This is a genomic window from Acidovorax sp. CF316, from assembly GCF_000276605.1.
Lineage (GTDB): Bacteria > Pseudomonadota > Gammaproteobacteria > Burkholderiales > Burkholderiaceae_C > Acidovorax.
Genome location: NZ_AKJX01000097.1, coordinates 54,465 through 106,061, shown reverse-complemented (window position 1 = coordinate 106,061; position 51,597 = coordinate 54,465). Strand labels below are relative to the sequence as shown.

Annotated in this window: 45 protein-coding genes and 1 tRNA gene; 25 read left to right on the top strand and 21 right to left on the bottom strand. The window is 68.3% G+C overall.

Features of this window, described 5'->3' with window-relative positions; genetic code table 11:
• The 14 genes from PMI14_RS09440 to PMI14_RS09375 form a co-directional block, all read right to left on the bottom strand.
• Positions 1 to 879 (bottom strand): hypothetical protein (locus tag PMI14_RS09440; protein WP_007853225.1); only part of this gene is annotated, 879 nt, incomplete at its 3' end.
• A 68-nt stretch (positions 880 to 947) separates the two neighbouring features.
• Positions 948 to 1,799: a C13 family peptidase gene (locus PMI14_RS09435; RefSeq protein WP_007853224.1), complete on the bottom strand. Its 852-nt coding sequence runs from the start codon at positions 1,797 to 1,799 to the stop codon at positions 948 to 950.
• Between the two features lie 252 nt (positions 1,800 to 2,051).
• On the bottom strand, positions 2,052 to 4,082 hold the full coding sequence (gene mdoH, locus PMI14_RS09430; protein ID WP_007853222.1) for a glucans biosynthesis glucosyltransferase MdoH: 2,031 nt from the start codon (positions 4,080 to 4,082) through the stop codon (positions 2,052 to 2,054).
• Entirely contained in the window at positions 4,055 to 5,623 is a 1,569-nt protein-coding gene (locus tag PMI14_RS09425) for a glucan biosynthesis protein G (protein WP_007853221.1), read from the bottom strand. The genes mdoH and PMI14_RS09425 overlap by 28 nt, the downstream gene beginning before the upstream one ends.
• 182 nt (positions 5,624 to 5,805) lie before the next feature.
• Complete coding sequence (locus PMI14_RS09420) at positions 5,806 to 7,239, bottom strand: sigma 54-interacting transcriptional regulator (RefSeq protein WP_007853219.1); 1,434 nt, start codon at positions 7,237 to 7,239, stop codon at positions 5,806 to 5,808.
• A 3-nt stretch (positions 7,240 to 7,242) separates the two neighbouring features.
• Entirely contained in the window at positions 7,243 to 7,893 is a 651-nt protein-coding gene (locus PMI14_RS35300) for a hypothetical protein (protein WP_007853216.1), read from the bottom strand.
• Positions 7,883 to 9,346 carry a HAMP domain-containing sensor histidine kinase gene (locus PMI14_RS09410; protein ID WP_007853215.1) on the bottom strand — a complete coding sequence of 488 codons (1,464 nt, stop codon included), beginning with the start codon at positions 9,344 to 9,346 and terminating at the stop codon, positions 7,883 to 7,885. The genes PMI14_RS35300 and PMI14_RS09410 overlap by 11 nt, the downstream gene beginning before the upstream one ends.
• 16 nt (positions 9,347 to 9,362) lie before the next feature.
• A complete protein-coding gene (gene miaB / locus PMI14_RS09405) occupies positions 9,363 to 10,703 on the bottom strand; it encodes a tRNA (N6-isopentenyl adenosine(37)-C2)-methylthiotransferase MiaB (protein ID WP_007853214.1) in 1,341 nt (446 codons plus the stop codon).
• A gap of 104 nt (positions 10,704 to 10,807) precedes the next feature.
• Complete coding sequence (locus PMI14_RS09400) at positions 10,808 to 11,254, bottom strand: hypothetical protein (protein ID WP_007853211.1); 447 nt, start codon at positions 11,252 to 11,254, stop codon at positions 10,808 to 10,810.
• Between the two features lie 165 nt (positions 11,255 to 11,419).
• Positions 11,420 to 11,496, bottom strand: a tRNA-Met gene (locus tag PMI14_RS09395).
• 26 nt (positions 11,497 to 11,522) lie between these two features.
• A complete protein-coding gene (locus PMI14_RS09390) occupies positions 11,523 to 12,302 on the bottom strand; it encodes an enoyl-CoA hydratase (RefSeq protein WP_007853210.1) in 780 nt (259 codons plus the stop codon).
• Positions 12,303 to 12,392: 90 nt separating this feature from the next.
• Positions 12,393 to 14,180, bottom strand: coding sequence for a M61 family metallopeptidase (locus PMI14_RS09385; protein ID WP_007853208.1), 1,788 nt, complete (start codon positions 14,178 to 14,180; stop codon positions 12,393 to 12,395).
• 113 nt (positions 14,181 to 14,293) lie between these two features.
• The gene (locus PMI14_RS09380; RefSeq protein WP_007853206.1) at positions 14,294 to 15,025 is read right to left on the bottom strand and encodes a DsbC family protein; all 732 of its coding nucleotides are present in this window, start codon (positions 15,023 to 15,025) and stop codon (positions 14,294 to 14,296) included.
• A 73-nt stretch (positions 15,026 to 15,098) separates the two neighbouring features.
• Positions 15,099 to 16,232 (bottom strand): FAD-dependent monooxygenase, encoded by a 1,134-nt coding sequence (locus PMI14_RS09375; RefSeq protein ID WP_035203022.1) that lies wholly within the window; start codon positions 16,230 to 16,232, stop codon positions 15,099 to 15,101.
• Between the two features lie 91 nt (positions 16,233 to 16,323).
• Between PMI14_RS09375 and PMI14_RS09370 the strand changes: the two genes are divergently transcribed.
• The 4 genes from PMI14_RS09370 (at position 16,324) to PMI14_RS09355 (ending at position 20,900) form a co-directional block, all read left to right on the top strand.
• Complete coding sequence (locus PMI14_RS09370) at positions 16,324 to 17,193, top strand: MOSC domain-containing protein (RefSeq protein ID WP_007853204.1); 870 nt, start codon at positions 16,324 to 16,326, stop codon at positions 17,191 to 17,193.
• Between the two features lie 84 nt (positions 17,194 to 17,277).
• The gene (gene ychF, locus PMI14_RS09365) at positions 17,278 to 18,372 is read left to right on the top strand and encodes a redox-regulated ATPase YchF (protein WP_007853201.1); all 1,095 of its coding nucleotides are present in this window, start codon (positions 17,278 to 17,280) and stop codon (positions 18,370 to 18,372) included.
• Between the two features lie 106 nt (positions 18,373 to 18,478).
• Positions 18,479 to 19,372 carry an EamA family transporter RarD gene (gene rarD / locus PMI14_RS09360; RefSeq protein ID WP_007853199.1) on the top strand — a complete coding sequence of 298 codons (894 nt, stop codon included), beginning with the start codon at positions 18,479 to 18,481 and terminating at the stop codon, positions 19,370 to 19,372.
• A gap of 241 nt (positions 19,373 to 19,613) precedes the next feature.
• Positions 19,614 to 20,900 carry a diguanylate cyclase gene (locus PMI14_RS09355; RefSeq protein ID WP_007853197.1) on the top strand — a complete coding sequence of 429 codons (1,287 nt, stop codon included), beginning with the start codon at positions 19,614 to 19,616 and terminating at the stop codon, positions 20,898 to 20,900.
• A gap of 4 nt (positions 20,901 to 20,904) precedes the next feature.
• Here PMI14_RS09355 and PMI14_RS09350 read toward each other — a convergent pair whose 3' ends face one another.
• A complete protein-coding gene (locus PMI14_RS09350; protein WP_007853195.1) occupies positions 20,905 to 21,375 on the bottom strand; it encodes a YqaA family protein in 471 nt (156 codons plus the stop codon).
• A 152-nt stretch (positions 21,376 to 21,527) separates the two neighbouring features.
• Here PMI14_RS09350 and PMI14_RS09345 point away from each other — a divergent pair, with 152 nt between their 5' ends.
• The 4 genes from PMI14_RS09345 to purH all read left to right on the top strand — a co-directional run bounded on the left by PMI14_RS09345 (position 21,528) and on the right by purH (position 25,204).
• On the top strand, positions 21,528 to 22,067 hold the full coding sequence (locus PMI14_RS09345; RefSeq protein WP_007853194.1) for a M15 family metallopeptidase: 540 nt from the start codon (positions 21,528 to 21,530) through the stop codon (positions 22,065 to 22,067).
• Positions 22,068 to 22,222: 155 nt separating this feature from the next.
• On the top strand, positions 22,223 to 23,278 hold the full coding sequence (dusB, locus tag PMI14_RS09340) for a tRNA dihydrouridine synthase DusB (protein ID WP_007853191.1): 1,056 nt from the start codon (positions 22,223 to 22,225) through the stop codon (positions 23,276 to 23,278).
• Positions 23,275 to 23,508 (top strand): Fis family transcriptional regulator, encoded by a 234-nt coding sequence (locus PMI14_RS09335; RefSeq protein ID WP_007853190.1) that lies wholly within the window; start codon positions 23,275 to 23,277, stop codon positions 23,506 to 23,508. Before dusB ends, PMI14_RS09335 begins: the two co-directional genes overlap by 4 nt.
• Positions 23,509 to 23,602: 94 nt before the next feature.
• Positions 23,603 to 25,204: a bifunctional phosphoribosylaminoimidazolecarboxamide formyltransferase/IMP cyclohydrolase gene (purH, locus tag PMI14_RS09330; protein WP_007853184.1), complete on the top strand. Its 1,602-nt coding sequence runs from the start codon at positions 23,603 to 23,605 to the stop codon at positions 25,202 to 25,204.
• A 253-nt stretch (positions 25,205 to 25,457) separates the two neighbouring features.
• On the opposite strand, the gene PMI14_RS09325 is transcribed toward purH, so the two are convergent.
• Entirely contained in the window at positions 25,458 to 27,224 is a 1,767-nt protein-coding gene (locus tag PMI14_RS09325; RefSeq protein ID WP_035203019.1) for an alkaline phosphatase, read from the bottom strand.
• A gap of 83 nt (positions 27,225 to 27,307) precedes the next feature.
• Positions 27,308 to 28,510 (bottom strand): 4-hydroxybenzoate 3-monooxygenase, encoded by a 1,203-nt coding sequence (gene pobA, locus PMI14_RS09320; protein WP_007853177.1) that lies wholly within the window; start codon positions 28,508 to 28,510, stop codon positions 27,308 to 27,310.
• Positions 28,511 to 28,686: 176 nt separating this feature from the next.
• Between pobA and PMI14_RS09315 the strand changes: the two genes are divergently transcribed.
• Positions 28,687 to 29,472: an IclR family transcriptional regulator C-terminal domain-containing protein gene (locus PMI14_RS09315; protein WP_007853174.1), complete on the top strand. Its 786-nt coding sequence runs from the start codon at positions 28,687 to 28,689 to the stop codon at positions 29,470 to 29,472.
• A 4-nt stretch (positions 29,473 to 29,476) separates the two neighbouring features.
• On the opposite strand, the gene hemL is transcribed toward PMI14_RS09315, so the two are convergent.
• On the bottom strand, positions 29,477 to 30,787 hold the full coding sequence (hemL, locus tag PMI14_RS09310) for a glutamate-1-semialdehyde 2,1-aminomutase (protein ID WP_007853171.1): 1,311 nt from the start codon (positions 30,785 to 30,787) through the stop codon (positions 29,477 to 29,479).
• A complete protein-coding gene (locus PMI14_RS09305) occupies positions 30,771 to 31,721 on the bottom strand; it encodes a bifunctional hydroxymethylpyrimidine kinase/phosphomethylpyrimidine kinase (protein WP_007853169.1) in 951 nt (316 codons plus the stop codon). Before PMI14_RS09305 ends, hemL begins: the two co-directional genes overlap by 17 nt.
• A 94-nt stretch (positions 31,722 to 31,815) precedes the next feature.
• Between PMI14_RS09305 and PMI14_RS09300 the strand changes: the two genes are divergently transcribed.
• The 7 genes from PMI14_RS09300 to PMI14_RS09270 all read left to right on the top strand — a co-directional run bounded on the left by PMI14_RS09300 (position 31,816) and on the right by PMI14_RS09270 (position 43,237).
• Positions 31,816 to 31,989: a rubredoxin gene (locus PMI14_RS09300; protein WP_007853166.1), complete on the top strand. Its 174-nt coding sequence runs from the start codon at positions 31,816 to 31,818 to the stop codon at positions 31,987 to 31,989.
• 49 nt (positions 31,990 to 32,038) lie between these two features.
• A complete protein-coding gene (locus PMI14_RS09295; protein WP_005796099.1) occupies positions 32,039 to 32,437 on the top strand; it encodes a PleD family two-component system response regulator in 399 nt (132 codons plus the stop codon).
• Positions 32,437 to 32,802, top strand: a complete 366-nt coding sequence (locus PMI14_RS09290) for a PleD family two-component system response regulator (RefSeq protein ID WP_007853160.1) — start codon at positions 32,437 to 32,439, stop codon at positions 32,800 to 32,802. The genes PMI14_RS09295 and PMI14_RS09290 overlap by 1 nt, the downstream gene beginning before the upstream one ends.
• Before the next feature lie 15 nt (positions 32,803 to 32,817).
• Positions 32,818 to 33,345: a chemotaxis protein CheW gene (locus PMI14_RS09285; protein WP_007853159.1), complete on the top strand. Its 528-nt coding sequence runs from the start codon at positions 32,818 to 32,820 to the stop codon at positions 33,343 to 33,345.
• Between the two features lie 21 nt (positions 33,346 to 33,366).
• A complete protein-coding gene (locus tag PMI14_RS09280; RefSeq protein WP_007853157.1) occupies positions 33,367 to 35,652 on the top strand; it encodes a methyl-accepting chemotaxis protein in 2,286 nt (761 codons plus the stop codon).
• 51 nt (positions 35,653 to 35,703) lie between these two features.
• Positions 35,704 to 41,982, top strand: coding sequence for an Hpt domain-containing protein (locus PMI14_RS09275; protein WP_007853155.1), 6,279 nt, complete (start codon positions 35,704 to 35,706; stop codon positions 41,980 to 41,982).
• 97 nt (positions 41,983 to 42,079) lie between these two features.
• Positions 42,080 to 43,237 carry a PilT/PilU family type 4a pilus ATPase gene (locus PMI14_RS09270; protein WP_007853153.1) on the top strand — a complete coding sequence of 386 codons (1,158 nt, stop codon included), beginning with the start codon at positions 42,080 to 42,082 and terminating at the stop codon, positions 43,235 to 43,237.
• A gap of 30 nt (positions 43,238 to 43,267) precedes the next feature.
• Here the strand turns inward: PMI14_RS09270 and PMI14_RS09265 are convergent, their stop codons facing one another.
• Complete coding sequence (locus PMI14_RS09265) at positions 43,268 to 44,731, bottom strand: deoxyribodipyrimidine photo-lyase (protein ID WP_007853152.1); 1,464 nt, start codon at positions 44,729 to 44,731, stop codon at positions 43,268 to 43,270.
• 23 nt (positions 44,732 to 44,754) lie between these two features.
• On the opposite strand from PMI14_RS09265, the gene PMI14_RS09260 reads away from it, so the two are divergent.
• The 9 genes from PMI14_RS09260 (at position 44,755) to PMI14_RS33460 (ending at position 51,175) form a co-directional block, all read left to right on the top strand.
• The gene (locus PMI14_RS09260; protein WP_007853150.1) at positions 44,755 to 45,354 is read left to right on the top strand and encodes a YqgE/AlgH family protein; all 600 of its coding nucleotides are present in this window, start codon (positions 44,755 to 44,757) and stop codon (positions 45,352 to 45,354) included.
• A complete protein-coding gene (gene ruvX / locus PMI14_RS09255; RefSeq protein WP_007853148.1) occupies positions 45,351 to 45,773 on the top strand; it encodes a Holliday junction resolvase RuvX in 423 nt (140 codons plus the stop codon). Before PMI14_RS09260 ends, ruvX begins: the two co-directional genes overlap by 4 nt.
• Entirely contained in the window at positions 45,770 to 46,309 is a 540-nt protein-coding gene (gene pyrR / locus PMI14_RS09250) for a bifunctional pyr operon transcriptional regulator/uracil phosphoribosyltransferase PyrR (protein WP_007853145.1), read from the top strand. The genes ruvX and pyrR overlap by 4 nt, the downstream gene beginning before the upstream one ends.
• Positions 46,310 to 46,311: 2 nt before the next feature.
• A complete protein-coding gene (locus tag PMI14_RS09245) occupies positions 46,312 to 47,274 on the top strand; it encodes an aspartate carbamoyltransferase catalytic subunit (protein WP_007853143.1) in 963 nt (320 codons plus the stop codon).
• Complete coding sequence (locus PMI14_RS09240) at positions 47,271 to 48,569, top strand: dihydroorotase (RefSeq protein WP_007853141.1); 1,299 nt, start codon at positions 47,271 to 47,273, stop codon at positions 48,567 to 48,569. Before PMI14_RS09245 ends, PMI14_RS09240 begins: the two co-directional genes overlap by 4 nt.
• A 7-nt stretch (positions 48,570 to 48,576) precedes the next feature.
• Positions 48,577 to 49,314, top strand: coding sequence for a 1-acyl-sn-glycerol-3-phosphate acyltransferase (locus PMI14_RS09235; protein ID WP_007853138.1), 738 nt, complete (start codon positions 48,577 to 48,579; stop codon positions 49,312 to 49,314).
• Between the two features lie 98 nt (positions 49,315 to 49,412).
• Positions 49,413 to 49,931, top strand: a complete 519-nt coding sequence (locus tag PMI14_RS09230; RefSeq protein ID WP_035202986.1) for a hypothetical protein — start codon at positions 49,413 to 49,415, stop codon at positions 49,929 to 49,931.
• Positions 49,932 to 50,141: 210 nt separating this feature from the next.
• Complete coding sequence (locus PMI14_RS09225) at positions 50,142 to 50,429, top strand: hypothetical protein (RefSeq protein WP_007853128.1); 288 nt, start codon at positions 50,142 to 50,144, stop codon at positions 50,427 to 50,429.
• Between the two features lie 83 nt (positions 50,430 to 50,512).
• On the top strand, positions 50,513 to 51,175 hold the full coding sequence (locus tag PMI14_RS33460) for a hypothetical protein (protein ID WP_007853126.1): 663 nt from the start codon (positions 50,513 to 50,515) through the stop codon (positions 51,173 to 51,175).
• Between the two features lie 18 nt (positions 51,176 to 51,193).
• Here the strand turns inward: PMI14_RS33460 and PMI14_RS09215 are convergent, their stop codons facing one another.
• On the bottom strand, positions 51,194 to 51,484 hold the full coding sequence (locus PMI14_RS09215) for a hypothetical protein (protein WP_007853123.1): 291 nt from the start codon (positions 51,482 to 51,484) through the stop codon (positions 51,194 to 51,196).
• Between the last annotated feature and the right edge of the window lie 113 nt (positions 51,485 to 51,597).

Here is a 51,597-nt window from a genome sequence, read left to right as displayed (position 1 = left end):
GGGAGCCTGCAGGCGGGCGCGGCGCACCGAGACGTCGCGCTGCAGCGGCCGGGTCAGGTCGGCGGGCATGCGTGCCGGGATCTGCTGCACGATGGTCTCGATGCTCGTCGGGTCCAGGGCCACGAATTGCTCGCCCAGCTTCAGCCAGTCCTCGTGGTCCACGTCCTGCCCGGGGGCGGCGTTGCGCAGCTGGTCCATGGCCTGCTGCACCAACTGCCGCGCCTGCGCCGCGTTGCCCTCGGCGGCGGCCACTTCGGCCAGGCGCGTGGCTTTTACCGCCTCGTCCCAGGCGCGGTAGGCAGAGCGCCCGGGCTGCACCACCTGCAGTGCATAGCGGGCTTCGGCGCAGCGGCGCCAGACGCCATAGTCCTGGCTGCGCTCGGCCTGGCCTGCCAGGTGCTCCCAGGCCCGGTCGGACTGCTGGTCCAGCGGCGGCTGGGCCAGCAGGCGCGCCATTGCGTCGAGCGCCTGGCGCAGCAGCGCGGCTTGCTCGGGCAGGGCGCGCAAGGCCTGGGTGCGGGCGAAGCCAGCGTGCACCTGCGCGTCGTGGCGCTCGGAGGCAGGCAGCTCGCTCACCAGGGCGGTGGCATGGGTGTCGATGGCCTGCAGGGCCTGCGCCGGCTGGCCGGCCTGCATCCACAGCTCATGCACGCGGTGCAGCACGTCGAGCGATCCGGGCTGCAGCGGCTGCAGGCCCAGCATGTCGGCCAGGGCCTGCATGCGCCGTGCATGGGCGGCTTCCTCACTCTCGCCCTGGCCGTCCGCTGCGCTGTCCTCTTCGCTGGCCTCGAACAAGGCCTCGGCTTCGTCCAGGTAGGCGTCCAGCAAGGGGCCGGACAGCGGGGTGGCGTGCAGGGTCGGAGCGGTGGCAGTCAGCATGGTGTGCAGCGAAAAGAGGAAGAAGGAGAAAGCCGGGCGGTGTACCCGGCGTGCGGGCGTGCGGGCGCTTATGGCGCCTGCAGCCAGTCCTTGAGCGGCTGGCCGGCCCAGGACTTGGCTTCGTCGCCGACAAAGGCCAGGGGCTTGGAGGCCGGCAGCTTGCGGCGCTTTTCCTGCGCGGCGATGGATTTCTGGGCTTCGCCCATCCAGTCGGTGAGCGACAGCTTCTCGGCACCGGCTTGGCCGAACAGGGCTTCGGCGAACGGGGTATGGTTGCCGGTGTACTGGCACTTGAACGAGGTGCCGCGCGCATCGGTCGCGGTCAGCACCACGCGGTTCGGGGCCTTCAGCGGCTCGATGAAGGCACCGCTGTAGCAGGCGGACAGCACCACCAGCGTGGGCACCTTGGCCAGGGGGGCCAGGGCGTCGCTGAGGATCTTGGGCGTGATGGGTTGCTGGTTCTTGCCACCCGCGTTGACGCTGAGCAGGCCGGGGTTGGCATGGGTGGAGATGAACAGCAGCACGCGGTCACGCGGGCGCGCCACCTCGGCCGTCTTGGCCATCACCAGCGCGAAGTTCTCGGCCGTGGCCTGCGGCCAGTCGGCGCTCTGGTCCTTGGCCGGGTTGGCCAGCCGCAGCATCAGGGCATTGGGGTCGATCTCGCTGACCAGCTTTTCGGCCAGCTGCACGTCGTTGCGGAAGGCCTTGGATTGCGAGTGCATCGCAAAGCCGGCAAAGATGATGCGGCCTGGTGGCTCGGCCGGCGGCGCGGGTTCGGGGGCGGCCTGGGGCACGGGGGGCGGGGTCTCGGCCACTTGCGCGGGGGGCGCGGCGCAGCCTGCGGCCGCGAGGGCCAGTGCCAGGGCACTGGCGTGGAAGAAGCGCCGCTTGGCGGCGCAGGGAGCGAGGAGCGATGGCATCGAGGGCAGGTCCACAGGAAGGCAACAACAATCGGCAGAACCCGCCACCTTGTGCGCGGCGGGTTCCGAGGCGTGCGTATCGTAAGGGAGTGCCGTGGCCTGTCCAGCGCCTGTTTGGGTGACTGGCCAAGCCGCTGGTTCCGTTGTCATTCACGGCCAGCCAGCATCAGGTGCTATCGAATGGGTAGCGGACAAGAAAAAAGCCGGTGCATGCACCGGCTTCGTGTTTGTGTGGCATTTGTCACACTTTGATCATGCCGCCCGCAGGGCCGGCCGTGCCAGGCGGCTGGCATGCAGCCAGGCGCGGCGCAGCACCGGTGGCGACCACGACTCTTCGGGGATCAGCAGCAGGCGCTGCGCACGCATCGCCTTGCCCAGCGCGATCTGGCTGGTCAGCACCGCCAGCGGAATGGCCAGCGCCAGCGGCAGGCCCACGGGCATGAGCCACAGCAGCGCGCTGCCGTCGACGAAGGCCACGCCCAGGGCCAGCAGGGCGATCACGGCGGTCATGGGCGCGAGCTGGCGCGTGGCCTGGCCCCAGGGCACGGCATTGGCTTCGCGCGGGGGCGACTTCCACTGCAGCTCCAGACCGGTGATGGCCAGCAGCACGAACAGCGAGTGGGCCAGCATGCGCACGGGCGCCTGCAGGATGGCCAGCACGCTCTCGACCACGGCGCTCTTGACCAGGCTCCAGCCGCCGCCGTACTGCGCCTGCTCGCGGCGCATGAAGACCGCGGTCACGCCCAGGATGCGCGGCAGGAACAGCATGGACACCGTCCAGCCCCACAGGCCCAGCAGCTCGGCCGGCAGGATGTGCCAGTTGGCCACCACCGGCGCGCCCGACAGCCACAGGGCCGTGCCCAGCGTCAGGAAGGCCAGCCACAGCGGGGCCGAGAGGTAGGCCATGGCGCCGGTCACGAACATCGAGCGGTGCACCGCATGGATGCCGGGCTCGGCCATCAGGCGGGCGTTCTGCAGGTTGCCCTGGCACCAGCGGCGGTCGCGCTGCAGCTCGGCCAGCAGGTCCGGCGGCTGCTGCTCGTAGCTGCCGACCAGGTCGGATACCAGCCACACGTGGTAGCCGGCGCGGCGCATCAGCGCGGCCTCGACGAAGTCGTGCGACATGATGCCGCCCGACATACCGCCCTTGCCCGCGATGGGCGCCAGCGCGCAGTGCTGCATGAACGGCTCCATGCGGATGATGGCGTTGTGGCCCCAGTAGTGCGACTCGCCCAGTTGCCAGTACTGCATGCCCAGGGTGAACAGTCGGCCGGTGACGCGCGAGGCGAACTGCTGTGCGCGCGCGTGCAGCGTGACGTGGCCGATGGCCTGTGTGGCGGTCTGGACGATGCCGGCGCTGGGGTTGGCTTCCATCAGCTTGGCCATGGAGACGATGCAGTCGCCGCTCATCACGCTGTCGGCATCGAGCACCACCATGTAGCGGTAGTCCTTGCCCCAGCGGCGGCAGAAGTCGGCCACGTTGCCGGCCTTGCGGTGGCTGCGGCGCGTGCGCAGGCGGTAGTACACCTGCACCTGAGGCTGCTGGGCATGCTCGGCCAGCGCGCTGCGCAGGTCTTCCCAGGCGGCACGCTCGGCCTTGGCAATCGCGGGGTCGTAGCTGTCGGACAGCACGAACACGTCAAAGGTCGTGCCGTGGCCCGTGGCCGCCACCGACTCGCAGGTGGCGCGCAGGCCGGCGAACACGGTCGCCACGTCCTCGTTGCAGATCGGCATGATGATGGCCGTGCGCGCATCGGGCGAGAGCGTGTGCGATGCCACGCTTTTGGCCGACAGCGCGTGGCGGTCGCCGCGCAGCATGACCCAGAAACCCATCATGCCGGTCATGAAGCCGGTGACCACCCAGGCCGAGAGCAGCGCGAACAGCGCCATCTGGCCATAGCCCAGCCAGGCGTTGTCGTAGTCGGGCTGCACTCCGGCGAAGAGGGTCGTGGCCAGCGTGGTGCTCAACACCGTGAGCAGCGCAAAGGTCCAGCGGCGGCGCTGGGCAGCACCCTGCCAGGCCTCGTGCTGCAGGCCGGCCGGGGTGGCCGGTGCGGCGCTGCCGGGGCGGCCGGTCAGGCGCAGCAGCAAGGCGGTGCCGATGCTGTTCCAGAAACCGCGCCAGGGCAGGGGCACCATGGAGCCGCGGTTGAGCGGCGGCGCGGTCATGGAGTTGGGGTGGCGCTCCTCGCGCAGCGTGCTGCGCTGCGTGCGACCGGTGCCATGGTCTTCAAGGGCGAGGGGCTCCAACGGGCTTACTCGGGAAGAATGATGTGCGTCCATGTTTCGCTCACAGCGTTGTTGTCGTGTTGAAGGAAGGCGCGCAGCTCGATCGGGCGATCGGCCTGCTGGCGCTGTACGCGCACGGTCATGCGCCACTGCCCGGTGGCAGGGTTGCGGTAGGCCGCGTTTTCGAGAACCTTGCCGTTGGCGTCGGCGGTGACGACGGCCTTCACGGCGGCATCGGCCGGCAGGGCCGCCAGCGCCGGGCCAGTGAAATCGACCACGTACTGCACCTGCTGGCGCAGCTCCTGGGCGCTCTGCTTGGAAAAGCCCATGCCGCGGCGCGACTGCGTGACCCAGCTGCCCGGCGGGCGCTGCTGCTCGTCGCCCTGCCAGCCGAGCTCGTACGAGAACTCGAGCGGCGTGCCGGGGGCTGGCAACTTGGCCGGCACCCAGTAGGCGACGATGTTGTCGTGCGTTTCGTCGGGGGTGTTGTTCTGAACCAGCTCCACGCGGCCCGGGCCCCAGTCGTGCAGCGGGCGCACCCAGGCGCTGGGGCGGCGCTCGTAGCGGGCTTCGACGTCCTCGTAGCTGGCCCATTGGCGGTCGCGCTGCATCAGGCCGAAGCCCTTGGGGTTGGTGGTGGTGAACGAAGTCACCAGCGTGCTGCCCGGGTTCTGCAGCGGGCGCCACAGCCACTCGCCTTCACCGGTGGCGACCATCAGGCCGTCCGAGTCGTGCACCTCGGGGCGGAAGTCCTGCTTGCGCGGCTGGTTCTCGCCAAAGAAGAACATGCTGGTCAGCGGCGCCACACCCAGCGTGCCGATGGGCTTGGCGGCATTGCCGCGCACGAAGACCCGCGCGCGCACCGTGGTCAGCGTCTGCGGCCCGGGCGTGATGTCGAAGCGGTAGGCCCCGGTGGCACGGGGCGAGTCGAGGAGTGCGAACACGGCGACCTGCTTGCCCTGGGCGTCGGGCTTGGCCAGCCAGAAGTCGGTGAAGCGCGGGAACTCCTCGCCGCTGCCGCCCACCGTGTCGATGGCCAGGCCGCGGGCGGACAGGCCGTACTGCTGGCCCGCGCCCAGCGCGCGGAAGTAGCTCGCGCCCTGGAACACGGCCAGTTCGTCCTTGTACTCGGGCGCGTTGAGGTGGTTGTGCAGGCGAAAGCCCGCAAAGCCCAGGTCGCCCCAGGCCTGGGGCTGCACCGTGTTCTTGCCGTAGTCGAAGTCGGCGCGGCTGTAGGGGATGTCGCGCGTACCGGTGGGCGTCACCTCGTGGATGCGCACCGGCTGTGTCTGGTACAGGCCCAGGTGGAAGAACATGGCCTCGAAGGGCAGCTTCTCGGCGCGCCACAAGGCGCGCTCGGGCTTGTAGCGGATGTCGCGCACCTGGTCGTAGTTGAGCTGGGCCAGATCGGCAGGCAGCTTGTCGCTGGCAGCAACGAAAGGCTTGTCAGCGCGCTCGCGTGCCAGCTTCGTCAGGCTCTCGAAATCGAACGCCTGGGCCTGCGCCACGCTGGCCGCCAGCAAGGCTGACAGCGCCAGCACGGTCGCAGCACTGCGGCGCAAGGGGCGTGAAAAGAAAGGAAAGACAGCATCCATGCCGGCATATAGGGCAAACCCTGTGCCAGCTTGAAAAAACGCTTGTGTATCAACGGCTTAGGCGTTGTGTGGCCTGTAAGCAGATGTGCGGTGCAGCAAAACAGCCCCAAAAGCCCGGTTTTTGTCGCCGGATAGCGACAAGGGGATGGCCGACTCTGGGCAATCCCTTTGAAATCAACGACTTACTCCTGTCGCTCATCGGCGACGTCATCGCCCAGGCCCTCGTCCGGCGTGGCGTCGCTCTTGAAGTGGCCGGGTGTCAGCGCATGCTTTTGCAACAGCCGGTAGAACTCCGTGCGGTTGCGCTGGGCCAGGCGCGCGGCGTCGGCCACGTTGCCATCGGTCATCTTGAGCAGGCCCACCAGGTACTCGCGCTCGAAGCGCTGGCGTGCGTCGGCAAAGCTCAGCACCTGGGCCGAGGGGATGCGCAGCGCGCGCTGCACCAGCGTGAGCGGCACCAGCGGCGTGGTGGACAGCGCGCACACCTGCTCGACCACGTTGAACAGCTGGCGCACATTGCCGGGCCAGGCGGCCGTGGTCAGGGCCTTGAGCGCCTCGGGCGCGAAGCCCGACAGGCGCTTGTCGTACTTGCGCGCCAGCCGGTCCAGGAAGTGGTTGGCCAAAAGGGCGATGTCCTCGCGCCGCTCGGCCAGCGTGGGCAGCGCCAGCGTCACCACGTTGAGGCGGTAGTACAGGTCCTCGCGGAACTGGGCTGTGGCCATCGCGGCCTCCAGGTCGCGGTGCGTGGCCGAGATGATGCGCACGTCGATGGGCGTGGACTGGCTCGACCCCACGGGCCGCACGGCCCGCTCCTGCAGCACGCGCAGGAGCTTGACCTGCAGGGCCGGTGGCATGTCACCGATCTCGTCGAGCAGCAGGGTGCCGCCCTCCGCGGCCTGGAACAGGCCCTTGTGGTTGCTGGTCGCGTCGGTAAACGCGCCCTTGACGTGGCCGAACAGCTCGGATTCGAGCAGCGCCTCGGGGATGGCGCCGCAGTTGACCGCCACGAAGGGCCTGGCCGCGCGCGGGCTGGCCCGGTGGATGGCCTGGGCCAGCAGCTCCTTGCCGGCGCCGCTGTCGCCCAGCAGCAGCACGCTGGCGTCCGACTGGGCCACCATGTAGGCCTCGGCCAGCAGCTCGGTCATGCGGTTGGAGCGGCTCACGATCTCGGTGCGCCAGGCTTCGTTGGCATGCGCCTGGGCCACCACCGGGGCGCTCAGGGCCAGCGCCTGGCCGATTTTTTCGAGCAGGTCCTTGCCGTCGTAGGGCTTGGTCAGGTAGGTGAAGACGCCGCGCGAGGTGGCCTCCACCGCGTCGGGGATGGTGCCGTGCGCGGTCAGCAGGATCACTGGCAGCGAGGGGTGGCGCTCGCGCACCTCGTCGAACAGGGCCAGTCCGTCCTTGCCGGGCAGGCGCACGTCGCTGAGCACCAGCTGCGGCCGTGCCATCTCGAGCTGGGCCAGCGCCGCCTCGGCCGAACCCACGGCGATCACCTCGTAGCCCGCGCCTTTCAGGCGCAGCGAGAGCAGGCGCAGCATGTCGGCGTCGTCATCCACCACCAGGATGCGGTGCTGGCCGCTGGCCGGGGCGCTGGATGGCTTGCTGGTTGGAGGCATGGTTCAGCGGGTCTCGCTGGCGGTGGGGGTGGGGGGCCGGGCGGTCATGCTGCGCTCGATGGCGCGCACGGCTTCCAGGCGTTCGTTGAGCTGCTCGGTGCGGCGCTGGGCATCGCGCAGCTGCTGGGCCTGCCGCTCCAGTTGCTCCTCCAGCCGGCGCTGCTGCAGCAGCCGCGCTTCCAGCAGGCGGGCCAGGGGCTGCAGGGGCTGCATGGCGGGGTCGTTGTGGCCCAGCAGGCGTTGCACCTGCGCCAGGGCGCGGGCCGTGTCCACGGGCTGGCGTGTCTGGGCCAGTGCCAGCGCCAGGTTCAAGGGGCTGGCGGCCAGCGTGTCCTCGGCCTCGCCCAGGCGGGCGATTTCGCGGCCCAGCTCGGCGGGGGGCATGCGCTGCACGCGGTCGGCATAGGCCAGCGCCTGGGTGATCTGGGATACCTCGGGCACCGGCGCGCTGGCCTGCGAGGCGGCTTCGCGGGGCGGCTCGGCGGGCGGTGGCGCCACCGGCAGGGGCGCGGGCACCACCACGGCCACGGGGGCCGGCGGTGTCTTGTCCGCGGGCGGTGTGTGGATGCAGGCGGCCAGCAGCGCTGCGGGTGCCAGCACCAGCGCACCGATCTGGCACCGCGCTGCACGGGAGGGGGACAGGCTAGGAGGCATGGGGCAATTCGATGCGAAAGAAGGATTGGTCGCCATCTTCCACCAGTTCCACCCGGCCGCCGTGGGCGCCGATGTATTCCTGGACGATGGACAGGCCGACCCCGGTGCCGCGCACGGCATCCTCGGGCTGGCGCGCACCGCGGTAGAAGGGCTCGAAGACATGGGGCCGGTCGGCCGGGGCCACGCCCGGGCCCTGGTCGACGACGTCGATGCGCACCCGGCCCGGCACCTTGGACACCGACAGGCGCACCGTGCCCTGCTTGGGCGAGAAGCGGATGGCATTGGACAGCAGGTTGCCGATGGCCGAGGCGATCTTGTCGCCGTCGAGCGCCAGCGACACGGGCGCGCCCTGCACCAGCACGCGCAGGCCGCGGGCCTGCCACTGCAGGCGCTGCGATTCGACCTGGGCCTCCAGCAGCGCCAGCAGGTCGGTGTCGCGGCGGTGCAGTTGCCGGGCCTCGAAGGCGGCGGCGTTGAAGCGCAGCAGCGCCTCGATCTCGTTTTGCAGCACGATCGTGTTGTGGTGCAGGATCTGCGCGACCTCCTGCTGCCCGGGGTTGAGCTCGCCGGTCACGCCGTCCTGCAGCAAGGCCACGCCCTCGCGCATCGAGGCCAGGGGCGTCTTGAGCTCGTGCGACACATGGCGCAGAAAGCGCGCCTTGTCCGAGTCGAGTTCCAGGAGGCGCAGACGCAGCCATTCGAGCTGCAGGCCCACACGGCGCACGTCGGCCGGGCCGCTGATCTGGATGGGCTGCTCCAGGTCGTTCTCGCCAAGCAGGCGGATGGCCCCTTCGAGCCGCTTGAACGGCCGCGCCAGCCAGATGCCGAAGGACAGGGCCAGCACCAGCGCCAGCACGATCACGCCCACCACCTGGTGCGTGACCTCGCGGCGGCTGGCGTCGACCTTGGCCTGCAGGGCGCTGTTGCGCTCGGCATTGAGCTCCTGCATGGCCTGCACGATGGCGTTGTTCAGCGTGTCGAGCGAGGCGAACTCCTCGGCTACAGCGCGTTCGTTCTCCAGCGATACGGCGGCCGGCGCTGCCATGAGCGACTGCACCGTGGCCAGGTGCGCGCGCCACTGCGCCACATGCCTGGCCGCAAGCCCGCCCTCCTGCAGCTGCTGCAGGGTCTGCTGGGCGTCGCGCGCGATGTCGTCGAAGCCGCGGCGCAGCTGCGCATCGCCCAGCACCAGCGATTGCCGCGCCGCGCGCTCCATGGTCTGCCCGCGCTGGCCCAGGGCCTGGGCGGCGGCGCTCAGGCGCGTGGCCTGCACGGCGCCCTCGCGGCTTTGCACCATGAGCTGTTCCAGCGAGTACAGGGCGCCCAGCGAGCTGGCGCCGAGCAGCCCCGCGATCAGCAGAAAGGCCAGCAGCAGCAGTTGCTGGAAGGACAGGCCATGCAGGCGGTTCCTGCCGGGATCGGCTGCGGGGGGCGCCGTGCTGGTGTCCGCCATCGGGGCTGCCGTGAGCTCAGGCCGCAGCGGTTTCGTAGGTCAGGACCTCGCCGCGCAGGGTGTAGGCCTTGGCTTCGGTGATGGTCACGTCCACCATCTGGCCCACCAGGCGCGGCTGGCCCACGAAGTTGACCACGCGGTTGCACTCGGTGCGGCCCATGAGCTCGGTGGCGTCGCGCTTGGAGGCGCCTTCCACCAGGATGCGCTGCACCGTGCCCACGCGTCTTTCGCTGATGGACTTGATGTTGGCGTTGACCACGGACTGCAGGTGCTGCAGGCGGCGCAGCTTCACGTCGTGCGGTGTGTCGTCGTGCAGGCCGGCGGCGGGCGTGCCGGGGCGCGGGCTGAAGATGAAGCTGAAGCTGTTGTCGAAGTGGATGTCGTCGATCAGCTTCATCATCTTGTTGAAGTCGTCCTCGGTCTCGCCGGGGAAGCCGACGATGAAATCGCTGCTCATGGCCAGGTCGGGGCGGATGGCGCGCAGCTTGCGCACCGTGCTCTTGTACTCCATGGCCGTGTAGCCGCGCTTCATGGCCATCAGGATGCGGTCGCTGCCGTGCTGCACCGGCAGGTGCAGGTGGTTGACCAGCTTGGGGATGCTGGCGTAGGCCGCGATCAGGCGCGGCGTGAACTCGTTGGGGTGGCTGGTGGTGTAGCGGATGCGTTCGATCCCGGGGATCTCGGCCACATACTCCAATAGCAGCGCGAAGTCGGCGATCTCGGCGGTGCCGCCCATCTTGCCCAGGTAGGCGTTCACGTTCTGGCCGAGCAGCGTGATCTCCTTGACGCCCTGGTCGGCCAGGCCCGCGACTTCCACCAGCACGTCGTCGAAGGGGCGGCTGACCTCCTCGCCGCGCGTGTAGGGCACCACGCAGTAGCTGCAGTACTTGCTGCAGCCTTCCATGATGGAGACGAAGGCGCTCGCGCCCTCGACCCGCGCCGGAGGCAGGTGGTCGAACTTCTCGATTTCGGGAAAGCTGATGTCCACCTGCGGGCGGTCCAGGCGCTCGCGCTGGTTCAGCAGCTCGGGCAGGCGATGCAGGGTCTGGGGGCCGAAGACCACGTCCACGTAGGGCGCGCGCTTGATGATCTCGGCGCCCTCCTGGCTGGCCACGCAGCCGCCCACGCCGATCTTCACGCCGCGTGCTTTCAGGTGCTTGAAGCGGCCCAGGTCGCTGAATACCTTCTCCTGCGCCTTCTCGCGCACCGAGCAGGTGTTGAACAGGATCAGGTCGGCCTCCTCGGCGTTCTGCGTGGGCTCGTAGCCCTGTGCCGCGTGGAGCACGTCGGCCATCTTGTCCGAGTCGTACTCGTTCATCTGGCAGCCGAAGGTTTTGATGAAGACTTTTTTGGCCATGGCGTGAATCTCGTGTCCGAATGGGGATGCGGCGGCGCGCGTGGGGCGGCCGCTGGGGGCAGGGCGGGGCGGTGGGTGGCCTTGTGGGGCCGCCGGTATCCGGCTTATTTCTTGACCGGGTCCGACTCGGTGCGGAAGTTGAACTGGATGCCGTCCGCGCCCTTGCGCGGCTGGGCGGCTTCGCCCTGGGTCAGGATCCAGGCCGACAGCAGCATGCCCGTGCTGTTCTCGACCAGGTAGTTGACCTTGAAGGTCTGGCCCTGCACTGTGTGCAGCATGACCAGCGTGTTCTGCGGCGTGAACAGGCGCATGCCCGGCGCCATGCGGATGGGGTTGCCGTTGAGCGTGGCCTGCGAGCCTGCCAGCACGGTCAGGTTGCCGCGCAGGGAGGCGTCGGGGAAATTGCGCATTTCGCCCATGCCGCCGGGCACCTGCTGGGCCTGTACCGGGGCGGCGGAGCACAGCAGTGCGGCCAGGCCGGCGGCGGCCAGGCTGCGCAGGGATCGGCCCTGGCGGGTGGTGGAGGTCGGGGCAGGGGTGCAGCGGTTCATGGTGTGTATCCAGAGGCTGTAGGCCAAGGTGGGGAGGCGATTTTACCGGCCGGCGCCCCGCTGAAAGCCCCTGTGAACAAGGTCTTACTTCCCGGGGCGTGCGCCGAAACAACGCTCGCACAAAGAAAAAACCCGCAACGCCTGGGCGTTACGGGTTTTCAGATTTGGTGGTGGTAGGTGGACTTGAACCACCGACATCAGCATTATGAATGCTGCGCTCTAACCAACTGAGCTATACCACCGCAAGACTGAAATTATAGAACAAAAATTATTGGTGTGTAAAGTTCGCGGGGCGCTTGTTCACGAAGGCGTCCATGCCTTCCTTCTGGTCCTGGGTGGAGAACAGGGCGTGGAACAGGCGGCGCTCGAACATCACGCCGTCCGACAGGCTGCCTTCGAAGGCGCGGTTGACCGACTCCTTGGCGGCCATCACGGCGATCTGCGAGAAGCCCGCGATGACCAGGGCGGCGCCCAGGGCCTCGTCGGCCAGCTTGTCGAAGGGCACGACGCGGCTCACCAGCCCGGCGCGCTCGGCTTCGGCGGCGTCCATCATGCGGCCGGTGAGGGCCATGTCCATGGCCTTGGACTTGCCCACCGCGCGTGGCAGGCGCTGCGTGCCGCCGGCGCCGGGGATCACGCCGAGCTTGATCTCGGGCTGGCCGAACTTGGCGTTGTCGGCCGCGATGATGAAGTCGCACATCATCGCCAGCTCGCAGCCGCCGCCCAGGGCGAAGCCGCTCACGGCCGCGATCACTGGCTTGCGGATGGAGCGGATGGTCTCCCAGTTGCGCGTGATGTAGTCGCCCTTGTAGGTGTCGGCGAAGCTGTACTTGGCCATGGCACCGATGTCGGCACCGGCGGCGAACGCACGCTCGCTGCCGGTGACGATGACGCAGCCGATCTTCTCGTCGGCGTCGAAGGCCTTGAGGGCCTCGCCCAGCTCGTTCATCAGCTGGTCGTTGAGCGCGTTGAGCTGCTTGGGGCGGTTGAGCGTGACGATGCCGACCTTCTCGGCTTCGGTGCGCACTTCAATGGTTTCGTAGGCCATGGAATCGGATCTCCTTCGGTAGTTATCAGGGGGCAGCGTGCCGGGGTCGGACGACTATACCCAAGCGACAGGCGCTTTGCGCGGCCGGGCTCAACCCAGCCAGCGGCCAACGGCGGCGCTGTTGGTCACGCCCAGGCTGATGGTGTCGGGCAGGGCCGCCTTGCGGTCGGCGCCATCGGGCGGCAGCACCAGCGGCAGGTGCAGCAGGCGCCCATCGCGCGCCACCACGGCCTGCAGCTTGTGCTCGGTGCCGGCATAGAAGGCCACGTCGTCGAGCTTCTGCACGCGCCAGCCCTGTCCATCCACCAGCACGCCCAGCCACTCGTCGCCTGCGGCCAGCCCGGCCTTCTCGGCGGCGCCGCCGCGCAGCACGGTCTTGACCTGCACGCTGTGGTTCTCTGCCACGCGCAGGCCCAGGCGCTGGGCCAGCTGCGGGCGCTCGGCCTTGAGCAGCACGCCGTGCGCGCCCAGCAGCTCGGCCAGCGGCAGCTCGGCCGTGCTGTGCACCCAGGCATCGATCTCGGCGTCGAAAGAACGGTGCGCCAGCGCCTTGAGCACCGCGCGCAGGTCGGCTTCCGCCATGGGGCCGCCTTCGGTGCGCTTCCACAGCGCGCGCATCACCTCGTCCAGCGTGGTCTTGCCGTCGCGGCGCAGCGCCAGGTCCAGGCACAGGCCCACGAGCGAGCCCTTGGTGTAGTAGCTCACCGTGGAGTTGGGCGTGTTCTCGTCCTGGCGGTAGTACTTGACCCAGGCATCGAAGCTGGCCTGGGCCACCGTCTGCACGTGGCGCCCGGGGGTCTGCAGCACCTGGTTGACGGTCTTGGTGATCAGCCGCAGGTAGGTGGCGTCGTCGATCAGACCCGCGCGGCGCAGCAGCAGGTCGTCGTAGTAGCTCGTGAAGCCCTCGAAGAACCACAGCAGCTGTGTGTAGTTCTCCTGGCCGTAGTCGTAGCGGGCCAGCTCGGTGGGGCGCAGGCGCTTGACGTTCCAGGTATGGAAATACTCGTGGCTGATCAGGCCCAGCAGCGTGGTGTAGCCATCGCTGGCGCGGGCCTCGCCCTGGCGCGGCAGGTCGCGCCGGCCGCAGATGAGGGCGGTGGAGTTGATGTGCTCCAGCCCGCCATAGCTGTCGCCCACGGCGTTGAGCATGAACAGGTAGCTCTTGAACGGCGCCTTGCCCTTGTCGCCATGCCAGAAGGCGATGGCCGTCTCGCAGATCTTCTGCGTGTCTGCCAGCAGGCGCTTGCCGTCGAACGAGGGCGCTGCCCCTGCCACCACGAAGCGGTGCGCCACGCCACCGGCGGTGAAGCGGCCGCTCCAGAAGGTGCCCATTTCCACCGGGCAGTCCACCAGCTCGTCGTAGTGGGCGGCGGCATAGGTGCCGAAGCCGGCCTTGTCGGTGGACCGCGCCGTGAGTCCCGTGGCGACGGACCAGTGCGCCGTGGCGGTGGTGGCGGCCACCTCCAGCGTGTGCTCGCCGTCCTCCTGGCCGTGCACGCGCAGGCACAGGCTGGTGCCGTTGAAGAAGCCGCGCGCCGCATCGAGCCAGGCGGTGCGCACCGAGTTGTCGTAGGCGCAAACCTGGTAGCTCAGCACCAGGGGGTGGCCGGGGCGGCACTCCACTTGCCAGCGGTTCTTTTCGAGCTGGGCCAGGGGCACCGTGCGCCGGCCCTGGCGGGCCTGCAGCTGCTGCAGGTTCTTGGAAAACTCGCGCACCAGGTAGCTGCCGGGGATCCAGACCGGCAGCGACAGCTCCTGCCGCTCGGCCGGGGCCGCGACCGTGAGGGTGACCGAGAACAGATGGGCGTTGAGGTCCGCCGGCTCGATGCGATAGTGGACGGGGGCGTGGGGCGTGTCTTCGGTGCGCTGGGTGGCCATGGGCGGTGCTTTGCGTGGCGTGGGGCGGGGCACCTCGGGGAGGGGCCTGACCCGCTCGGTTCGAAATCAGGGGAGGCCGGTCACGGGGGCCGGCGCGTCCCGCAGCGGGCGGTCTAGTTCGTCGTGGGGGTCTCGGCGGCGGCTTCGGCCAGGCGCTTTTCCACGTCCGGCGCTCCAATGGCGCCCGGCACGCGGATGCCATCGGCAAAGATCAGGGTCGGCGTGCCGGTGATCTTGTGCTTCTTGCCGAAGGCCAGGTTGCGCTGCAGCGCCGTGGTGTCGCAGCTGGCGGACGCCGGATTCCTGTCGCGCACCATCATGTCCTGCCAGGCGGCGACCTTGTCCTTGGCGCACCAGATGTTGCGCGACTTCTCGGCCGAATCGGGGCTCAGGATGGGGTACAGGAACAGGTAGACCGTCACGTTGTCCACCTTCTGCATGTCGCGCTCGAAGCGCTTGCAGTAGCCGCAGTTGGGGTCCTCGAACACCGCCACCTTGCGCTTGCCGTCGCCGCGCACGATGGTGAAGGCGTCCTTGATCGGCAGGGCCGAGAAGTCCACGGCCGTGATCTTGGCGATGCGGTCCTCGGTCAGGTTGCGCCGCGCCTTGGTGTCAATCAGCTCGCCCTGGATCAGGTAGTTGCCCTTGGCATCGGTGTAGAACACGTCGGTGCCGATGCGCACCTCGTACAGCCCCTGCATGGCCGTGGGGCTGACCTCGTCGATCTGCTTCATCTGCGGAATGCGCTCGGCCAGGGCCTTGCGGATGGCCGCTTCCTGGGCCATGGCCGACAGGCCCAGCAGGGCCAGTGCGGTACCTGCGAGCACGGTGGAAATCAGTTTCATGGTGTTCTCGTTCGCTTGGATTCGGTGTGGCGGGCCTGCGGATGAACGCCGCCCTTGGTTGCCGGTAAGTGGGTCAGTGGATCCCCATGGCCTGGCGGGCCACGAAATGCTTGATCGGTCCGCTGTGCTCAAAACCCTTCATGCCCCAGTTGCGCAGTGCCTGCCAGGGGCCGTCCTGGCGGGCAAACAGCTGCTGCAGCCCATCGGTGGCCAGTCCCATCGGCAGCAGCGCCGTCTTGCGTTCCCGCTCGTAGCGGCGCAGCAGCTTCAGGTCGGCCACGCTGCGCCAGTAGTCGCGGCCGTGCAGCAGCCCGGCCAGGGCCTGGGCGTCGGCCAGACCCAGGTTCAGGCCCTGGCCCGCGAGCGGGTGCACGTTGTGTGCCGCATCGCCGGCCAGCACGAAACTGCGCTGCTGCCTGCCCTTGGGGGGCAGGGCGCCGCACCAGCGGTTGGCCCGGGCCTGCTGCAGCGGCCAGGCGGCACGCTCGCCGGCCAGTTGCAGGCTGCCCAGCGCGCGCTGGCTCGCTCCCCCCAGGCGCTGCGTGAATTCTTCGGGGGCCAGCGCCAGCAAACCCGGCACCTGTTCCTTCTGCACAGACCACACGACGGCCACAGAGTTCCCCTCGGGCCCGCCCAGGGGCAGAAAAGCCAGGATGCCGTCGGGCAAAAACCACTGGCGTGCCACCTGGCCGTGCGGCTGTTCGCACACCAGGCGCGTGGCAATGGCGTGCTGTTCATAGGGCGTGACCTCGAAGTCCACGCCGAATTCGGTGCGGGTCTGGCTGGCGCGGCCCTCGCAGGCCACCGTCAGCGCGGCCTCGACCGGCTCGCTGAGCGTCTCGACCTGGGGCTGGTAGCGCACGGCCTCGGCCAGCCGGGCCTCCAGCGCTGGCACGTCCACGATCCAGGCCAGCGCGTCCACGCCCTGCGCCTGCGCGTCGAAGCACACCGCGCCGCCCTGGTCGCCTGCCACCTGCATGGAGCGCACGGCTGTGGCATGGGCTGCGTCGGGCCAGCTGCGCAGGCCCTCGAGCAACTGGCGCGAGGCCATGTTGAGTGCATAGGCACGCACATCGGAGTGACCGCCCGACGCCGGGGCCGGGCCGGCCACCAGGGCCACCCGCAGGCGTTCGCGCGCCAGCAGCAGGGCCAGGGTGCGGCCCACGATGCCCGCGCCGCGAATACAGATATCAAAGGTTTGCGCCATGCAGGCCATTGTAGAAGCCGGGGCATGGCCTCGGGCGCAGTGCAAAATTGCGGGCATTTCCCCCGTTTGTCCTTTTCCAGGAGCCCCGCGCGTGACCTTCAGCACCGAATCCGACCTGTCGGGCACCATTGCCCGCCTGTTTGTCTACCCCATCAAGTCCTGTGCCGGCATCGAGGTGCGCGAGGCATTGCTCACCGAAACCGGCCTGGACCTGGACCGCGCCTGGATGGTGGTGGACCCCGAGGGCCAGTTCATCACCCAGCGCGAGCTGCCGCGCATGGCGCTGATCCGGCCCCAGCTCAAGACCGAGGAGATGGTGCTGCGCGCCCCCGGCATGCTGGCCCTGCACGTGGGCATCGATGTGGTGGAAGAACCCATGACCGTGACGGTCTGGCGCGACACCGTGCCCGCCTGGGACATGGGCGCCGTGGCCGCGCAGTGGTTCACCGACTTCCTGGGCACGCCCTGCCGCCTGGTGCGCTTCGACCCCGAGGTGCGCCGCCTGTCCAGCATGGATTGGACCGGCGGGGTGGAGGTGCCCAACCAGTTCGCCGACGGCTTTCCGGTGCTGGTGGCCAGTGAGGCTTCGATGGACAGCCTCAACGAGCGCCTGGCCGCGGCCGGCCACGCCCCTGTGGGCATCGAGCGCTTTCGCCCCAACGTGGTGCTCGCCGGTGTCGAGGCCCACGACGAGGACCGGGTGGACCAGATCCGCATCGACGCCGAGGGCGGCGAGCTGCAGCTCGTGCCCGTCAAGCCCTGCGCACGCTGCCCCATTCCCGACATCGACCCCGCCACGGCCGAGAGCACCCCGGTCGTGGGCGACACGCTGCGCAGTTACCGCCAGGACAAGCGCCTGGATGGCGCCATCACCTTCGGCATGAACGCCATCGTGCGCCAGGGCGCGGGCCAGGTGCTGCGCGTGGGCCAGCGCGTGGCGGCCGATCTGCGCTTCGATTGAGGGCTTGTCCGGGGTGCGTGGGGCGGGGCGCGCGGCGCGCCCGTAAAATCGGGGTTTGTCTCCCGAATTCCAGAAAGCCCTGCCATGAGCCTCCAATGCGGCATCGTGGGCCTGCCCAACGTCGGCAAGTCCACCCTCTTCAACGCGCTGACCAAGGCCGGCATCGCCGCCGAGAACTACCCGTTCTGCACCATCGAACCCAATGTGGGCGTGGTCGAGGTGCCCGATCCGCGCCTGGCCCAGCTGGCCAGCATCATCACGCCCGAGCGCATCGTGCCGGCCATCGTCGAGTTCGTGGACATCGCGGGCCTGGTGGCGGGTGCCAGCCAGGGCGAAGGCCTCGGTAACCAGTTCCTGGCCCACATCCGCGAGACCGATGCCATCGTCAACGTGGTGCGCTGCTTCGAGGACGACAACGTGATCCACGTGGCCGGCCGCGTGGACCCGATCTCGGACATCGAGGTCATCCAGACCGAGCTGTGCCTGGCCGACCTGGGCACCGTGGACAAGGCGCTCAACCGCTACAGCAAGGCCGCCAAGTCGGGCAACGACAAGGACGCCGCCAAGCTGGTGGCCCTGCTCACGCGCATCCAGGCCGCCCTCAACGAAGGCAAGCCCGCGCGCTCGGTCGAGATCACCAAGGAAGAGCAGCCCCTGCTCAAGTCGCTGTGCCTGATCACGGCCAAGCCCGCGATGTTCGTGGGCAACGTGAGCGAGGACGGCTTCGAGAACAACCCCTTCCTGGACCGCCTGAAGGAATACGCCGCCAGCCAGAACGCGCCCGTGGTGGCCATCTGCGCCAAGATGGAGGCCGAGATGGCCGAGATGGGCGACGAGGACCGCGACATGTTCCTGGCCGAGATGGGCCAGAGCGAGCCGGGCCTGGCCCGCCTGATCCGCGGCGCCTTCAAGCTCCTGGGCCTGCAGACCTACTTCACCGCCGGCGTGAAGGAAGTGCGCGCCTGGACCATCCACATCGGTGACACGGCGCCCCAGGCGGCCGGCGTGATCCACGGTGACTTCGAGCGTGGCTTCATCCGCGCGCAGACCATCGCCTTCGACGACTACATCGCGCTCAAGGGCGAGCAGGGTGCCAAGGACGCAGGCAAGATGCGCGCCGAAGGCAAGGAATACGTGGTCAAGGACGGCGACGTGCTGAACTTCCTGTTCAACGTCTGACCCCTGGCAGATTGATTCCCCGGCCGGCGCTCCTGGCGCCTGCCCCGCATCCCTGCAGTGCCTTGGGCTTGCAGGGATTTTTTATGCGCCCGATCTCTCGATCTCCATGAACACCGGAATCCTCTACGCCAGCCTGGCCTATGTCGCCTGGGGCCTCTTGCCTCTGTACTTCCGCCAGGTGGCCGACGTGCCGGCACTCGAAGTGGTGGTGCACCGCACCGCCTGGGCGCTGTTGTTCCTGCTCGCCGTGCTGGGCCTGCGCCGGCAATGGGCCTGGCTGCCGGCGCTGCTGCGCCAGCCCCGGGTGGTGCTGGCCTTCGGGCTGTCGGCGCTGCTGCTCTCATCCAACTGGCTGACCTATGTGTGGGCGGTGCAGAACCAGCATGTGGTGGACGCCAGCCTGGGCTACTTCATCCTGCCGCTGGTCAACGTGGCCATGGGCTTCTTCTTCCTGCACGAGCGGCCCCGGCGCGGGCAGTGGCTGGCGGTGGCCGTGGCGGCCGCCGGCGTTCTGTGGCTCACCGTGCAGACCGGCCGCCTGCCGTGGATTGCGCTGGTGTTGGCGCTCACTTTTGGTGTCTACGGCCTGCTGCGCAAGCTGGCGCCACTGGGTGCGCTCGAAGGCCTGACGCTGGAGACGCTGATGCTCGCGCCCCTGGCCTTCGGCACCATGGCCTGGTGGGGCTGGCAAGGCCAGGGCGTGCTGGTGCAGGGCGATGCTGTGCACATCGGCTGGCTGGCGCTGGCGGGGCCGCTCACGGCCATCCCGCTGCTGCTGTTTGCCGCCGGTGCCCGCCGGCTGCCCCTGGCCACGCTGGGCATCCTGCAGTACATCTCGCCGAGCCTGCAGTTCGCGCTGGGGGTCTGGCTGTTCCACGAACCCCTGCAGCCCTCCCGGCTGGCAGGCTTCGTGCTTATCTGGTCGGCATTGGTCGTCTACAGCCTGGAGGGCTGGTGGCAGCTGCGTGCCGGCACGGCCACCGCGGCGCCCGGCCGCTGATCCAAGGCGCAGGGGGCCGGCGCGCGCCGTTGCTACTGGAAAACACGGGGGTGGCCGCGCAGGCCCGTACCTAAAATACCGGGTCCCTTGATCGGGGCCCCAGGACACGGCGCGCGTGCGCCCTGCCTGTGCGGTCCGGGCTCCGCGAACCTGCCAGGCTGGCGTTCGCGGGCGCCGGCCCTGGTGGCTGTCCATTGACTGAAAAACGAACTGTTCCCAACAAGTAAGTGCACAGACCACCATGGGCGCCACCTCCCCCCTCACGACGCTCTTTGGGCGCAAGAAGCCGCTGTTTGCCAATACGGACGCGTTTCCCCTGACGGACGCCATCCTGGAGTTCGACGACTCCAGCAACGAGACGGCGGCGCAGCGCCACCTCTCGCGCCGCGAGATGGACCTGGCCGGCCAGCCGCGTGACCGTGCCGCAGCCCGGCGCTGGTGGGTGGCCAGCGGGCTGATCGCGCTGTACTTCCTGGCCCTGCTGGGCTTCCATGCGCTGGGCATGGTGCAGGCGCGCACGGTGTTCGTCGCGCTGGCGCTGGTGGCCGTGTGCGTGTCCGGTTTCGCGCTGGCCTTCGCGCTCGGACTGCACCACCGTGCCAAGGACAAGCAGCTCAAGCTGCCCATCGCCATGGTGGCCTGCGCGGGTCTGCTGCTGATCTGCTACCTCGACCCGATCCTGCAGATCCTGATGGCGCCCTTCGCCTTCATCGTCGTGGCCTATGCCATGTACCGGGTCTCGGGCCGCGCGCTGATGGCGCTGGCCGGCATGCTGATGGGAGGCTACGCCCTGGTGATTGCCGTGCACTATGCCGAGCAGGACAACGCTGCGCTGCTGCGGCTCGAATTGGCGCACTGGCTGGCGCTGGCGCTGGCGCTGCCGGCCTTCATCCTCCTGATCGGCAAGGTGCAGAAGCTGCACCGCGTGCTGCACCGCGCCAGCCGCAAGATCCGCAACATCCAGGAAGACGCCCAGCGCGACACCCTGGTGGGCTGCTTCAACCGGCGCTACACGGTGGCCGCGCTCGAAGAGCAAAAGCAGCTCGCCGACGAGAGCGGCATCCCGCTGTGCCTGGCGGTGATCGACCTGGACCACTTCAAGCGCATCAACGACGAATTGGGCCACCTGGGTGGTGATGAGGTGCTGCGCACCTTCTCGCGCGTGGCGCAGGACAATGTGCGCGCCGGCGACATCTTCGGGCGCTACGGCGGCGAGGAGTTTCTGCTGATCTTCCCGGGCACCTCGCTGCTGCCCGCGCTCAACACCTGCGAGCGCATCCGCGCGCATGTCGAGTCGCATGCCTGGACCGGTGCCCTCAAGAGCCGCGTCTCGGTGTCCATCGGCGTCACGCAGTACATTCTGGGCGAGTCGGTGCTCGAATTCTTCTCGCGTGCCGACACCGCCATGTACATGGCCAAGGAAGGCGGGCGCAACCAGGTGGTGGTGGAGGAGCCGGTCTCCAAGGGCGATTCGTCCATCACGCCGCTGGGCTCCGAAAAGGACTTCCTGGGCACACCCGCGCCCTGACCGGTCACGTGCCCAGCTGCCCCGGCATGAAGTGCAGCAGCACGGTGGTCATCACCAGGTAGCGCATGAACTTGCCCACCGCCATGTAGGCCAGGCAGGGCCAGAACGGCAGCTTGAGCCAGCCGGCCACGGCGCACAGCGGGTCGCCCACCACGGGCAGCCAGCTGAGCAGGCAGGCGCGCGCGCCGAAGCGTTCCAGCCATGCCAGTGCGCGCACGTTGGTGGCATGGCCGCGGGCCTTGTCCACGGCCTTGTGGGCCCCCAGGCCCATCCACCAGCTGACCCCGCCGCCCAGGGTGTTGCCCACCGTCGCCACGAGGATGGCGGGCCAGTACATCTCCGGGTTGAGCTTGATGAGGCCGAAAACCGCCGGCTCGGAGCCCAGCGGCAGCAGCGTCGCCGAAATGAACGAGACGACGAAGACCGTGCTCAGGCCGAACTGCGGCAGTGCCAGCCATTGCATCAGCTGGTGCATCCATATTTCCATGCACCGGAGTTTAGGCGCGGCCCACACGCCCGAAACCGGGTGAAGGCTCCGTCCTACACCGGTGCGCGCCATCCGCGCATGGCCCGCGGCAGGGGGCGTTTGTATCGTTCATGGACGCTACCGCTCAAGCAGGAGGCCCCATGCACACCATTCCCCGCACCCCCACCGCAGCCCACCGCAGCCCCTGGCTGTCGCTGGCCGCGGCTGCGTTGCTGGCCGCATGCGTGCAAAGCCCCCAGGCCGCCGTGCCCCAACCAGCGGCCGCCGCGCCATCGGGTGCCACCAGCGTGGTGCATGAACGCGGCTGCGGTGCCACTGGCCAGCCCGCCACCCTGCGCTCCGTGGAGGATGGCCTCAAGGCCCAGGGCATGGCGCTCAAGACGCGCTGCCATGCCCAGACCGGCGCCTGGGTGGTGCAGGTGGTCGTGGTCGACGGCCTGCGTGCCAGCAAGGTCGTGCGTGGCCCCCTGGCCGATGGCGCCGAGGTGGACATGGGCACGCCGTCCGGCGTGGTGGCTGCGACCACCCAGAATTTCTCGCCGGACGTGCACCACAACCGCCAGTGGCTGCGCACCCTGATGGCGCGCCACCAGTTCGACAACCTGCCCGACGCCTGGTGGCACTATGCCCAGCGCGGCGTGCCCGCACAGGCCGGCGATACCGACCTCGCCGCCCGCTGACCGGACACTCTCCGGGGGCGGCGGCAGGGCTTTGCTGCGGTGCAGCATAAGTCACCGATAAAAGTCGCGCAGATTTCATTTGCTGAAATTTTAAGCAGGTACAATCCTGCCTCCTTTTTCGGCATTCGCGGCATTCGCGCACCCCCATCCCTTCCATGCACATTGGCCACATTCCTTTGGCGAACCAGCTGTTCGTCGCCCCGATGGCGGGCGTCACGGACCGGCCCTTCCGCCAGCTGTGCAAGGCGCTGGGGGCGGGCTACGCCGTGAGCGAAATGGTGACCTCGCGCAAGGACCTGTGGAACAGCCTCAAGACCTCGCGCCGGGCCAACCACGAAGGGGAGCCTGGGCCCATTGCCGTGCAGATCGCCGGCACCGAGGCGCAGATGATGGCCGAGGCCGCGGTCTACAACGTGGAGCGCGGCGCGCAGATCATCGACATCAACATGGGCTGCCCGGCCAAGAAGGTGTGCAACAAGTGGGCCGGTTCTGCCCTGATGCAGGACGAGGCCCTGGCCGTGTCCATCGCGCAGGCGGTGGTCGAGGCCTGTGCGCCGCACCGGGTGCCCGTCACGCTCAAGATGCGCACCGGCTGGTGCCAGGAGCACAAGAATGCCGTTGCGCTGGCGCGCCAGTTCGAGTCCGTGGGCATCCAGATGCTCACGGTGCACGGGCGCACGCGCGAGCAGGGCTACAAGGGCCATGCCGAGTACGACACCATCACCGCCGTGAAGGCCGCGGTGCGCGTGCCGGTGGTGGCCAACGGCGACATCACCTCGCCCGAGAAGGCGCGCGAGGTGCTGGCCGCCACCGGGGCCGACGCGATCATGATCGGTCGCGCGGCCCAGGGACGGCCGTGGATCTTCCGCGAGATCGGGCATTTCCTGGCCACAGGCGAACACCTGGCGCCACCGTTGGTGGCCGAGGTGCGACGCCTGCTGCTGGAGCATCTGCACGACCACTACCGCCTGTATGGCGAGCTGACCGGGGTGCGCAGTGCGCGCAAGCACATTGCCTGGTACCTGCGTTCCATGCCGGGCGGCGAAGCCTTTCGACAACACATCAACACCATAGAGGACTGCGCGGCCCAGTGGCAGGCGGTGGCGGACTATCTGGATGCGCTGGCGCAGCAGATGGACCGCTTTCCCGCTGCCAGCACACTGGCCGCCGACGCAGACCCCAGCGAAGAACAAGAGGGATTGGCTGCATGAGCAAGAAACATATTGAAGAATGCGTGCGTGAGAGCCTGCAGGGCTACTTTCGCGACCTGGGCGGCGAGACGCCCGATGGCATGTACGACATGCTGGTGCGTGTGGTCGAACGCCCGCTGCTGGAGGTCGTGATGCAGCAGGCCGAGAACAACCAGTCGCGCGCCGCCGAATGGCTGGGCCTGAACCGCAACACGCTGCGCAAGAAGCTGGTCGAACACAAACTGCTCTGATCCTCGGCACCGGTGCTTGCCGGAGCCCTTTGCCACCGGTGCAGTTGCCGGCAACTGCACACCACCCGATTCCAAACTCCCTTACCGACCCGCCATGAACGCACTTCTTTCCGTCTCCGACAAAACCGGCATCGTTGAATTTGCAGAGGCGCTGCATGCGCTGGGCATCAGGCTGCTGTCCACCGGAGGCACGGCCAAGCTGCTCGCCGACAAGGGCCTGCCCGTGACCGAGGTGGCCGAGGTCACCCAGTTCCCCGAAATGCTCGATGGCCGCGTGAAGACCCTGCACCCCAAGGTGCACGGCGGCCTGCTGGCGCGCCGCGAACTGCCCGAGCACATGGCGGCGCTCAAGGAGCACGGCATCGACACCATCGACCTGCTGGTGGTCAACCTCTACCCCTTCGAGTCCACCGTGGCCAAGGCCGGCTGCACGCTGGCCGATGCCATCGAGAACATCGACATCGGCGGCCCCGCCATGGTGCGCAGCGCCGCCAAGAACTGGAAGGACGTGGGCGTGCTGACCGACGCCTCGCAGTACCCCGCCGTGCTGGCCGAGCTCAAGGCCGCGGGCAAGCTCTCCGACAAGCTGCGCTTCGCGCTGTCGGTGGCCGCCTTCAACCGCATCGCCCAGTACGACGGAGCGATCAGCGACTACCTCTCCTCCGTCACCTTCGAGGAAGAGAAGCTCTCGGAAACCTACGTGCCCACCCGTGCCCAGTTCGCCGGCCAGAGCAACGGCATCTTCACCAAGGTGCAGGACCTGCGCTACGGCGAAAACGCGCACCAGCAGGCCGCGCTGTACCGCGACCTGCACCCCGCGCCCGGCTCGCTGGTTACCGGCGTGCAACTGCAGGGCAAGGAACTGTCGTACAACAACATCGCCGACGCCGATGCCGCGTGGGAATGCGTCAAGAGCTTCGAGATCCCGGCCTGCGTCATCGTCAAGCATGCCAACCCCTGCGGCGTGGCCGTGGGCCTGGACGCGCTGGACAGCTACAGCAAGGCCTTCCAGACCGACCCCACCAGCGCCTTCGGCGGCATCATCGCCTTCAACCGCCCGGTGGACGGCAAGGCCGCGCAGCAGATCTCCAAGCAGTTCGTCGAGGTGCTGATGGCACCCGACTTCACGGCCGAGGCGCTCGAGGTCTTCAAGGCCAAGGCCAATGTGCGCCTGCTCAAGATCGCGCTGCCCGCGCATGGCGGCAGCACCGACTGGCAGCGTGGCCGCAATGCCATGGATGCCAAGCGCATCGGCTCGGGCCTGCTGCTGCAGACCGCCGACAACCATGAGCTGTCGCTGATCGACCTCAAGGTCGTGACCCAGAAGCAACCCACGCTCGAAGAGATGGAAGACCTGCTGTTCGCGTGGAAGGTGGCCAAGTACGTCAAGAGCAACGCCATCGTCTTCTGCAAGGGCGGCATGACCATGGGCGTGGGCGCCGGCCAGATGAGCCGCCTCGATTCGGCGCGCATCGCCAGCATCAAGGCCGGCCATGCCAACCTGAGCCTGCAGGGCACCGTGGTGGCCAGCGACGCCTTCTTCCCCTTCCGTGACGGCCTGGATGTCGTGGTCGATGCCGGCGCCACCTGCGTGATCCAGCCCGGCGGCTCCATGCGCGACAACGAAGTCATCGATGCCGCGAACGAGCGCGGCGTGTCCATGGTGTTCAGCGGCGTGCGCCACTTCCGGCACTGAGTCGGTGGCGATGCCATCGGCATCGCCCTCTCACCACGAGGAAAGGCGGCCGGGCCGCCTTTCCTATTTGGGTCCGCGCTGCGCGCCACCCGCAGCGCACGAGCTGGGCGCGACCTAGACCAGCGCCCCCGTGCAAGGGCCGCCAAGCCGCGTAGGCGGCGCTTCGCTTGAGTGCACTGGGGGCGCCCCCCTCCCGAATCGCGCAGCGAGTCGAGAGAGGGGTGAAGACGCGAAGCGGCTCAGGGGGTGTTTATCAAGCCTGCACGATGCGTCCGCGGCCGGCGGCGCCGGCCAATACCTTGAGCGACTTGCCGGTGCTGGCGGTGTAGCCACGGCTGGTGATGGTGTTCACGTAGACCCAGTCGGCGCGGCATTCGGTGGCCGTGGCGGTGAGCAGCATGTAGCCGCGGCGCGAGGTGTCGCAGTACTTGAGCGGCTGGATCAGCTGCTGCAGAGCGCCGGCCAGCACGGCCGGGTTTTCCTTGGGCAGGTACTCCTCGAAGCCCGGCGAGGTGACGGACGAGGTGGCGAACTCCACGCCCACGGCGTTGCCGCCCATGTCGGCCAGCTCGTTGGCCCAGGCGTTGTGCGTGTCGCCCGAGAGCACCACCAGGTTCTTGTTCAGGCCGCGTGCCATGCCCAGCACGGTCTCGCGTGCGGCCTGGTAGCCGTCCCAGGCATCGAGGTTGTAGGGGATCGACGGCTGGGCCAGCACACCCTTTTCGGTGGCGGTCAGCGTGGCAGGGGCCGTCTGCGCCTTGGCGACGATCGCTGCGTACTGGGACACGCTCACGCCGGCCCCGGGCTGCATGGTGTCGATGAGGATGGGTGCGGGGATGTTCATGCGGCCCATCAGCACCTGCTGGCCCAGCACCTGCCAGGTGGCGCTCGATGCAGCCATCTGTTGCTGCAGCCACTGGGTCTGCGTGGCGCCCATGAGCTGGCGCGTGGGGGAGCCCACGGCGGCCGTGAAGCCGGCGGCGTCGAAGCCGCTGGCCGTGAAGAAGCGGGTGTAGTCGGCCTGTTCGTCGCGCCCGATCACGCGCGTATCGAGCATGTGCAGCGCCACCAGGTCGCCAAACGCGAAGCTGCGGTAGATCAGCTCGGGCTGCGCGTTGCGCGTGGGCATCCACTCGTGGTAGGCCTGCATCGCCGCCGCCTTGCGCGCCGCGAAACTGCCTTCGGTGGCGCTCTGGTGGTTCTCGGCCCCGTTGGCCCAGGTGTCGTTGGTGATCTCGTGGTCGTCCCACACGGCGATCATGGGGGCCGCCGCGTGCAGGGCCTGCAGGTCGGGGTCGGTCTTGTACTGGGCGTGGCGCGTGCGGTAGTCGGCCAGCGACAGGATCTCGCCCGCGGGCTGTGCCAGGCGGCCCAGGGCCCCGGCGTTGGCGGAGGCATAGCCGCCACGGGCGTATTCATACAGGTAGTCGCCCAGGTGCACCGTGGCATCGAGGTCGTTGCGGCGGGCCGCGTCGGCGTAGACGTTGAAGTAGCCCGTCGGGTAGTTGGCGCACGAGAACACCGCCAGCCGCACCTGCGCCACGCCGCCCGCTGGCAGGGTGCGCGTGCGCGCCGCCGGCGAGGTGCTGGCGTAGGCCGTGAAGCGGTAGTGGTAGGTGGTGGCGGGCTTGAGGCCGGTGGCATCGACCTTGACGGTGAAGTCGCGGGCTGCCGTGGCCGATGCCGTGCCCTGGGCCACCAGGTTGGCAAAGGCGGCATCGCTGGCCACCTCCCAGCGCACGGGGATGTCCTCACCGTGGTTGGCCGGTGGGGTGACGCGCGTCCACAGCATGACGCGGTCGCCCAGGGGGTCGCCGCTGGCCACGCCGTGGTCGAAGCGCACCTCGGGCGGGCTGTCGCTGCCGCCGCAGGCAGCCAGCGGCAGGGTGCCCAGCGCCGCGGCGCCCAGGGCCAGCTGGCGCACGAAGTTGCGCCGGCTGCTCTGCGCGTCCTCTTCGGGCGTGCCGGCCTGCAGCAGGTTGGTCAGCGGGCGTCGGGGATCGTGGGGAGGGTGGCTCATGGTGGGGTGGTCCATTGGTGTCCGTTGGTATCCGCCAAGGCTCGCATGGCGGTGTGACGGACCGATGAACGGCCACCCCGCCGTCAGCGCCCGTGTGGCGTGGCGGCCCCGAAGTCCATGGGCAAGCCCACGTAGTTCTCGGCCAGCGCAGTCGATGCGGCGCGCGAATGGATCAGGTAGTCGAGCTCGGCCTCCTGCATCTTCTGCCCGAACTCGCCGGTGTCCGGGAAACGGTGCATCAGCGAGGTGAACCACCACGAGAAGCGCTCGGCGCGCCAGACGCGGCGCAGGCTGCGGTCGGAGTAGGTGTCGATGCCGGCGCTCGACCGGTCGCCGTAGTAGTCGGCGAAGGCATTCCATAGGTAGCCCACGTCGCTGGCCGCCAGGTTCAGGCCCTTGGCGCCCGTGGGCGGCACGATGTGGGCCGCGTCGCCCGCGAGGAACAGGCGGCCGAAGCGCATGGGCTCGGCGACGAAGCTGCGCAGCGGGGCGATGCTCATTTCCAGCGCCGGACCGGTCACCAGGTTGTCGCGCGCCTCGGGGTCCAGCCGGTTGCCCAGTTCGGCCCAGAACTGGTCGATGCTCCAGTTCTCGACCTTGTCTGTGTCGGGCACCTGCAGATAGTAGCGGCTGCGCGTGGTGCTGCGCATGCTGCACAGCGCGAAGCCGCGCTCGGTGTTGGCGTAGATCAGCTCGTGCGAGACGGGCGGCACGTCGGCCAGCACGCCCAGCCAGCCGAAGGGGTAGACACGCTCGTAGGTCTTGAGCGCATCGGCCGGCACGCTGGCGCGGCACACGCCGTGGTAGCCGTCGCAGCCAGCGATGAAGTCGCAGCTGATCTCGTGCGTCTGGCCATCCTTCTCGTAGGTCACGCGCGGCTTGCCGCCGTCGAAATCGTGCACGCTCACGTTACCGGCCTCGTACACGGTGGTAAGGCCCGCGGCGGCGCGCGCATCCATCAGGTCGTGCGTGACCTCGGTCTGGCCGTACACCGTGACGCGGCTGCCGCCGGACAGCGCATGCAGGTCGATGCGGTGGCGCTGGCCCTTGAACAGCAGCTCGATGCCGTCGTGCGGCAGGCCCTGGGCATGGGCGCGGGCGCTCACGCCGGCTTTTTCCAGCAGGTCCATGGTGACCTGTTCGAGCACACCGGCGCGGATGCGGCCGAGCACGTAGTCGGCGCTGCGCTGCTCGATGATGACGGCGTCGATGCCGGATGTGTGCAGCAACTGGCCGAGCAGCAGACCGGCCGGGCCGGCGCCGATGATGGCAACCTGGGTACGCATGGGGGAACCTCGCAAAGCTGGGGAAAGTGAAGGCCCCGAGCACCGGCTCGAAGGCATGGCGCAAGCGTAGGTTGATGCAGGTCAACGCGGGATGCCGCCCGGCCGGTTGCGTGCGATGTGTGGACGCTTTGTGCGATCATCGCGCAATCCTTGCCGAGCCGACCGCTTTACCGACCATGACCCCCAGCGCCACCCCCATCGCCAAGGCTGACCTCATCGAGGGCATGGCCAAGGGCATGGCCGTGCTGGAGAGCTTCGACACCGAGCGCCAGCGCCTCAATGCCACGCTGGCAGCGCAGCGCACGGGGCTCACGCGGGCGGCGGCGCGCCGGCATTTGCTCACACTGGCGCACCTGGGTTACCTGGAGAGCGATGGCAGCTACTTCTGGCTGGCGCCCAAGGTGCTGCGCTTTTCGGGCAGCTACCTGGCCTCGGCCCGGCTGCCGCGCGTGCTGCAGCCCACGCTCAACCGCCTGGCCGCGCAGACCCAGCAGTCCTTCTCGGCGGTGGTGCTCGATGGCAGCGAGGTGGTGATCGTGGCGCGCAGCGGCGTCTACGGGGCTCCGTCCCGGGTGCTGGCCTATGGCCTGCACCTGGGTGCGCGGCTGCCGGCGCACCCCACGTCCACCGGGCGGGTGCTGCTGGCGGCGCTGGCGGCACCTGAGCTCACGGCCTGGCTCAAGGGCGCCACGCTGCAGCGGCTCACGCCCCACACCCTGACCCAGGTCGGCCCGCTGCGCCAGGCCATCGCCCGCGCGCGCCGCGACGACTGGTGCCTGGCGGTGGAAGAGCACGAACTGGGCGTGCACGCCCTGGCCGTGCCCCTGCGCAACCTGCAGGGGCAGACCGTGGCGGCGCTCAATGTGGTGGCCTCGCCCAAGCAGCTGGACGAGGGCAGCCTGCAGCGCGAGATGTTGCCGTTGTTGCAGGAGGCAGCCCGCGAGCTGCGCGGCCTGCTGTAGGTGCTTACTTCGCCAATGTCTTGAACACTTCGCGCGCGGCCGCCACCGTGGCGGCGATGTCCTCTTCGCTGTGGGCCGAGCTCACGAAGCCGGCCTCGTACAGCGCCGGCGCTATATAGATACCGCGGTCCAGCAGCCCATGGAACAGCTGGTTGAAGCGGGCGCTGTCGGTGGTCAGCACCTCGGGGTAGCTCTGGGGCAGCGTGGGCAAGAGGAAGAAGCCGAACATGCCGCCCTCGCTGTCGGCGCAAAAGGGCACGCCCTCGGCCGCGGCGGCGGCCTTGAGGCCATCCACCAAGGACTGCGTGCGGGCCGACAGGGCGTCGAAGAAGCCGGGCTTGGTGATCTCGCGCAGCGTGGCCAGGCCGCAGGCAGTGGCCACCGGGTTGCCCGACAGCGTGCCCGCCTGGTACACCGCGCCGATGGGCGCCAGATGCTCCATGATGGCGCGCGGCCCGCCAAAGGCCGCCAGCGGCATGCCGCCGCCGATCACCTTGCCCAGCACGGTGAGGTCGGGCTTGAAGCCGGGGATGCTCTTCGCGTACACCCCCTGGGCGCTGGTCAGGCCCACGCGGAAACCGGTCATCACCTCGTCGAGCACCAGCAGCGCACCGTATTCGGTGCACAGCTCGCGGCAGCGCTGCATGAAGGGCACGCTCGCGCGCACGAAGTTCATGTTGCCCGCGATCGGCTCGATCATCAGGCAGGCCAGTTCCTTGCCGTGCAGCGCGAAGGCCTCTTCGAGCTGGGCGATGTCGTTGTATTCGAGCACCAGGGTGTGCTGTACCACCTCGGGCGGCACGCCCGCGCTGGTGGCATTGCCGAAGGTGGCCAGGCCCGAGCCGGCCTTGACCAGCAGCGCATCGGCATGGCCGTGGTAGCAGCCGTTGAACTTGATGATCTTGCTGCGGCCCGTGGCGCCGCGCGCCAGGCGGATGGCGCTCATGCCGGCCTCGGTGCCCGAGCTGACCAGGCGGATCATCTCCATCGAGGGCACCAGGCCGATGATCTCCTCGGCCAGCTCCACCTCGCGCTCGGTCGGCGCGCCGAAGCTGAAGCCCTCCAGGGCCGCCTTCTGCACCGCCTCGAGCACGGCGGGGTGGCCGTGTCCGAGGATCATCGGGCCCCAGGAGCCGATGTAGTCGATGAAGCGCTGGTCGTTGGCGTCCCAGAAGTAGGCGCCCTGGGCGCGCTTGACGAAGCGCGGCGTGCCGCCCACGGCCTTGAAGGCCCGCACGGGCGAGTTCACGCCGCCGGGGATGAGCGCCTTGGCGCGTTCGAACAGGGGGATGTTGAGGTCAGTGCTTTGTGTCATGGGGGGGCATCACGAAACCTTCGAGGGCGTTGGTCTCGTCCAGGGTCTGTTCTTCGTCTTCTCCGTCCTCGTCCTCGGGTTGGGCCCAGAACATGCGGTCGGGCACGATGTGGCCCATGCCGGGGCGAAAGCCGGCGTCCAGGCAGCGGTCCAGGTAGCCCAGCGCCTCGCTGGTGGCCTCGCCCAGGTCGTTGCCGCTGGCCACCAGGGCCGTGAGCGCCGCCGACAGCGTGTCGCCCGCGCCCGAGAAGGTGGCGTCGAAGAGCTCGAACTTGCCGCTGCCCAGCACCGTCTGCGGCGAGGCCAGCACGTTCTCCACGAACTGCTCGGGCAGGGGGATGCCAGTGACCAGGGTGTAGGGCACGCCCATCTCCGAGGCGGCCCGGGCGATGTCGCGCGCGGTCGGGCTGCGGTCGCTTTTCCAGTCCGGCAGCAGCCAGCGCCACAGCGTGCTGTGGTTTCCAACCAACACTGAAGTCTGCGGTAACAACAACTCGCGGAAGGCGTCCAAGTACTCGTCGATCTGCTCATCCGTCCACCAGGACAGGTTGGGCATGTACGCTATCACCGGCACCTCGTCATAGTCCGTGGTTATTTCGGCGATGGCGCTGATGTTCTCGGGGCTGCCCACGAAACCCACCTTGATGGCCTGCACCGGCATGTCCTCGAGCACCGCCCGGGCCTGCTCTGAGACGGCCTCGTCATCGAAGCTGAAATGGTCGAATATCTGCGCCGTATCACGTGCGTAGGCGCCTGTGACCACCGCGATGGGGTGGCCGCCGACGGATGCGATGGTGGTGATGTCGGCCGTCAGGCCGCCGGCGCCGCTGGGGTCGCTGGCGTTGAAAACCAGCACGCAGGCCGGGCTGGCTTCTTCGCCGGATGCGTCGTCGGCGTCACCGATGTCGGAGGGGGGGAGTGCAGATGAGGTCATGGGCCAGTGGCAGCATAGGGGGTGGCAAGGAAGCCGCAGCCCGGGGAGATGACTAGATACAATCGTTGCATTCTATGTGAAGGCCCTTTAAGCTGTGACCGACTCTAAAACGTGGATGTGTTTGATTTGCGGGTGGATTTATGACGAGGCAGAGGGTGCGCCCGAGCACGGCATCGCCCCCAACACTCCCTGGGACCAGGTGCCCATGAATTGGACCTGTCCGGAATGTGGCGCCCGCAAGGAAGATTTCGAGATGGTTCAGATTTGATGCGCGGCTCCTGCCGCGCTGTTTATTTTTCCATCGGGAGCATTAGCAATTGACTACAACAGGCGCATCTTTCAAAGTGCTCGTGGTGGATGACAGCAATACCATCCGCCGAAGCGCCGAGATTTTTCTCAAGCAGGGGGGGCACGAAGTCTTGTTGGCAGACGACGGCTTTGATGCTTTGGCGAAAGTGAACGATTACCAGCCTCAGCTGATTTTCTGTGACATTCTCATGCCCAAGCTCGACGGGTACCAGACCTGCGCGATCATCAAGCGCAACGCCCGTTTCGCAGATACACCGGTGGTGATGCTGTCCTCCAAGGACGGCGTATTCGACAAGGCGCGCGGGCGCATGGTCGGCTGCCAGGAATATCTCACCAAACCGTTTACCAAAGACCAGTTGCTGCAGGCTGTGCAGCAATTCGGCAATTCCCAACAAGGAGCGATGTAATGCCCATCCAGAAAGTTCTGGTCGTCGACGATTCGAAGACCGAGTTGATGTTTCTGACGGACCTGCTGCAGAAAAAAGGCATGCAGGTGCGCACGGCCGAGAACGCCGAAGAAGCCTTCCGCCGCCTGGCCGAAGACAAGCCCGACCTGATCCTCATGGACGTGGTGATGCCTGGCCAGAACGGCTTCCAGCTCACGCGTGCCATCACCCGTGATCCGCTGTACGCCGACGTGCCCATCATCATGTGCACCAGCAAGAACCAGGAGACCGACCGGGTCTGGGGTATGCGCCAGGGTGCGCGCGGCTACATCACCAAGCCGGTGGATCCCGCCGAGCTGCAGGCCAAGATTGACGCGCTGAACTGAGGCAGCGGCGCGTTCATGGCCAACCGCGAAGCCCTCCGCGAGCTACAAGTCCGACTGGCCAGCCGCCTCCAGGCCGCCAGATCGGAAGGCTTGTCCGTATCGTCCTGGCTGGCTGTCGAGACAGCAGGACAGTACTACCTTCTGCCTCTCGCCCAATCGGGCGAGATTTTCCCCTGGGTCACCGTCCAGCCCGTGCCGTACACGCAAAGCTGGTTCCTCGGTGTCGCCAACCTGCGTGGCGGACTGGTCGGCGTGGCCGACCTCGCCGGCATGCTGGGCACCACGGTCACGCGCACCGAGCAAGCCCTGTCCGAGTCCAGCCTGCTGGCCTTCAACGCCGCGCTCGAAGTGAACGCCGCGCTGCTGGTGGACAAGCTGGCCGGCCTGCGTGGTACGGAGTCCTTCGTGTCGTCCGAACCCCCTGCGCCGGAATCTCCCGCATTCTTCGGCACCACCTACATCGATGCAGGTGGTGCGCGCTGGCAGGAGCTCAATCTGCAAATCCTGTCCCAACATCCCGCTTTCCTGAGCATCAGTGCTTGAGTTTTTCTGTAAGGCTGCACCATGTCCGTCGTCAATCAATTTGGAAAACTGTTCAACCGGAAGCCCGGTGCGCCGGACGCCGCAGCGGGCAACGCTGCGGCCGATGACGGCCAGGACGCACTGGGGACCGGTTCGCTCGAGGCAGCCGCGCTGCGCGAGTACCAGAGCGACGCGATGAACAGCGTGCAGGGCGATCCCGGTGGCTATGCCCCCGAGCTCTCCGAACCCGATAGCGACGACGACCTGATCTCCCTGCCGGTGCTGGGTACCTCCACCGCCGCCGGCCACCAGCGCCGCCTGCTGGCCCTGCTGGCCGTTGGTGTGGTGGTGCTGGGCGGCATTGCCTACTGGGTGCTGGTGCAGGCGGACCGCTCCGCACAGCAGCTGGCGTCTACCGGCCAGTCCCTGATGCAGTCGCAGCGTCTGGCCAAGTCGGTGTCGCAGGCCCTGGTGGGTAGCCCACAGGCCTTCCCCGACGTGGTGGAAAGCTCGGGCGTGCTGGCGCGCAACGTGCGCGCCCTGACCGCTGGTGACGCCGAGCTGGGCGTGCAATCGCTGGGCGAGCCCTACAAGCCCGACCTGGACGCCGTGACGCCGCTGATGGAGCGCGCCGAGCGCAACGCCGGCGTGGTGATGGGCCAGCAAAAGATCCTGACCCAGGTGGGCGACGCTCTGCGCACCATCAACCGCCAGTCGTCCGACCTGCTCGAAATCGCCGAAACGGTGTCCTCGCTCAAGCTGCAGCAGAACGCTCCCGCCGCCGAGATCTCGGCCGCCGGCCAGCTCGTGATGCTGACGCAGCGCATCGGCAAGTCCGCCAACGAATTCCAGACCATGGAAGGCGTGAGCCCCGAGGCCGTGTTCCTGCTTGGCAAGGACTTGAACTCGTTCAAGGAAATCGCCCAGGGCCTGCTCGATGGCAGCCCCGAACTGCGCCTTGGCGCCACCAAGGACGCACAGACCCGCGAGCAGCTCGACGGCCTCGTGAAGCTGTACGAACAGACCCGCACGCAGGCCAGCGCCATTCTGGGCAACCTGCAAGGCCTGGTGTCCGCCCGTGAAGCACAGTCCGCCATCATTGCCGACAGCGAACCGCTGCGCCGCCAGCTCGAAGGCCTGCAGAGCAAGCTGTCCGCACAGACTGGCCTGGGTGCCGGCCAGATCGCGGCCCTGGGCCTTGCCGGCCTGTTCGTGCTGCTGTGCGGTATCGGCATTTCGCGCGTCCAGCTGCTGGACAGCCGTGGCCGCCAGACCGCTGCCGAATCGCAACAGAAGGACGCCAAGCGCCAGGAACAGGAAGCCAAGCGCGTCAACGACGCCAACCAGGCCGCCATTTTGCGTTTGATGAACGAACTGCAGTCGGTCGCTGAAGGCGATCTGACCCAGGAAGCCACCGTGACCGAGGACATCACCGGCGCCATCGCCGACTCGGTGAACTATACGGTGGAAGAACTGCGCCAGCTGGTGGGCAGCGTGCAGAACACGGCGACCCGCGTGGCCCAGACGACGGCGCAGGTGGACTCCACCTCGACCGAACTGCTGGCCGCTTCGACCGAGCAGCTGCGCGAAATTCGCGAAACCGGCCGCTCGGTGCTCGACATGGCGAGCCGAATCAACGAAGTGTCCACGCAGGCGCAAGAGTCGGCCACTGTGGCCCGCCAATCGCTGCAAGCGGCCGATTCCGGTCTGCAGGCCGTGCAGAACGCCATCGGCGGTATGAACTCCATCCGCGACCAGATCCAGGACACCTCCAAGCGCATCAAGCGCCTGGGCGAATCCTCGCAGGAGATCGGTGAAATCACCGAGCTGATTTCCGACATTACCGAACAGACGAACGTGCTGGCCCTGAACGCCGCCATCCAGGCCGCATCCGCTGGTGAAGCCGGCCGCGGCTTCTCGGTGGTGGCCGAAGAAGTGCAGCGCCTTGCTGAACGTTCTGCAGACGCCACGCGCCAGATTTCGGCGCTCGTGAAAGCCATTCAGACCGACACCCAGGATGCCGTGGCCGCTATGGAGCGCTCCACGCAGGGTGTGGTGGAAGGGGCCCGGCTGTCCGACAGCGCAGGTACCGCACTGACCGAGATTGACCGCGTGTCGCGCCGCCTTGCCGAGCTGATCGAACAGATCTCGTCCTCGACCTCCCGCGAAGCCGTTCTGGCCAACGAAGTGGCCGACAACATCCAGCACATTTTTGCCGTGACGGAGCAGACCGGAGAAGGTACCCGCACGACGGCCCAGCAGGTGCGCGAACTGTCGCACATGGCCGAAGAACTGCGCCAGTCTGTCGCCCGTTTCAAGATCGCCTGAGGCGATCCGTAGTCATCAACCAGCTGGCTCATTGCAGCCGGGGACGAACCCATGCCATCTATTGATGTCAAAAATGCACCGGCCGCAGACTGGACCCAGGGAGATCAGGACCTGGGTCCTTTGGCTTGGGTGCTCGACGAACTGCGCAAATCTCTGGGCGGTGCCGTCAAGTCCATGCGCCGCTTCGTGCGCGACGTGGAAACCGCCAACGAATCCGATCTGGCCGCGCTCGACGCCGGTGCCCTGCGCATCGCACGCCAGCAGCTGCACCAGGCCAGCGGTGCGCTCGAAATGGTGGGCATGGGCCCGCCAGCGCTTGTGCTGCGCGCCATGGAGGCTGCAGTACAGCGCTTCGTGCAGCGCCCCGAGCTGTGCACCGACGAGGCCACGAACACCATCGAGAAGGCCAGCTTCGGCCTGATCGAGTTCCTGGAAAGCGTGCTGGCCGGCAAGTCCGTCTCGGCCGTGGCCCTGTTCCCCCAATACCGCGATGCCCAGGCCCTGGCCGGCGCCGAGCGCGTGCACCCGGCCGACCTGTGGCCCGTGGAGCGGCGCTTCCGTGAGCCCGAGGTCACCATCCCCGCGGAACCCCTGCCGTACGGACCCCAGGCGCGCGGCCAGCTGGACGCGGCCGTGCTGCGCATCGTCAAGTCGGGCGACCTCAAGGCCGCCCGCGCCATGTACGAAACCTGCCTGGGCTTCGTGTCTGCCCAGCAGGACCGCCAGTCGCGTGCGTTCTGGAAGATCTGCGCCGCCTTCTTCGAGGCCTTTGCCGGCGGCCTGCTGCCGCCCGACGTGTACGTGAAGCGCGTGGCCTCGCGCGTGCTCATGCAGTACGCCACCCTGGCCAAGGGCGATCAGACCATCGCCGACCGCCTGGTACAGGACCTGCTGTTCTTCTGCTCGCAGACCACCGTGCCAGAGGGCGCGGCAGCCAAGTTCCCCGCGCTGATGACGGTGCGCCATGCCTTCAGCCTGGACCGCTTCAAGCCCGTGGACTACGACACCGCGCGCTTCGGCCGGTTCGACCCGGCCGTGCTGGCCCAGGCCCGAAAGCGCATTGCCGCCGCCACCGAAACCTGGTCGGCCCTGGCCGGCGGTGACCGCAACAAGATCAAGCCCGCCGCCGACCAGTTCAGCCTGGTCTGCGACTCTCTGCGCAAGCTCAGCCCGGGCAGCGAGCAACTGGCCACGGCACTCACGCAGGTGATGGACGCCACCACCAAGTCCGGTGAACCGCCATCGGCCGCGCTGGCCATGGAAGTGGCCACCTCGGTGCTGTACCTGCAGGCCGCGTTCGAGGAACTCGACGCCGCCGAAGACCAGATGGCCGAGCGCGCCGCCCGCCTGTCCGAGCGGCTGGCCGCCGTGGGCGCCGGTGCCGAGCCCGAGCCCCTGGAAGCCTGGATGGAAGAGCTGTACCGCCGTGTCAGCGACAACCAGACCATGGGCAGCGTGGTGGACGAACTGCGCGCCACCCTGGCCGAGGCCGAAAAGTCGCTGGACCTGTTCTTCCGCGACCCCAAGGACACCGCGGTGCTGGCCCCCGTGCCGGGCCACATGGCGCAGATGCGCGGCGTGCTGTCGGTGCTGGGTCTGGACCAGGCTTCGCTGGCCGTTGTGCGCATGCGCGACACCGTCGACCGCCTGCTGATCAACGACATCCCCGAGGAAGAGCGCCAGCCCGCCTTCGAAAAGCTGGGCAGCAGCATGGGGGCTCTGGGCTTCCTGATCGACATGCTGAGCTACCAGCGTGCCATGGCACGCAAGCTCTTCGTCTACGACGAGGAGCAGGGCGAGCTGCGCATCCTCACCGGCCGCACCCGTTCGCGCGCCACCGACAACACCCAGGAAGTCACGCCCGCCAAGCTCGAAGAGCGCGCCGCTATTCCGCTGCCCGACGTGGTACCGCGCTTCCCGGTCGAAGAGCCCGAAAGCGCGCCCACCGATTTCTCGCCCCTTCCCGGCGAATTCGCGGAGCCGGCCCCCGCGCCCGCGCCGGTCGAGCAACTGGCCCCCGACATCGGCTTTGGCCACTTGGGCGCGGCCCCCGTGGCGCCCCCGGCCGCACCGGTTCCCGCCGTGTCGGGACCGGTGGTGCGTCCCCCGGTCGCGGTCGAGGACGAACTGCTCGAGATCTTCCTCGAGGAAGCGCGCGAAGTCGTCGCCACCGGCCTGACCGCCATCGCCACCCTGCGCAACGAGCCGGGCGAGCTGAGCGAGCAGACCACGCTGCGCCGTGCCTTCCACACCCTGAAGGGCAGCTCGCGCATGGTCGGCCTCAACGACTTCGGCGAAGCCGCCTGGTCGATGGAGCAGGTGCTCAATGCCTGGCTGGCCGAGCAAAAGCCCATGAAGGGGCCGCTGCTGCAGCTGTCCACCGACACCCTGCATGCCTTTGGCGACTGGGCGGACAGCCTGGCCTCGGGCAGCCCCACGCACTGGCAACCCGAGGCCTTCCGCAAGGCCGCGGAAGCCATGCGCCAGGATGGCACCCTGCTGTCCCTGACCTCGACCGCCGCCGAGCCGGCTGCTGCGCCCGCTCCTGAGCCCGCCGCCGAGGTGCCGCAGCTGATCGACGTGCCCGCCGAACTGCCCGAGGCCGTGCCCCAGGCGGTGGAAGACTTCGCGCCCGTGCCCGAGCTGATCGATGTGCCGGCCCTCTCCGAGCCTGTGCCCGAGGCCGTGGAACTGCCGCTGGAGGAAGAGGAAATCGTCCACGCCGACTTCGTCTCCACCGAAGTCCCCGAGGACGCCCTGGAGCCCGAGATCATCGCGGTCGAGGCCCCCAAGGAAGTGCCCGACACCAGCTCCACGGTCACCGAAGAGATCGATTTCGCGGTGTTTGCCGAGGCGGTCGCCCAGGTGCCCGACACCCCTCAAACGCAGCCTGCCATCGAGCTCCCCGTGGTGGCCGAGCCGGTCGCGGCAGCGCCTGCCGGGGTCGACTTCGACCTGCCGATGCTCGACACCTTCGAGATCGCGGCAGAACCCGCGCCGGCACCCGTGCCCGAGCCCGTGGTGGCGGCCGCGTCCGATGTGCCGTTCGAATTCCAGCTCGACGACCAACTGCTCGACGCCGGCGCCCCGGCCCCCGCACAGCCCGAGCCCGAAGCTCTGCTGGCCGTGGTTCCCGAGCCTGTTGCGCCCGCCGAAGAGCTGCCGCAGTCCCTGCCCGAAGTGCTGCCCGAGGTGTTGCCCGACGTCGCAGCCAGCCCCGTGGCGCCAGCGGTCACCCCGGCGCCGGCTCCCGTGGCCGAAGAGGCCTCCTTCGACGAAGCGGTCAAGGTCATCGAGACGCTGCGCATCGGCATCCCGCTGTACAACGTCTACCTCAACGAAGCCGACGAATGGTCGCGCCGCCTGGCCACCTGCCTGCAGGAATGGTCGCTGGAACTGCACGAGCCCCTGCCGGACACGGCCGTGGCGCTGGCGCATTCGCTGGCGGGCAGTTCCGCCACCGTGGGCTTCACCGCACTGTCCGATCTGTCCCGCGTGCTCGAGCATGCGCTGCAGCATGTGCAGCTGCAGACGCGCGGCACCAAGGAGCAGGCCCAGGTCTTCTTGGACTCGGCCGAAGACATCCGCCGCCTGCTGCACCAGTTCGCTGCCGGCTTCCTCAAGGAGCCGAGCCAGGAGGTGTTGGCCGCGCTGCGCCTGATCCTCGAGACCGAGGTCGACAACACACTCTCCCCCGAGGAAGAGGATGCCGAGGTGGGCATCGAGGCCGTGGCCGAGCCCGAACCAGAGCCCCAACCCGAGCCGGAGCCGGAGCCCGAGCCGGAGCCCGAGCCGGAGCCCGAGCCTGTCGTGGCGCCGGTGGTGGTGCCCACGGGCCATGTGGCGCCCGCGCTGTCGCCCGTGGTGCACGACGACCACGGCTACGAGCATGAGCAGGAGGTGGACGACGCCATCGCCCGCGCCGTGGAGCTCTCGTCCGACATCGACGACGACATCGACGCCATCGACGTGATCGACCCCGACCTCTTCCCGATCTTCGAGGAAGAGGCCCAGGAACTGCTGCCCCAGCTCGGCGGCGCCCTGCGCCAGTGGGCCTCGCGCCCCGACAACCTGGGTGCCCGCAGCGAAGTGCTGCGCGCCCTGCACACGCTCAAGGGCAGCTCGCGCCTGGCTGGCGCCATGCGCCTGGGTGAAATGGCCCACCGCCTGGAATCCGCCATCGAGCAGCTCGATGTGGAAACCGTCACCAGCGCCGAGATCGAGCCGCTGCAGGCCAACTTCGACGGCCTGCAGGCCAATTTCGCCGCCCTGAGCGCCATCGGCACCCAGGGTCCGGCAGATGCCGTCGTCGCGCTGCCCGTGCCAGCCCGTGCCGAAGCCCCTGTGGCCGAGGCACCCGCTACTGCTGCTGCTGTCGCCCCGGTGGAGCGGCCAGCCGCCCTCGCGGCCCCGGCCGTGCGCCTGCCCGCAGCCTCGCAACTGGCCCCGCTGCGCGTGGCGGCCAACCAGTCGGTGCGCGTGCGTGCCCAGCTGCTCGACCGCCTGGTCAACCAGGCCGGCGAGGTCATGATCAGCCGCTCGCGCCTGGACGTGCGCCTGTCGCAGTTCCGCTCCTCGCTGACCGACCTGTCGGGCAACCTGGACCGCCTGCGCCTGCAACTGCGCGACATCGAAGTGCAGGCCGAATCGCAGATGCAGTCGCGCCTGGCCCTGTCCAAGGACTCGGCGGCCGGCTTCGATCCGCTGGAGTTCGACCGCTTCACCCGCGTGCAGGAACTCACGCGCATGATGGCCGAGTCGGTCAACGACGTGGCCACCGTGCAGCGCAACCTGCAGCGCACCATGGAAGGCGCCGAAGACGACCTGATCGCCCAGGGCCGCCAGGCACGCGAACTGCAGCGCGACCTGCTGCGCACCCGCATGGTGGAGTTCGAAGGCATTGCCGAGCGCCTGTACGCCGTGGTGCGCCAGGCCTCCAAGGAAACCGGCAAGCAGATCAAGCTGGATATCACCGGCGGCTCCATTGAAATGGACCGCGGCGTGCTGGACCGCATGACGCCCGCCTTCGAGCACTTGCTGCGCAATTGCGTGGCCCACGGCATCGAGAACCCCGAGGCCCGCGTGGCCGCCGGCAAGCCGGCATCGGGCACCATCACCGTGGATCTGCACCACGAAGGCAACGACGTGTCGGTCGAGTTCCGCGACGACGGTGCCGGCCTGAACCTGCCGCGCATCCGCGAGAAAGCCATCGCCCAGGGCCTGATCGAGCCTGGCCTGGAGCTCAGCGATGGCGACGCCGCCAACCTGATCTTCACGCCCGGTTTCAGTACCGCCAGCGAAGTCACCGGCCTGGCTGGCCGCGGTATCGGCATGGACGTGGTGCGCTCGGAAATCAACGCCCTGGGTGGCCGCATCGAGACCACCACCGAAACCGGCAAGGGTGCCGCCTTCCGCATGGTGCTGCCGCTGACCACGGCCGTGACGCAGGTGGTGATGCTGCGTGCCGGCGACCTGTCCATCGGCGTGCCCGCCAACCTGGTGGAAATCGTGCGCCGCACCTCGGTGGCCGACCTGCAGGAAGCCTACAAGGCCGGCCACTTCGACGACGGCCTGGAGCAATTGCCGTTCTTCTGGGCTGGTGCGTTGCTGCAGTCGTCTGCCCGCAGCCATGAATCGGTCGGCAAGACGCGCCCCGTGGTGGTCTTCCGAAGCGCCTCGCAGCGCATCGCCATGCACGTGGACGAAGTGCTGGGCAACCAGGAAGTGGTGGTGAAGAACCTCGGGCCGCAGCTGTCGCGCCTGCCCGGCCTGGCCGGCATGTCCGTGCTGGCCTCGGGTGCCGTGGTGCTGATCTACAACCCGGTGGCCCTGTCCACGGTGTACGGCGACCAGGTGCGTAGCGCCAGCGCCGAGCTGCCGATGGTCAACGACCGGGTGGACGCCAAGGGCGCGGCCGTGGCGCCGCTGCCCTCGGGCGTCAGCCAGGTGCCGTTGATCCTGGTGGTGGACGATTCCATCACCGTGCGCCGCGTCACGCAGCGCTTGCTGCAGCGCGAAGGTTATCGCGTGGCCTTGGCGGCCGATGGCCTGCAGGCGCTGGAGCGGCTGCAGGACGAGCGCCCCACGGTGGTGCTGTCGGACATCGAAATGCCGCGCATGGACGGCTTCGACCTGGCGCGCAACATCCGCGCCGACGGCGCCCTGCGCGACCTGCCCATCATCATGATCACCTCGCGGATCGCCGAAAAGCACCGCGAGCACGCCATGGAGCTCGGGGTGAACCACTACCTGGGCAAACCTTACTCGGACGAAGAGCTGCTCAGCCTGATCCAGCACTACGCCCGCATCGCCGCTGCCGCAGAGGCCTGACAAACCACCCGACGCCTGCATCCCTCACCGGTGCAGGCGTTGGTGTTTGTGGGGACCTGCGGCTTTTTCGTGTCTGTCTGCCTGACCTGAGGTACCGATGGAGTCGACTTCACCTGCCGGCGACAGCCGGTTGCTGGCCTGTCTGGCCCTTGTGGCGCGCGAAGGCGCGTCCGACCTGTTCCTGCTTGCGGGCGCCTCGCCCACGGTCAAGCGCCAGGGCCTGTACGTGCCCATTTCGCGCCAGGTCATGGGCGCCGACGACATCCGCATGATGGCCTACTCGGTGATGCGCAAGGCGCAGCGCGAGGAGTTCGAGGCCACCATGGAGTGCGACCTCTCGTACACCACGCCCGATGGCGAGCGCTTTCGTTTCAACATCCACATGCAGCGCGGGCAGGTCGGCATCGTGGTGCGGCACGTGGTGTCCAACATTCCGCAACTCGACCAGTTGGGCCTGCCGCCGGTGCTCAAGCAGCTGGCGTTCCTCAACGGCGGGCTGATCCTCACCGTGGGCGCCGCCGGCTCCGGCAAGACCACCACGCTCGCGGCCATGCTGGACCACCGCAACGAGCACGCCAACGGGCACATCCTCACCATCGAGGACCCGATCGAGTACCTGCACAACCACAAGAAATCCCTGGTGACCCAGCGCGAGGTGGGCCTCGATACCCTGTCCTACGATGAGGCCCTGCGCCGCGCCATGCGCGAGGCGCCCAGCGTGATCCTGATCGGCGAGATCCGCGACCGCGCCACCATGCAACATGCGCTGCACTACGCGCAGTCGGGCCACCTGTGCGTGTCCACCCTGCACGCGCACAACGCCAGCCAGTCGGTGCAGCGCATCCTCAACTTCTTTCCCGAGACGGCCCACCAGCAGCTGCTGATGGACCTGTCGCTGAGCTTGAAGGCCGTGATCGCCCAGCGCCTGATCAAGAGCGTCAAGGGCACCCTGGTGCCCGCCACTGAGGTCATGTTGCTCACCCCCTTTGTCGCCGACCTGATCCAGAAGGGCCAGGTCGACGAGCTCAAGACCGCCATCATCCGCGGCACCGAGCAGGGCATGGGCAGCTTCGACCAGTCGCTGCTGGCCCTGGTGGAGGCCGGCGCCATCACCCCCGCCGAGGCCGTGGCCAATGCCGACAACCGCACCGACGTCACCTTGCGCCTGCGCCTGGCGTCCGGCAACGGGCTGGCCATCGACGATGGCGGCATGCAGATGGCCGAGAAGCCGCGCGACCCCATTTCGCGGTTCTGACCCTGCCCAGCGGGGCCAGGCCCCGCACCCTCAGTCCGCCGCCGCCTTCACCACCGCATAGCGTTCCAGCGTGCGCTGGCGTGCCTCGTCGTGGTCCACGATGGGGTGCGGGTAGGTGCTGCCCAGCACCACGCCGGCTGCCTGCAACTCCAGCGGCTTGGCCTTCCAGGGCGCGTGCAGGGCGGCGTCGGGCAGGGTGGCCAGCTGCGGCAGGTACTTGCGGATGAACTGGCCCCGGGCGTCGAACTTCTCGCTCTGGCTCACCGGGTTGAAGATGCGAAAGTAGGGCTGCGCGTCGCAGCCGCTGGAGCTGGCCCACTGCCAGCCGCCGTTGTTGGCTGCCAGATCGAAGTCGTTGAGGTGGGTGGCGAAGTACGCCTCCCCCCAGCGCCAGTCGATGCCCAGGTCCTTCACCAGAAAGCTGGCCACCACCATGCGCAGCCGGTTGTGCATGTAGCCCGTCTGGTTGATTTGGGCCATGGCCGCATCCACCAGCGGGTAGCCCGTGCGGCCCTCGCACCAGGCCGCGAACAGTTCCTGGGCCTCGGGGCCGCTCTCCCACGCGATGGCGTCATAGGCCGGCTTGAAGCTGTGCTCCACCACATGCGGGTGGTGCGCCAGGATCTGGTGGTAGAAATCGCGCCAGACCAGCTCGCTGAGCCAGGTGGCGGCACCCTGGTTGCCCTTGATCGCCAGGCCGTGCGCCGTGCGTGCCAGCAGGCGCGGCGAGATGGTGCCAAAGCGCAGGTGCACGCTCAGGTAGCTCGGCCCCTTCACGGCCGGGAAATTGCGCGCATCCTCGTAGCGGCCGATGCGCTGCTGGAAGTCCTCGAACAGCGCCTGCGCCCCGCTTTCACCCGCCGGCAGGGCCATCCCCGCCGGCTCGAACCCCAGGGCCGCGAGCGGGGGCACCGCGTGCCCGTGCGCCTTGGGCCGGGGCGCCAGGCGGTGGGCGTGGCGCTCCACGGGGTAGCCCTTGAGGTAGAAGGCATCCACCTTCCTGAGCCAGGCGTTCTTGTACGGCGTGAACACGCTGTAGGGCTTGCCGGTCTGGGTCAGCACCTCGCCGCGCTCGAAGACCGTGTGGTCCTTGTAGGTGTGAAACGCCCGCCCGGCCGCTGCCAGCCGCGTGCGCACCCGGCTGTCGCGCGCCAGGGCCTGGGGCTCGTCGTCGTGGTTGGTGAACACGGCGTCCACCCCCAGTTCCACCGCCAGGGCGGGGATGGCATCGCTGGCCACCGCGTGCAGCACGATCAGACCCCCGGTGGCGTGGCCCGACAGGGTGCGCAGGCGCTCGTCGAGCTCGGCCAGCGATGCGCGGATGAACTCCACGCGCCGGTCCTTTTTGGGCAGCGGATCGAGGATTTCCGTGTCGAAAACGAAGGCGCAGTGCACTTTGCGGCACTCGGTCAGCGCGTGGTAGAGGGCCGCGTGGTCGCTGGCGCGCAGGTCGCGCCGGAACCAGACGAGACCGGTGGAATAAGAGGGCTCCATGTTCACCGTTAAAATTGCGAGATATGTCTATCGATTCTGCGCCCATCAACCTGACGCATCACTTCCTGATCGCGATGCCCGGTCTGGAGGATGCGTCTTTCGCGCGCAGTGTGGTCTACCTGTGCGAGCACAGCGAGCGTGGCGCGCTGGGGCTCATCATCAACAAGCCCACCGACATCACCCTGAAGGGCCTGTTCGACAAGGTCGACCTGTCCCTGCGCCGCGAGGACCTGCGCGCCGCCCCCGTCTTCTCGGGCGGCCCGGTGCAGACCGAGCGCGGCTTCGTGCTGCACGAACCCATGCTCATGGACAGTGCCGAGACCGAGGAATCGGCGTACGCCTCCACCATGACCATCCCCGGCGGCCTGGAGATGACCACCTCCAAAGACGTACTCGAGGCCCTGTCCACCGGCGCCGGCCCGCGCCGCGTGCTCATCACCCTGGGCTACTCGTCCTGGGGCGAGGGCCAGCTCGAATCGGAACTGGCCGAGAACGCCTGGCTCACCGTGGCGGCCGACCTGTCGGTGATTTTCGACACCCCCGTGACTGAGCGTTACGACCGCGCACTGGCCCTCTTGGGCCTGCAGGCCTGGATGCTCTCGCCCGAGGCGGGGCACGCATGACCGGCTTGCCCGTTCAGCCTGCCGTTCCTGCGCATTTCCAGACCTTTCTTGCTTTTGATTTCGGCACCAAGCGCACGGGCGTGGCCACGGGCAACCGCATGCTGCGCAGCGCCAGCCCGCAGGAGACCATCAAGGCCGAGGGCGCAGACGCCCGCTTCGTGCAGGTGGCCCAGCGCATCAAGGAGTGGCAGCCCGACGCCCTGGTGATCGGCGTGCCCTACCACCCCGATGGCGCGAGCCACGAGAACACCGAGCGCGCCCTGAAGTTCGGGCGCCAGTTGCGTGGCCGCTTCGGCCTGCCGGTGTTCGAGGTCGACGAGCGCTACAGCACCACCGAGGCCATCGCCGGTGGCGCCAAGGATGCCGACGCCGCCTCGGCCTGCATCATCCTGGAACAGTTTTTGAGGAATCTCCCATGACGACGCCTACCACCTCTTCACCGTCAGGCAGCCTGGTGCTCGATGCCGAGGCCCTGTACCGCGAGCTGCTGCGCGGCGTGCGCAGCATGATGAACAACCCGGGCGGCACCCACCTGGCGGGCATCGCCTCGGGCGGCGCCTGGTTGGCCGAGCGTCTGCAGAAGGACCTGGGGCTCGATGGCGCCCCCGGCGTGCTTTCGTCGGTGATGCACCGCGACGACTTCGCCCAGCGCGGCCTCGCGGCCGGCGCGCAGACCGCGCTGCCGTTCGACGTCAACGGTGCCGACATCATCGTGCTCGACGACGTGCTGTACACCGGTCGCACCATCCGCGCCGTGCTCAACGAGCTGTTCGACTACGGCCGCCCCGCCAGCGTGCGCCTGGCCGTGCTGGTGGACCGCGGCGGGCGCGAGCTGCCGGTGCACGCCGAGTTCGCGGCGGCGCGCGTGGCGCTGCCGGCCACGCAATCGCTGGCCCTGGCGCGCGACGAGCAAGGTGCTTTCCAATTCCAAGTCCACCAAGCCCGGGAGGCCTGACCGTGCTGCACAAGCGCAACCCCCAACTCAACAGCCACGGCGAGCTGGTCCACCTGCTGTCCATCGAGGGCCTGCCGCGCGACATCGTCACGCACATCCTCGATACCGCCGCCAACTTCGTGAGCGTCAGCGACCGCGAGGTCAAGAAGGTGCCCCTCTTGCGCGGCAAGAGCGTGTTCAACCTCTTCTTCGAGAACAGCACGCGCACCCGCACCACCTTCGAGATCGCGGCCAAGCGCCTGTCGGCCGACGTCATCAACCTCGACATCGCGCGCAGCTCGGCCAGCAAGGGCGAGTCGCTGCTCGACACCATCGCCAACCTCTCGGCCATGGCGGCCGACCTGTTCGTGGTGCGGCACAGCGAGTCGGGCGCTCCCTACCTCATTGCCCAGCACGTGGCACCCCACGTGCACGTGATCAACGCGGGCGACGGCCGGCATGCCCACCCCACGCAGGGGCTGCTGGACATGTACACCATTCGCCACTACAAGAAGGACTTCAGCAACCTCACGGTGGCCATCGTGGGCGACGTGCTGCACTCGCGCGTGGCGCGCTCGGACATCCACGGCCTGACCACCCTGGGCTGCGCCGAGGTGCGCGTGGTGGGCCCGCGCACCCTGGTGCCGTCCGACATGTCGCAGATGGGCGTGCGCGTGTGCCATACGCTCGAAGAAGGCATCAAGGACGCCGACGTGGTGATCACCCTGCGCCTGCAGAACGAGCGCATGAGCGGCGCGCTGCTGCCGTCGAGCCAGGAGTACTTCAAGAGCTTCGGCCTGACGCAGGAAAAGCTGCAGCTGGCCAAGCCCGACGCCATCGTCATGCACCCCGGCCCGATCAACCGCGGCGTGGAGATCGACTCCGCCGTGGTCGATGGCCAGCAAAGCGTGATCCTGCCCCAGGTGACCTTCGGTATTGCGGTGCGCATGGCCGTCATGTCCATCGTCGCAGGGAATGAAGCATGAAGATACTCATCCAGAACGGCCGGGTGATCGACCCCGCTTCCGGCCTTGATCAGACCTGCAGCATTGCGTTGGCCGCAGGCCGCATCGTCGGCATCAACCGCGTGCCGCCCGACTTTGCGCCCAACCGCGTGATCGACGCCGCCGGCTGCTACGTGCTGCCCGGGCTGGTGGACCTGGCCGCGCGCCTGCGCGAGCCCGGCCACGAGCACGAAGGCATGCTCGAGTCCGAAATGGCCGCCGCCGTGGCCGGTGGCGTGACCAGCCTGGTCTGCCCTCCCGACACCGACCCCGTGCTCGACGAGCCCGGCCTGGTGGAGATGCTCAAGTTCCGCGCCGAGAAGCTGCACCAGAGCCGCCTGTTCCCGCTGGGCGCGCTCACGCGCAACCTGGCCGGCGAAGTGCTCACCGAAATGGCCGAACTCACCGAATCCGGCTGCGTCGGCTTCAGCCAGGCCGAGGTGCCGCTGGCCAGCACCCAGGTCACGCAGCGCGCGCTGCAATACGCAGCCACCTTCGGCTACACCGTATGGCTGCGCCCGCAGGAGCTGCACCTGGGCAAGGGCGTGGCCGCCAGTGGCCCGCTGGCCACGCGCCTGGGCCTCTCGGGTGTGCCCGTGGCGGCTGAGACCATTGCCCTGCACACCATCTTCGAGCTGCAGCGTAGCACCGGCGCGCACGTGCACCTGTGCCGCATCAGCAGCGCCGCCGGCGTGGAGCTGATTCGCCGCGCCAAGGCCGAGGGCCTGAAGGTCACGGCCGACGTGAGCATCAACTCGCTGCACCTGACCGACGTGGACATCGGCTTCTTCGACAGCCGCGCCCGCCTGTCGCCCCCGCTGCGCCAGCAGCGCGACCGCGACGCCTTGAATGCCGCCTTGGCCGACGGCACCATCGACGTGCTCGTCTCCGACCACACCCCCGTGGACGAAGATGCCAAGACCCTGCCGTTTGCCGAGGCCGAACCCGGCGCCACCGGCCTGGAGCTGCTGCTTTCCCTGGCCCTCAAGTGGTCGCAGGACAGCGGCGTGCCGCTGCAGCGCGCGCTGGCGGTCGTCACCAGCGAACCCGCGCGCGTGCTCGGCGGCGCCCTGGGCACCCTGCAGGCCAGCGTGGGCAAGATCGTCGAGGGCGGCGTGGGCGACCTGTGCATCTTCGACCCCGCGGCCGCCTGGACGGTGCAGGGCGGCGCCCTGCGCAGCCAGGGCAAGCACACGCCCTTCCTGGGCTACGAGCTGCCCGGCCGCGTGCGCACCACCCTGGTCGGCGGGCAGGTCGCCTTCGACCGCGGCGGTTGACCACGCCATGAAGGCCCTGCGCGCTGTCTGGCGCCTGTGGCGCATGCTGGGCCATATCCTCAAGGGCATGGCCATCGTGGCGCTGCGCTTTCCCGCGCTCTCGCCCGACCAGCAGCACGCCCGCGTGCAGGCCTGGTCCATGGAGCTGCTGGCCAAGGCCGGCATCTCGCTGCGCCTGCAGGGACAGCCGCCGGTCACCGGCCCGGTCATGCTGGTGGCCAACCACATCTCCTGGCTCGACATCCCCGTGATGCATGCGGCCCGCCACTGCCGCTTCGTCTCCAAGTCCGACGTCAAGGCCTGGCCGCTCATCGGCGGCCTGGCGACTGCCGCCGGTACCCTGTACATCGAACGCGCCTCGCGCCGCGATGCCCTGCGCATGGTGCACACCATGCAGGAGTCGCTGGAGCGCGGCGAGGTGCTCGGCGTGTTCCCCGAAGGCACCACCGGCGACGGCCGCGAGATCCTGCCCTTCCACGCCAACCTGATCCAGGCCGCCGTGGCCGCCAACGCCCCCGTGCAACCCGTGGGCCTGCGCTTCGTCGACCGCACCACCGGCGACCTGAGCTTCGCCCCCAGCTACATCGGCGACGAGACCCTGGTCGGCTCCATCTGGCGCACCCTGAGCGCCCCGGCCATCGAGGCCGTGGTGCACTATGGTGAGCCGCAACTGCCTGCGGGGCGGGACCGGCGGGTGTTCACGCAGGATTTGCAAGCTGCGGTGGATCGGTTGCGGCGCAGTTGAGGGCGGGGCGCTGCGCCTTCGCTGGCAAGCCGAGCTTGTGCAGGGCCGGTCCGCTGGCTAAACTTTCGCTCTTGAGTCGCTTCACTGCCCGCTCCCCCTTGTTCTTCCGGCAACTGGCACTGCTCGCAGTGCTGATGCTGGGCCTTGCCGGAGGTGCGCGCGCATGCTCCTGCAGCAGTTCCGTTTCAACGCAGGAACGCGTGGCGGATGCAAGCTTCATCTTCGTGGCCCAGGTCGTCGCGTCGGAGGCCACCGATGACATCAAGGAACCCCAGGGTTGGTCAGGCTTCGCTGCCCGCTACAGATTGTTAGAGCTGCTCAAATCTGATGTCCCACCGCCTGCCCAGGTCTACTCGGGTGAGGGAGGTGGGGATTGCGGCGTGCCCTTGTTTCCCGCCATCTCCTACGTCTTCTTTGCAGGCCCAGAGGGAAATATCAACCGGTGCTCTGGCACCGTGATTTTTATCGCGGGCAGCCGATTTTCGGAAGACTATCTGGCCTATGTGCGGGCCTTGGCGGGCCGGATCGTGCCCTTGAAGCTCCCTCCACTGGTGGTTGTCGATGACTGGTTCGACTTGGAAATCAACTTGGCGTTCAAGGAGTTTCGTTGGGATTAGAACGGGCCTGGGACAGCCAGCCTCCAACGGCTCGCATCCGAATCGTGCCGGATGCCGTTTCGTCAATGCGGCAGCACCATTGGGCAGCTCGTGCAAAACCCCCTTGGATCGCCATCCCCGCATCGATCAATTAGCGCAGTTGTCCGACTTGCAACCAGCCCCTCCCGCGCGACACTGGCCCCATCCTTGATGATGACGGAGGCACCCTCTATGCGATTCATTCAACAACTGGGCGTGTGGACGGTCCTGACCCTCAGCTCCGTGGCCGCCGTGGCCCAAGGCGTCAACACGCCCGCCATCGTGCCCGGGCTGCGGCCGGCGGTTCCCCCCGCATCCACCCCCTACCAGCCCCCGGTGCCATCGACCAGCACCACCCCGCAGCAGACCCCTGCGCCGCCACCCAGCCAGACCCCGGCCCAAACGCCCGAGCCGCCGCCCTCCCAGTCGCCTTCCGAGACACCGCGCGAGCCGGTGGCTGCGCCGCCTGTGCAGGGGTGAGGTAGTCGCACACCTGTGCATCCGGGGAGCCGTGTTTCAGCAGGCGGACTTGCCACCAGCTTCTGCGCCAGTACAGTGGCGCCATGCCCCACTTCTTTCCGCAGGCTTTCATGGAGCCTGCCGTGCCGTTGAGCGATCTCGTCCAGACCATGCACGCGCATGCGGCCCGGTTGCGTGCGTTGCATGCCCTCATCGGCGAAACCTACGCACAGCATTCGGCCTCGGCGGCGGCCTGCAAGCAGTGGCAGGACGCGTGCACCGATTTTCATGGTGCGTACGGCGACCTGTTCTTTCCGGGTGGGGAGTTGGCGTGGGAGCAGTTCATCGATGGCAGCAGCCCCGATGTGGGGTGCGCTCTGGCGTTCCTGCAGGCCGACCCGTGGTACCACCGGTCGGGTTACCACAAGCAGGTGGTGTGGCACCGTTTCAAGCGCACCGTGCTGACCCGTGATGACCTGCAACTCCTCGAAGAGGTGGCACTGGACTACCTGGGGCGGCTGGTGCGCAGGGAGTTCTGGCACATGGTCCGCTTTGTGCGGCTGCGGGCCGGGGCCCGCTTCTGGCAGCGTGTGGAGCAGATGGCGAGCGACCCGGTGCGCTCGGCGCCGGCCATCAAGGCCACCTGGCTCGTGCTGGCCCGGCAGAACAAGCCAGTGCACCGTGCCATTGCCAATGAGGTGCGGCGTGCACGCTACCAGCCGGGCTACCAAGCCGTGCTCGATTTTCGCAGCCGGCCCGAGGGCTGACTGAACACTGCCGGGCGTTCATTCTCCATGGACACCCGCCATCACAGCCACCAGCCGCTGCTCGAAGTGATCGAACACATGGCGAAAATCGAGAACGCCTTCCTGGTACAGCGCCAGTACGCGGTTGTCTTCGTCGGTCAGCCCTGGGCCCGACTGCAGGGACAGCGCCGATTTCAGGTGGGCGATATCACCGGCCCGCGTTGCCAGGGGCCGGTCGTCAAGCTGTTGTTCCAAATCGGCAACGCAGGCTTGCAGTGCCAATACTTCGGTCGGAACCAGCTTTCCATCCGTGTCATGGCTGAATTTCATGGCGCGCTCCATGGGCCGCCTTGCGCGGGACTGCCGGGCGGATATTCGGTGCCATCATAGCGTTCAGCGCAGCGCCTGCCGTCCCGTTGCCGTGCGTGCTACTGCCAGACAGC

Bases quoted from the DNA above. Each gene is read 5' to 3' on its own strand.
- PMI14_RS09290 (WP_007853160.1), top strand. From the start codon at position 32,437: ATGCCCATCCAGAAAGTTCTGGTCGTCGACGATTCGAAGACCGAGTTG.
- PMI14_RS09345 (WP_007853194.1), top strand. From the start codon at position 21,528: ATGCACACCATTCCCCGCACCCCCACCGCAGCCCACCGCAGCCCCTGG.
- pobA (WP_007853177.1), bottom strand. From the start codon at position 28,510: ATGCGTACCCAGGTTGCCATCATCGGCGCCGGCCCGGCCGGTCTGCTG.
- PMI14_RS09215 (WP_007853123.1), bottom strand. From the start codon at position 51,484: ATGAAATTCAGCCATGACACGGATGGAAAGCTGGTTCCGACCGAAGTA.
- pyrR (WP_007853145.1), top strand. From the start codon at position 45,770: ATGACGACGCCTACCACCTCTTCACCGTCAGGCAGCCTGGTGCTCGAT.
- PMI14_RS35300 (WP_007853216.1), bottom strand. From the start codon at position 7,893: ATGCCTCCTAGCCTGTCCCCCTCCCGTGCAGCGCGGTGCCAGATCGGT.
- PMI14_RS09355 (WP_007853197.1), top strand. From the start codon at position 19,614: ATGGGCGCCACCTCCCCCCTCACGACGCTCTTTGGGCGCAAGAAGCCG.
- PMI14_RS09240 (WP_007853141.1), top strand. From the start codon at position 47,271: ATGAAGATACTCATCCAGAACGGCCGGGTGATCGACCCCGCTTCCGGC.
- dusB (WP_007853191.1), top strand. From the start codon at position 22,223: ATGCACATTGGCCACATTCCTTTGGCGAACCAGCTGTTCGTCGCCCCG.
- ychF (WP_007853201.1), top strand. From the start codon at position 17,278: ATGAGCCTCCAATGCGGCATCGTGGGCCTGCCCAACGTCGGCAAGTCC.
- PMI14_RS09385 (WP_007853208.1), bottom strand. From the start codon at position 14,180: ATGGCCACCCAGCGCACCGAAGACACGCCCCACGCCCCCGTCCACTAT.
- PMI14_RS09335 (WP_007853190.1), top strand. From the start codon at position 23,275: ATGAGCAAGAAACATATTGAAGAATGCGTGCGTGAGAGCCTGCAGGGC.
- PMI14_RS09260 (WP_007853150.1), top strand. From the start codon at position 44,755: ATGTCTATCGATTCTGCGCCCATCAACCTGACGCATCACTTCCTGATC.
- PMI14_RS09270 (WP_007853153.1), top strand. From the start codon at position 42,080: ATGGAGTCGACTTCACCTGCCGGCGACAGCCGGTTGCTGGCCTGTCTG.
- miaB (WP_007853214.1), bottom strand. From the start codon at position 10,703: ATGGCCAAAAAAGTCTTCATCAAAACCTTCGGCTGCCAGATGAACGAG.
- hemL (WP_007853171.1), bottom strand. From the start codon at position 30,787: ATGACACAAAGCACTGACCTCAACATCCCCCTGTTCGAACGCGCCAAG.
- ruvX (WP_007853148.1), top strand. From the start codon at position 45,351: ATGACCGGCTTGCCCGTTCAGCCTGCCGTTCCTGCGCATTTCCAGACC.
- PMI14_RS09400 (WP_007853211.1), bottom strand. From the start codon at position 11,254: ATGAACCGCTGCACCCCTGCCCCGACCTCCACCACCCGCCAGGGCCGA.
- purH (WP_007853184.1), top strand. From the start codon at position 23,603: ATGAACGCACTTCTTTCCGTCTCCGACAAAACCGGCATCGTTGAATTT.
- PMI14_RS09315 (WP_007853174.1), top strand. From the start codon at position 28,687: ATGACCCCCAGCGCCACCCCCATCGCCAAGGCTGACCTCATCGAGGGC.
- PMI14_RS09305 (WP_007853169.1), bottom strand. From the start codon at position 31,721: ATGACCTCATCTGCACTCCCCCCCTCCGACATCGGTGACGCCGACGAC.
- PMI14_RS09380 (WP_007853206.1), bottom strand. From the start codon at position 15,025: ATGAAACTGATTTCCACCGTGCTCGCAGGTACCGCACTGGCCCTGCTG.
- PMI14_RS09265 (WP_007853152.1), bottom strand. From the start codon at position 44,731: ATGGAGCCCTCTTATTCCACCGGTCTCGTCTGGTTCCGGCGCGACCTG.
- PMI14_RS09285 (WP_007853159.1), top strand. From the start codon at position 32,818: ATGGCCAACCGCGAAGCCCTCCGCGAGCTACAAGTCCGACTGGCCAGC.
- PMI14_RS33460 (WP_007853126.1), top strand. From the start codon at position 50,513: ATGCCCCACTTCTTTCCGCAGGCTTTCATGGAGCCTGCCGTGCCGTTG.
- PMI14_RS09325 (WP_035203019.1), bottom strand. From the start codon at position 27,224: ATGAGCCACCCTCCCCACGATCCCCGACGCCCGCTGACCAACCTGCTG.
- PMI14_RS09225 (WP_007853128.1), top strand. From the start codon at position 50,142: ATGCGATTCATTCAACAACTGGGCGTGTGGACGGTCCTGACCCTCAGC.
- PMI14_RS09390 (WP_007853210.1), bottom strand. From the start codon at position 12,302: ATGGCCTACGAAACCATTGAAGTGCGCACCGAAGCCGAGAAGGTCGGC.
- mdoH (WP_007853222.1), bottom strand. From the start codon at position 4,082: ATGGACGCACATCATTCTTCCCGAGTAAGCCCGTTGGAGCCCCTCGCC.
- PMI14_RS09235 (WP_007853138.1), top strand. From the start codon at position 48,577: ATGAAGGCCCTGCGCGCTGTCTGGCGCCTGTGGCGCATGCTGGGCCAT.
- PMI14_RS09425 (WP_007853221.1), bottom strand. From the start codon at position 5,623: ATGGATGCTGTCTTTCCTTTCTTTTCACGCCCCTTGCGCCGCAGTGCT.
- PMI14_RS09280 (WP_007853157.1), top strand. From the start codon at position 33,367: ATGTCCGTCGTCAATCAATTTGGAAAACTGTTCAACCGGAAGCCCGGT.
- PMI14_RS09275 (WP_007853155.1), top strand. From the start codon at position 35,704: ATGCCATCTATTGATGTCAAAAATGCACCGGCCGCAGACTGGACCCAG.
- PMI14_RS09375 (WP_035203022.1), bottom strand. From the start codon at position 16,232: ATGGCGCAAACCTTTGATATCTGTATTCGCGGCGCGGGCATCGTGGGC.
- rarD (WP_007853199.1), top strand. From the start codon at position 18,479: ATGAACACCGGAATCCTCTACGCCAGCCTGGCCTATGTCGCCTGGGGC.
- PMI14_RS09420 (WP_007853219.1), bottom strand. From the start codon at position 7,239: ATGCCTCCAACCAGCAAGCCATCCAGCGCCCCGGCCAGCGGCCAGCAC.
- PMI14_RS09350 (WP_007853195.1), bottom strand. From the start codon at position 21,375: ATGCACCAGCTGATGCAATGGCTGGCACTGCCGCAGTTCGGCCTGAGC.
- PMI14_RS09410 (WP_007853215.1), bottom strand. From the start codon at position 9,346: ATGGCGGACACCAGCACGGCGCCCCCCGCAGCCGATCCCGGCAGGAAC.
- PMI14_RS09435 (WP_007853224.1), bottom strand. From the start codon at position 1,799: ATGCCATCGCTCCTCGCTCCCTGCGCCGCCAAGCGGCGCTTCTTCCAC.